The organism is Vibrio sp. CCUG 15886, from assembly GCF_028570825.1.
GTDB lineage: Bacteria > Pseudomonadota > Gammaproteobacteria > Enterobacterales > Vibrionaceae > Vibrio > Vibrio vulnificus_B.
Genome location: NZ_JAQQBT010000003.1, coordinates 115,343 through 173,013 on the forward strand (window position 1 = coordinate 115,343; position 57,671 = coordinate 173,013).

48 protein-coding genes (2 of these 48 running past the window's edge) are annotated in these 57,671 nt (G+C 47.4%); 32 read left to right on the plus strand and 16 right to left on the minus strand.

Annotation, left to right across the window (positions count from 1 at the left end):
* Positions 1–1,221 carry the 5' portion of a YgiQ family radical SAM protein gene (locus tag PQQ36_RS09100; protein ID WP_225470652.1) on the minus strand. 1,086 nt of this gene lie to the left of the window's left edge, so only the first 1,221 of its 2,307 coding nucleotides appear in the window; the start codon lies at positions 1,219–1,221; the stop codon falls past the left edge of the window.
* Between the two features lie 209 nt (positions 1,222–1,430).
* On the opposite strand from PQQ36_RS09100, the gene PQQ36_RS09105 reads away from it, so the two are divergent.
* From PQQ36_RS09105 to PQQ36_RS09120, 4 genes are all read left to right on the plus strand, one after another.
* Positions 1,431–3,893 (plus strand): EAL domain-containing protein, encoded by a 2,463-nt coding sequence (locus PQQ36_RS09105; protein WP_225470653.1) that lies wholly within the window; start codon positions 1,431–1,433, stop codon positions 3,891–3,893.
* Positions 3,894–3,994: 101 nt separating this feature from the next.
* Positions 3,995–6,463 (plus strand): EAL domain-containing protein, encoded by a 2,469-nt coding sequence (locus PQQ36_RS09110; protein ID WP_176301301.1) that lies wholly within the window; start codon positions 3,995–3,997, stop codon positions 6,461–6,463.
* A 107-nt stretch (positions 6,464–6,570) separates the two neighbouring features.
* Positions 6,571–7,257, plus strand: a complete 687-nt coding sequence (locus PQQ36_RS09115; protein WP_176301300.1) for a hypothetical protein — start codon at positions 6,571–6,573, stop codon at positions 7,255–7,257.
* Between the two features lie 103 nt (positions 7,258–7,360).
* The gene (locus PQQ36_RS09120; protein ID WP_013571464.1) at positions 7,361–7,561 is read left to right on the plus strand and encodes a DUF4250 domain-containing protein; all 201 of its coding nucleotides are present in this window, start codon (positions 7,361–7,363) and stop codon (positions 7,559–7,561) included.
* 11 nt (positions 7,562–7,572) lie between these two features.
* Here PQQ36_RS09120 and metR read toward each other — a convergent pair whose 3' ends face one another.
* On the minus strand, positions 7,573–8,484 hold the full coding sequence (gene metR, locus PQQ36_RS09125; RefSeq protein WP_011080091.1) for an HTH-type transcriptional regulator MetR: 912 nt from the start codon (positions 8,482–8,484) through the stop codon (positions 7,573–7,575).
* A 320-nt stretch (positions 8,485–8,804) separates the two neighbouring features.
* Between metR and metE the strand changes: the two genes are divergently transcribed.
* Positions 8,805–11,141, plus strand: coding sequence for a 5-methyltetrahydropteroyltriglutamate--homocysteine S-methyltransferase (gene metE / locus PQQ36_RS09130; RefSeq protein WP_225471658.1), 2,337 nt, complete (start codon positions 8,805–8,807; stop codon positions 11,139–11,141).
* Between the two features lie 118 nt (positions 11,142–11,259).
* On the opposite strand, the gene pta is transcribed toward metE, so the two are convergent.
* Positions 11,260–13,404, minus strand: a complete 2,145-nt coding sequence (gene pta / locus PQQ36_RS09135) for a phosphate acetyltransferase (RefSeq protein ID WP_011080093.1) — start codon at positions 13,402–13,404, stop codon at positions 11,260–11,262.
* Between the two features lie 138 nt (positions 13,405–13,542).
* Positions 13,543–14,739: an acetate kinase gene (locus tag PQQ36_RS09140; RefSeq protein WP_017421922.1), complete on the minus strand. Its 1,197-nt coding sequence runs from the start codon at positions 14,737–14,739 to the stop codon at positions 13,543–13,545.
* 341 nt (positions 14,740–15,080) lie between these two features.
* Between PQQ36_RS09140 and yfbV the strand changes: the two genes are divergently transcribed.
* The 6 genes from yfbV (at position 15,081) to PQQ36_RS09170 (ending at position 22,138) form a co-directional block, all read left to right on the plus strand.
* Complete coding sequence (gene yfbV, locus PQQ36_RS09145; RefSeq protein ID WP_011080095.1) at positions 15,081–15,533, plus strand: terminus macrodomain insulation protein YfbV; 453 nt, start codon at positions 15,081–15,083, stop codon at positions 15,531–15,533.
* Positions 15,534–15,797: 264 nt separating this feature from the next.
* The gene (locus PQQ36_RS09150) at positions 15,798–16,763 is read left to right on the plus strand and encodes an ABC transporter substrate-binding protein (protein WP_011150649.1); all 966 of its coding nucleotides are present in this window, start codon (positions 15,798–15,800) and stop codon (positions 16,761–16,763) included.
* A 60-nt stretch (positions 16,764–16,823) separates the two neighbouring features.
* Entirely contained in the window at positions 16,824–17,756 is a 933-nt protein-coding gene (locus tag PQQ36_RS09155) for an ABC transporter permease (protein ID WP_273660969.1), read from the plus strand.
* Positions 17,753–18,547 carry an ABC transporter ATP-binding protein gene (locus PQQ36_RS09160; protein ID WP_011080098.1) on the plus strand — a complete coding sequence of 265 codons (795 nt, stop codon included), beginning with the start codon at positions 17,753–17,755 and terminating at the stop codon, positions 18,545–18,547. Before PQQ36_RS09155 ends, PQQ36_RS09160 begins: the two co-directional genes overlap by 4 nt.
* 145 nt (positions 18,548–18,692) lie before the next feature.
* The gene (malZ, locus tag PQQ36_RS09165) at positions 18,693–20,531 is read left to right on the plus strand and encodes a maltodextrin glucosidase (protein ID WP_273660971.1); all 1,839 of its coding nucleotides are present in this window, start codon (positions 18,693–18,695) and stop codon (positions 20,529–20,531) included.
* Positions 20,532–20,644: 113 nt separating this feature from the next.
* On the plus strand, positions 20,645–22,138 hold the full coding sequence (locus tag PQQ36_RS09170) for a sensor domain-containing diguanylate cyclase (RefSeq protein WP_072611633.1): 1,494 nt from the start codon (positions 20,645–20,647) through the stop codon (positions 22,136–22,138).
* On the opposite strand, the gene dusC is transcribed toward PQQ36_RS09170, so the two are convergent.
* Positions 22,108–23,064: a tRNA dihydrouridine(16) synthase DusC gene (gene dusC, locus PQQ36_RS09175; RefSeq protein WP_273660972.1), complete on the minus strand. Its 957-nt coding sequence runs from the start codon at positions 23,062–23,064 to the stop codon at positions 22,108–22,110. The genes PQQ36_RS09170 and dusC overlap by 31 nt on opposite strands.
* Positions 23,065–23,223: 159 nt before the next feature.
* Here dusC and PQQ36_RS09180 point away from each other — a divergent pair, with 159 nt between their 5' ends.
* Positions 23,224–23,832 carry an SEC-C metal-binding domain-containing protein gene (locus tag PQQ36_RS09180; RefSeq protein ID WP_011080102.1) on the plus strand — a complete coding sequence of 203 codons (609 nt, stop codon included), beginning with the start codon at positions 23,224–23,226 and terminating at the stop codon, positions 23,830–23,832.
* Between the two features lie 76 nt (positions 23,833–23,908).
* Here PQQ36_RS09180 and dsbB read toward each other — a convergent pair whose 3' ends face one another.
* Both dsbB and nhaB read right to left on the minus strand, forming a co-directional pair.
* Positions 23,909–24,427, minus strand: a complete 519-nt coding sequence (gene dsbB, locus PQQ36_RS09185; protein WP_011080103.1) for a disulfide bond formation protein DsbB — start codon at positions 24,425–24,427, stop codon at positions 23,909–23,911.
* An 87-nt stretch (positions 24,428–24,514) separates the two neighbouring features.
* Complete coding sequence (gene nhaB, locus PQQ36_RS09190; RefSeq protein ID WP_013571472.1) at positions 24,515–26,104, minus strand: Na(+)/H(+) antiporter NhaB; 1,590 nt, start codon at positions 26,102–26,104, stop codon at positions 24,515–24,517.
* 640 nt (positions 26,105–26,744) lie between these two features.
* Between nhaB and fadR the strand changes: the two genes are divergently transcribed.
* The 9 genes from fadR to PQQ36_RS09235 all read left to right on the plus strand — a co-directional run bounded on the left by fadR (position 26,745) and on the right by PQQ36_RS09235 (position 36,469).
* The gene (gene fadR / locus PQQ36_RS09195) at positions 26,745–27,584 is read left to right on the plus strand and encodes a fatty acid metabolism transcriptional regulator FadR (protein WP_011080105.1); all 840 of its coding nucleotides are present in this window, start codon (positions 26,745–26,747) and stop codon (positions 27,582–27,584) included.
* A gap of 219 nt (positions 27,585–27,803) precedes the next feature.
* Positions 27,804–28,400 carry a GTP cyclohydrolase II gene (ribA, locus tag PQQ36_RS09200; RefSeq protein ID WP_011080106.1) on the plus strand — a complete coding sequence of 199 codons (597 nt, stop codon included), beginning with the start codon at positions 27,804–27,806 and terminating at the stop codon, positions 28,398–28,400.
* Positions 28,401–28,570: 170 nt separating this feature from the next.
* Positions 28,571–29,833 carry an imelysin family protein gene (locus tag PQQ36_RS09205; RefSeq protein ID WP_273660974.1) on the plus strand — a complete coding sequence of 421 codons (1,263 nt, stop codon included), beginning with the start codon at positions 28,571–28,573 and terminating at the stop codon, positions 29,831–29,833.
* Positions 29,834–29,905: 72 nt separating this feature from the next.
* Positions 29,906–31,285 (plus strand): di-heme oxidoreductase family protein, encoded by a 1,380-nt coding sequence (locus PQQ36_RS09210; protein WP_045596567.1) that lies wholly within the window; start codon positions 29,906–29,908, stop codon positions 31,283–31,285.
* Positions 31,286–31,294: 9 nt separating this feature from the next.
* Positions 31,295–32,320, plus strand: a complete 1,026-nt coding sequence (locus tag PQQ36_RS09215) for an imelysin family protein (RefSeq protein WP_045624052.1) — start codon at positions 31,295–31,297, stop codon at positions 32,318–32,320.
* Positions 32,301–33,395: a DUF1513 domain-containing protein gene (locus PQQ36_RS09220; RefSeq protein ID WP_225485533.1), complete on the plus strand. Its 1,095-nt coding sequence runs from the start codon at positions 32,301–32,303 to the stop codon at positions 33,393–33,395. Before PQQ36_RS09215 ends, PQQ36_RS09220 begins: the two co-directional genes overlap by 20 nt.
* Positions 33,396–33,477: 82 nt before the next feature.
* Complete coding sequence (locus PQQ36_RS09225) at positions 33,478–35,034, plus strand: L,D-transpeptidase family protein (RefSeq protein ID WP_273660975.1); 1,557 nt, start codon at positions 33,478–33,480, stop codon at positions 35,032–35,034.
* Between the two features lie 163 nt (positions 35,035–35,197).
* The gene (locus PQQ36_RS09230) at positions 35,198–35,743 is read left to right on the plus strand and encodes a YcbK family protein (protein ID WP_026130720.1); all 546 of its coding nucleotides are present in this window, start codon (positions 35,198–35,200) and stop codon (positions 35,741–35,743) included.
* A 69-nt stretch (positions 35,744–35,812) separates the two neighbouring features.
* A complete protein-coding gene (locus PQQ36_RS09235; protein ID WP_013572043.1) occupies positions 35,813–36,469 on the plus strand; it encodes an MBL fold metallo-hydrolase in 657 nt (218 codons plus the stop codon).
* A gap of 58 nt (positions 36,470–36,527) precedes the next feature.
* Here the strand turns inward: PQQ36_RS09235 and PQQ36_RS09240 are convergent, their stop codons facing one another.
* Positions 36,528–37,196: a DUF2982 domain-containing protein gene (locus PQQ36_RS09240; protein WP_108653953.1), complete on the minus strand. Its 669-nt coding sequence runs from the start codon at positions 37,194–37,196 to the stop codon at positions 36,528–36,530.
* 249 nt (positions 37,197–37,445) lie between these two features.
* Between PQQ36_RS09240 and PQQ36_RS09245 the strand changes: the two genes are divergently transcribed.
* The 6 genes from PQQ36_RS09245 to PQQ36_RS09270 all read left to right on the plus strand — a co-directional run bounded on the left by PQQ36_RS09245 (position 37,446) and on the right by PQQ36_RS09270 (position 43,438).
* A complete protein-coding gene (locus PQQ36_RS09245; protein WP_011080776.1) occupies positions 37,446–37,844 on the plus strand; it encodes a hypothetical protein in 399 nt (132 codons plus the stop codon).
* Positions 37,845–38,290: 446 nt separating this feature from the next.
* Positions 38,291–39,379 (plus strand): TRAP transporter substrate-binding protein, encoded by a 1,089-nt coding sequence (locus tag PQQ36_RS09250; RefSeq protein WP_011080108.1) that lies wholly within the window; start codon positions 38,291–38,293, stop codon positions 39,377–39,379.
* 124 nt (positions 39,380–39,503) lie between these two features.
* The gene (locus PQQ36_RS09255; RefSeq protein ID WP_011080109.1) at positions 39,504–40,043 is read left to right on the plus strand and encodes a TRAP transporter small permease subunit; all 540 of its coding nucleotides are present in this window, start codon (positions 39,504–39,506) and stop codon (positions 40,041–40,043) included.
* Positions 40,044–40,053: 10 nt separating this feature from the next.
* Complete coding sequence (locus PQQ36_RS09260) at positions 40,054–41,340, plus strand: TRAP transporter large permease (RefSeq protein WP_026130721.1); 1,287 nt, start codon at positions 40,054–40,056, stop codon at positions 41,338–41,340.
* A 111-nt stretch (positions 41,341–41,451) separates the two neighbouring features.
* On the plus strand, positions 41,452–42,807 hold the full coding sequence (locus tag PQQ36_RS09265; RefSeq protein ID WP_011150631.1) for a cache domain-containing protein: 1,356 nt from the start codon (positions 41,452–41,454) through the stop codon (positions 42,805–42,807).
* Positions 42,800–43,438, plus strand: coding sequence for a response regulator (locus PQQ36_RS09270; protein WP_011080112.1), 639 nt, complete (start codon positions 42,800–42,802; stop codon positions 43,436–43,438). The genes PQQ36_RS09265 and PQQ36_RS09270 overlap by 8 nt, the downstream gene beginning before the upstream one ends.
* 75 nt (positions 43,439–43,513) lie before the next feature.
* Here PQQ36_RS09270 and PQQ36_RS09275 read toward each other — a convergent pair whose 3' ends face one another.
* Positions 43,514–43,999, minus strand: a complete 486-nt coding sequence (locus PQQ36_RS09275) for a MarR family winged helix-turn-helix transcriptional regulator (RefSeq protein ID WP_011080113.1) — start codon at positions 43,997–43,999, stop codon at positions 43,514–43,516.
* A 393-nt stretch (positions 44,000–44,392) separates the two neighbouring features.
* Between PQQ36_RS09275 and PQQ36_RS09280 the strand changes: the two genes are divergently transcribed.
* Positions 44,393–45,964: a BCCT family transporter gene (locus PQQ36_RS09280; RefSeq protein ID WP_273660979.1), complete on the plus strand. Its 1,572-nt coding sequence runs from the start codon at positions 44,393–44,395 to the stop codon at positions 45,962–45,964.
* A gap of 189 nt (positions 45,965–46,153) precedes the next feature.
* Positions 46,154–48,037, plus strand: coding sequence for a methyl-accepting chemotaxis protein (locus PQQ36_RS09285; protein ID WP_011150629.1), 1,884 nt, complete (start codon positions 46,154–46,156; stop codon positions 48,035–48,037).
* Between the two features lie 84 nt (positions 48,038–48,121).
* On the opposite strand, the gene PQQ36_RS09290 is transcribed toward PQQ36_RS09285, so the two are convergent.
* Positions 48,122–48,838, minus strand: coding sequence for a 3'-5' exonuclease (locus PQQ36_RS09290; RefSeq protein WP_011080116.1), 717 nt, complete (start codon positions 48,836–48,838; stop codon positions 48,122–48,124).
* Positions 48,839–48,841: 3 nt separating this feature from the next.
* A complete protein-coding gene (locus PQQ36_RS09295; protein ID WP_273660980.1) occupies positions 48,842–50,719 on the minus strand; it encodes a DUF294 nucleotidyltransferase-like domain-containing protein in 1,878 nt (625 codons plus the stop codon).
* Between the two features lie 186 nt (positions 50,720–50,905).
* On the opposite strand from PQQ36_RS09295, the gene PQQ36_RS09300 reads away from it, so the two are divergent.
* Positions 50,906–51,538 (plus strand): outer membrane beta-barrel protein, encoded by a 633-nt coding sequence (locus PQQ36_RS09300; protein ID WP_011150625.1) that lies wholly within the window; start codon positions 50,906–50,908, stop codon positions 51,536–51,538.
* Positions 51,539–51,598: 60 nt separating this feature from the next.
* Here the strand turns inward: PQQ36_RS09300 and PQQ36_RS09305 are convergent, their stop codons facing one another.
* From PQQ36_RS09305 to PQQ36_RS09320, 4 genes are all read right to left on the minus strand, one after another.
* Positions 51,599–52,789: an amino acid aminotransferase gene (locus tag PQQ36_RS09305; RefSeq protein WP_085761182.1), complete on the minus strand. Its 1,191-nt coding sequence runs from the start codon at positions 52,787–52,789 to the stop codon at positions 51,599–51,601.
* Positions 52,790–53,096: 307 nt separating this feature from the next.
* Positions 53,097–54,551 (minus strand): HD-GYP domain-containing protein, encoded by a 1,455-nt coding sequence (locus PQQ36_RS09310; protein WP_273660983.1) that lies wholly within the window; start codon positions 54,549–54,551, stop codon positions 53,097–53,099.
* A gap of 299 nt (positions 54,552–54,850) precedes the next feature.
* Positions 54,851–55,150, minus strand: coding sequence for a hypothetical protein (locus PQQ36_RS09315; protein ID WP_026050646.1), 300 nt, complete (start codon positions 55,148–55,150; stop codon positions 54,851–54,853).
* A gap of 177 nt (positions 55,151–55,327) precedes the next feature.
* Positions 55,328–55,558 (minus strand): hypothetical protein, encoded by a 231-nt coding sequence (locus PQQ36_RS09320; protein ID WP_013571481.1) that lies wholly within the window; start codon positions 55,556–55,558, stop codon positions 55,328–55,330.
* Between the two features lie 160 nt (positions 55,559–55,718).
* On the opposite strand from PQQ36_RS09320, the gene PQQ36_RS09325 reads away from it, so the two are divergent.
* Positions 55,719–57,125 (plus strand): aminotransferase-like domain-containing protein, encoded by a 1,407-nt coding sequence (locus PQQ36_RS09325; protein ID WP_273660984.1) that lies wholly within the window; start codon positions 55,719–55,721, stop codon positions 57,123–57,125.
* 82 nt (positions 57,126–57,207) lie between these two features.
* Positions 57,208–57,441: a hypothetical protein gene (locus PQQ36_RS09330; protein WP_011080124.1), complete on the plus strand. Its 234-nt coding sequence runs from the start codon at positions 57,208–57,210 to the stop codon at positions 57,439–57,441.
* A 67-nt stretch (positions 57,442–57,508) separates the two neighbouring features.
* Here PQQ36_RS09330 and asnS read toward each other — a convergent pair whose 3' ends face one another.
* Positions 57,509–57,671 carry the 3' portion of an asparagine--tRNA ligase gene (asnS, locus tag PQQ36_RS09335; protein ID WP_011080125.1) on the minus strand. It continues 1,238 nt past the right edge of the window, so 163 of the gene's 1,401 nt are visible here — the last part of the coding sequence; its start codon lies off the right edge, out of view; it ends in the stop codon at positions 57,509–57,511.

Sequence of the window (57,671 nt, forward strand, 5' to 3'; positions counted from 1 at the left end):
TTCCAGCTCGGTCAAAATCGACTCTTGTGAGCGGTTTTGAATGATGCGTCCTTCGTGCTCGGTGATTGAGCAGAATGAACAGCCACCAAAACAGCCACGCATGATGTTGACGGAGGTTTTGATCATCTCATAGGCAGGAATCTTCGCTTTACCATATTTCGGGTGCGGAACTCGCGCATATGGCAAACCGAACACATAATCCATCTCTTCTGTGGTCAGTGGGATCGGCGCTTGGTTTACCCACAGCTCGCGGTTACCGTGACGCTGGATCAGTGCGCGGCCAGAATAAGGGTTGGTTTCCAAGTGGAGGATACGGCTGGCGTGCGCATAAAGAATGCGGTCGTTTTGTAGCTTCTCGAAACTTGGCAAACGCACCGCTGTGGTCGCGGCGTCGTGACGCGAAGGACGAATAGTAATCGGCTGCGCTTTGGGCTCTTCCGATTTGGTTTCACACTGCGTTTCTACTTCGTAAGGGTTTGGCGGAATAAAGGCTTCTTTACGTGGCTTCTCGATGCGCGAGGAATCGATGATGGTGTAGCCCTCTGGCTCTGCCGCAAGGTTAACCGCGGTGCCACGAATGTTGGTCATTTGAGCGATCTCTTCGCCCTCAGCCAAACGATGCGCCACTTCCACCAGTGCACGTTCTGCGTTACCAAACAACAAAATGTCCGCTTTGGCATCAAGCAAAACAGAGCGACGCACTTTGTCGGACCAGTAATCGTAGTGCGCAACACGGCGTAAGCTTGCTTCAATGCCGCCTAAAACGATAGGCACGTCTTTATAGGCTTCACGACAACGCTGCGAGTAAACAAGTGTGGCGCGATCTGGGCGCTTGCCACCTTCATTATTTGGCGTGTAGGCGTCATCGTGGCGTAATTTGCGATCTGAAGTGTAGCGGTTGATCATCGAGTCCATGTTGCCTGAGGTGACACCAAAAAACAGATTTGGTTTACCAAGCGACATGAAGTCGGTTTTGTCTTGCCACTGTGGTTGAGCAATGATGCCCACGCGAAAGCCTTGCGCTTCCAGCAAGCGACCGATGATCGCCATACCAAAACTCGGATGGTCGACATAAGCATCGCCAGTGACTAGGACAATGTCACAGCTATCCCAACCCAATGCGTCCATCTCTTTTCTGCTGGTTGGCAGAAAAGGGGCGGTGCCAAAACATTCGGCCCAATATTTTTTGTGGGTATGGATAGGGGTAATATCGCTGTGCATAAAATAACCTCAGATTTTGCGAGCGCGAATTATAGCGGCTTGTGAGACCACTATCCACCACTACATAACCCTAGTTTTATCACGTTTTTTCGCTAACCAAAGTCCACTGGTAAGAAGCAAGCTAAAAACTGTAGGGGCAGTCAAGGTTAGCGTTGGGCAACGATTCTATAATTATGAAACAAGAGTCGTATTTGGCATGGAGTTGGCCCATGGATGAGAAGTTAGTTGGTTCGTCGAGTGAAGTTCAGGCTCATGAAAATGTCATTGGTGTCGCGTTTGACTGGCGGCTCAACTTTGTTACTCAACGGTTTGAATGCGAAGAGAGTGCCGCCTATGCCTTATTTGGTGTGGAGATTTTTCCCATTACCACCAAGCAGCTCATTCAGTGGTTGCCGATTTCTCAACGGAAAAAAGCGATCGACGCTTTTCGCCAAGTGTTAACGACAGGTGCCAGTCAACGTTATCAATGTGCGCTCGTGACGCCGTTAAACATTGTCACTTTTGTTGAGTTTGATATTGAAAGGCAAGGAGAGAATCAGCTTGCCGGAACCGTCACACCATTATTGCTCCTGCGTGATGCCGATGAAGTGGCCGAGCTGTTTTACCGTTTGTTTGAAAACGATCACCACGGCATTTTAGTGACCGATGAAGAGACTCGCATCCTTGCGTGTAATGCCTATTTTGAACGCCTCACTGGGTATCATCGCCGCGATCTTATCGGTCTTAAATCTCGTATTTTTAACGCAGATAAACACTCTGAGCATTTCTATCAGTCGATGTGGCACGCCCTTGCGACGGAAGGCAGTTGGTCCGGGGCGATTTTGACCCGAACCTCAGGGGGAGAGAATACCCCACAAGATCTCACCATCCAAAAAGTGACGTTAGCGGGTCGAGACTATTTTATTGGGTTTAGTGCCGATCTCTCGACGCATCTCAATCGCCTTAATGATCGGGAAAAAGGAGGCATTGATCTGCTCACTCAGTTGCCCTCTAAAGAGAAGTTCCTGCGCTTATTGGAGGTTTGGCACCAAAGTGAGAGTGACAAGTCAACGCTCCTGCTGCTGGCGATACAGCCGAATTTCTCTTACAGCACGGAGCTGAATGCGAAAAGAGAATTTGCTCAGTTTCTGTTTGAGCACAGCCATAACCACTTAGTGGGCTATCTTGGCAATGATCGCTTTGTTGTTGGGCTGGAGATTGAACATCATTCTCATATTTCTCTCATTCGTCAGGTTCGCCAACGTATGAAGCGATTTTTTCACGGTTTCAAGCAAGCCAAAGGCGAAGTTTCGCAAGCGCTAACCCAAGGGAAAACCGGTGTTTCGGTACTCGGTGTTGACGCAAAAACGCCAGCGGCACTGTTCACGCATGCTAATCAGGCTCTGTTGGAAATGCATTCAGGGCAGCAACGGCACATCAGTTTTTATGATCATGCTATGCACTTACAAATCGAAAAGAAAAAGCGCTTAGAAACCTTATTGCTTGAGTGTATCGAGCAGAAAACCATTGAAGTGCATTACCAGCCGATTATCGATCTACAACAGTGGCGAGTGGATAAGTTCGAAGCCTTGTGCCGTTTTCCCCCCGCATTGAGTCAAGAAGCCTCGGTTCAGGAGTTGATCAATATCGCCGAGGACTTGGACATGATTGAAATTCTCGACCAGCAGGTGGCAAGGCAAGCATTAAGCGATCTTGAGTATTTGCAGTGTTGTTTCGGACCACAAGTGGGTATTTCGTTTAATCGTTCCATCAGTTCGTCAACGGGCGTCAGTCAGCTGTTGATGCAAACGGCGTTGCTGATTGATGAAAGTGGTGTACAACCTGATCAAGTGACGGTGGAAATCACGGAAAATGCCTATTTTGAAAGTGAAGAACACAAAGCAGATGGCCTGAAGCTGCTACGTAAAGCGGGCGTTTCTGTTGCCGTTGACGATTTTGGTACCGGCTACTCTTCGTTTCAATACCTCACGCAATGCCATTTTGATGTGCTCAAAATCGATCGCGCGTTTGTGCAAAATATTCGTGTGAACTCCAATCAATATCGTATTGTACGATCGCTGACAGAACTTTCGCATCAACTAGGCTTGCGGGTGGTGGCTGAAGGGGTAGAAAGCGAAACCGAGCTGCAAATTTTGGCGCAAATCGGTGTGGATAGCGTTCAGGGGTACTTTTTTGCTAAGCCTTTTGCCCTCAAAAGTGACGCCCAGCAGCAATTCGAAGCGCTCTCTTTGGCATCCTACCAGAAGAAGTACGGCTCGAAAGGGTGCGTCTGCGATCTTGCCACGCCCGCGACGCCTCATCTTGACCCGGGGGACCCAATCTCATTAGCGTTCGAATATTTGCAGCGAGATGAGCTCAACATTATCCCTGTGGTGGACGGGCGGAAATGTGTAGGGTTTGTCGATAGAGAAGCGATGAACTTGCATTTAACGCCAGGAATGGGCACCGAGCTGGAAACCATGAAAGAAGCCGGTTTGTGGAACAAGCGCGTCAATCAAGTGATGGTATTGAATTTTTCAACGCTACACTGGCACACACAAATGAGCGCGTTGGCGGTGGTCATTAACCAATTGGAATTGTTTCCTTGGGTCATGGTGGATGACGATGGGGACTATAAAGGGGTAATTGAAATGCACTCGGTCCTTAAACATTTGCGCAAGAATCTTAGTTAGTTCGACTGGTGTAACTGCGCCTCATCACCTAATTTTAAAGAGGCTAGGGTTTTTATTAACGTCAACGCAGTGGCTGGCGTGAGGTTCGTTAAGGAAAAACTATGTTACAACCTTCCAGAGGAGAGTGGCGCTCTGGCGAACATTCCACTCAGTCATCATCGTATGGCTGGCAGTGGAAACATGGTGACGCGTGCTTACATGTTGATGAAGCGCTGTTTCGTCATTTTTGGCGTGTCGGACTGAGTGAGGATATCAGCGCGTTATTTTGGTCTTCGTTTGCCACCATCGACAAACTGCAATTACTCAACTTGCTCGACAGAGCGTGTCAATCCAAAAAATCAGGCAGCTACCGTTGTTGGATTAGCCTCAACTCGGTCAGCCACTATGTGCTGTTTCGATTTGTTCCCCAAGCGGAAAATGCCGTAGAGGGGGAAATCCGCAAGCTGTTTAGTGTCGATACCAAAGGGAATGAGTTTTCGACGCTGTTTCGCCAAGCGTTCGACAATGATCATCATGGCATTTTGCTCACGGATGCCTCGACACAGATCTTGCTGTGCAATCGCTACTTCGAAAATCACACAGGTTACAAACTCAATCAAATTGTTGGGCAGTGCGCATCGATTTTGGATTCAGGCAAACACAGCGATGAGTTTTACCAAAGCATCACTGAAGAGGTAAACAGCAAAGGGCTCTGGCAAGGCGTGGTGCTTATTCGTACCTTTGGTGGTGCGATTGTGCCGCAAGAACTGACGCTGCAAAAACTCACTTGTGACGATAAAGTCTATTACCTTGGTTTGTATGTTGACTTCTCTGACCGCCTCTATCGTCTGGCTGATATGGAGCATGGTGGCGTGGAGTTGTTGACACAACTGCCCACAGAAAAACAGTTTACCCAGCAACTGACGGTGCGCTGGATGGACTCGAATAATGATGACTTGTTAATGGTGCTGGCGTTTTTGCCCAACTTCGCGGCAGGTGATGAATATGAACTGAAACAACGTCTGTCGGAAAGCTTAGAAAAAAACCGCGTCAGTAGCGCTGTGGGCTATTTAGGCGGCAACCACTTTGTTGCGGCAATTGAATGCAACAAAAGCCAAGGACCGAATCAGGTTCAAATCATTCATCAAACCATCCGTAAGTTTTTCGCTCAGCTGACCCATTTGAGTGGAGAGGAAGTGCAAAATGCGGTGTTGCGCGGGAAAGTGGGTGTTTCGATACTTGGGCATGACACGCAAAACCCTAAAGTGATGGTGTCACACGCGGTACAAGCCATGCTTGAGCACGATGGTCAACATAAAGGCATGATCACCTTCTATCACGGTTCTATTCACCGAGAAGTGTTGCGCCGACGAGAGTTGGAAGAGCTGGTGGTGCGCTCGATCAAAGAGGAATCGGTAGAAGTGTTTTACCAGCCGATCATCGATACGGCGACGTGGGATATCGCCAAGTTTGAAGCGCTGTGCCGTTTTAAAGACAAACATGGTCAATGGCAAAACACGCAAGAGCTGGTCGGCATTGCCGAAGAGCTAGAGATGGTGGCGGATCTCGATTGGACGGTCGGTAAGAAGTCGCTGCAAGGACTGAAATCCATTCATGAACGTTTCGGTACCCGCATTGGCATAACGATTAACCGCTCGCTCAACACCAAACTTGGGGCGGAAGAGGTGCTGCAAAATGCCGAGCAGATGATCTGCCTGTATTCCGATACCCCAGAGCTGGTGACGGTAGAGCTAACAGAAAGTGCCTATTTTGACAGTGAATCGAGTCAATCAGAGTTGATCAAGCGCATTCGCAACATGGGGGTCAGCGTAGCTATTGATGATTTTGGAACGGGGTATTCCTCCTTTACCTACCTCAGCGACTGTAATTTTGATCTGTTGAAAATTGATAAAGAGTTTGTGACCGATATTCATGTTGGTACACACAAGTACCACATTGTGCGAATGATTACGGAGTTGTCCCACACCCTCAACGTGAAAGTGGTGGCGGAAGGGGTAGAAACCAAACAAGAACTGGAAGTGCTGTGCGGGCTTGGGGTCGATTATATTCAGGGGTATTTCTTCTCGAAACCTTTGCCTCTTGATCAGCTTCACCTTGCTTGGAATTATCAAAATCAGTTGAGTGATTTTCTTGAAAGTAATGAAAGCGTTAGAAGTATGGGAGTGCTGCGCATTGCGCAATCTTGTGTACCGCAACTCGATCCGCAGGAAACGATCAAACAGGCTAAGTTATTGCTTGATGAAGGAAAGTACACGGTGTTGCCCATTGTGGATGAAGGCGTTTGCCTTGGCATCGTCGACAGAGAAACCCTCAACTTGCATCTTTCCCCCACGCTGGGGACCAAGCTAGAAACCACCAAAGATCTTGCTATCTGTAAGCGAACCTTGAACCAAGTAATGAAAACGCAATTCTCAACCGTTGATGTGGCGACCAAGGCCGTCGAGATAAATGAACTGCTGAAACAATCGTTGCCATTGCCTTGGGTGATTTTGGACGAATCGGGGCAATATATGGGCATCGTGACTCACCAAGATGTGCTGCACTATGTGTCTGGTGAAGGGCTTTTTTGACGCTGCATCAATGAGAGTGGCTTGGCAAACTTTTGTGCGCTCATTGCTGTTCTCAAGTGCTTTGGGTATCATGCCTGCCCAGTTTTAGTCGCATTATGTTGTTCATCATGATCCAGTTTTTACTCTCTTCTTTTGCTCCAATGTTGCTAGGAGCACAACTTGTTTTAACCCTTGTTTTAGTGAAAGGCGATATTTGCCCGGGCCAACGTGGTCGTATCCATAAACTCTTGCCCGCGATTGGTTTGATGTGGATGGCGGTCTCTTCAATTGAGATTGCGGCTTTTCTGGTGGTGTTTGCCATTTTCTATTTCTATTCCAAAGTACAAACCGGCAAAACGCGTGATGCAGGACCACTTTGGGTTCTCTACTTGGCCGATGGCTTAGCGGTCTCGTTTGTGGCGATTCAGGCGATGAAGCAACCCATGTGGGGCGCGTCTGTGGCGACAGTGATGATGGTGGTACTGCTTGGTGCGGCGTTTGCGCACTTATTGTTAGTGATTGCTCGCTCACGTTTGCAAGCCTTCCACCGCATTTTGCCGTTTAGTGGTATTGTGGCGGCGATGGGCCTAGCGCTTTCGTTGCTGGCTGTTGCGTCCGGTTTTGATGAGCAAGCACAGACTCAAGCCACAACCTTGATTCTCACCAGCCTTGCGCTGGTCATTGGCGGTATTGTCGTGTGGTGTTGGCACATTTTCAGCGGAAAAACCGCCAGCAAGATCCAGCTTTCAACCGCGTGGGTGCTGGTCGTGGCTGCGACCGTCTCTATGCAAATTTTGTTTGTGGTGAATGGATAAGTCTCATCTCTGACGAACATTCAAACATTTAGACCCGCTTCACTTTATCCAGTTGAAATAGTGACTACGCTTAATGGAGATGTACCAACAAAGGAGCGTAGTCATGGATCTGAGTAACGTCGCCCGTTTAGACAGCATTATTCTACTGGGCATCGTCAACGAGAAGTTACGACTGGAATGCGACAGCTTTGAAGAGCTGGTCAGCATGTACGAAATGGACGTTGAGCAAGTGGTCGGCAAACTGGATGTATTGGGTTATCAATACGATCCGCTCACCAACCAATTCAAATCATACTCTCGCTAGTGACCATTCCCTTAAGCCATCTTGATGCCGTCAAGATGGCTTTTACATTGCTGTCTCGCCGTCGCAAAGAAGGCTTGAAGATAACGTTTGTCTTTATCGGCATTGCGAGTGGCGGCGAACAGTCGTCGCCACAATCCCTTACCTAATGGAATACTGGTGATCAGCCCTTGGCGGGAAAACTCACTGATCGCCCAGTTTGGCAAAGCCGCAACCCCCAAACCAGCCGAAACCATCTGCACTAGCATCAGTGTGTTGTCTGCTTGTTTCCAGCGAGCGGGCTCGACACCAGCGGGCGCCAAAAAGTGTTTCACCACATCTAAGCGTTGTTTTTGTACCGGATAAGTCAACATGGTTTGATCGGCGAGATCGTCAGGTTGCAAGCGCTCTTTGTTCGCTAGAGGATGATTGGTGGCGGTAATCAGGCGCATTTCAAAATCAAACAGTGGCTCGTAATGCACTTCAGAGCGAGGCTGAATATCGGACGTGATCACCAAATCCAGTTCGCCAGCCATCAAAGCGGGTAGGGGCTCAAAGCCAAAACCGGAGGAAAAATCGAGCGTCACGCTTGGCCAGGTTAACTGATATTCCTTTAGAGCTGGCATGAGCCACTGGAAGCAGGAGTGGCATTCAATCGCCATGTGTAAGCGGCCATTCACGTCTTCTTTTAAGCTCGCCAATTCATTCTCTGCTCTGGCTAACTTCGGCAAAATCTCGTCGGCTAAGCGCAGCAAAATTTCCCCTTCTGAGGTGAATTTGACGGGGCGAGTTTTGCGTAAAAAGAGCTGACCACCAATGCGCGCTTCCAAATCTTTAATTTGATGGGAGAGCGCCGATTGAGTGAGATGCAGTGAGGTTGCTGTGGCGGTCAATGAGCCAGTGTCTCGCAATGACGTTAGTGTTTTTAAGTGTTTTAGCTCAATCATGAATCCCTCTCAACCAATCGCTCGTTACATGAGCCTTTTTAACTTACCCAGTTTTTTTGGAGCTGTAAACATCTAGACGTCTATTTATTTTGGTTGATGTTTCTTTTCTTATGATGAATTTTTCTAATAAACAAGTTGAATAAATGGAGATTGTCGAAACACGAGGTTAGCGAGATAGTTTAGCCATCCGGACATCTTGTTGAATGAAGCGAACGAGATGCAACGAACGAGATGTCATGCATCCGCTCAGCAGCAGTTTGTGAGCAGCATAACCATCCCAGCATAGAAAAATCACGCATAGAAAGAATAAGGAATTTGACATGACAACGACCACGCATATCCTCGGCTATCCCCGTATCGGCGAAAAACGCGAACTCAAATTTGCCCAAGAAAAATATTGGCGCGGAGAAATCGACCAAGCTGAACTGAAAAAAGTCGGTGCGGAGCTGCGTCATAAAAACTGGCAAACTCAAGCCTCAGCAGGGCTTAGCTTTGCCGTTGCAGGGGACTTCGCATGGTACGACCATGTTCTGACCACCACCTTGTTGCTTGGCCATGTGCCAAAACGCCATCGTCATGGCTTCCCTGATTTGGATACCTTGTTCCGAGTGGGCCGTGGTCAGTCGCAATCGAGCTGTGCGTGTCATGGCGCGGCCGCGTCAGACATGACGAAATGGTTTAACACCAACTATCACTACATCGTGCCAGAGTTCAGTAAAGAGGACACCTTTGAAGTCAGCTGGCCGCAACTGTTTGAAGAAGTGAACGAAGCGGTACAAGCTGGCCACAAGGTAAAACCGGTGCTGCTTGGCCCACTGAGTTACCTCTACCTTGGGAAGGAAATTGAAGACGGATTTGACCGCTTAACACTGTTACCTCGTTTGCTCACCGCTTACCAAGCGATTTTGGCCAAGTTGGCCAAGCAAGGTGTTGAATGGGTGCAAATTGATGAACCTATTCTTGCACTTGAGTTGGAAAAGCCTTGGCTTGATGCATTTAAGCTTGCTTACCAAGTGATCCGCAGCGATGTAAAAGTGCTGCTGACCACCTATTTTGACTCTGTTGTTGATTCGCTTGATCGCATTGTCGAGCTCTCAGTGGACGGCCTTCATGTCGACCTTTCTGCCGCACCTGAGCAGTTGGATGCGGTGCTGGCTAAGTTGCCGCAAAATTGGGTGCTGTCGCTTGGGGTTGTCAACGGTCGTAACGTGTGGCGTTCGGATGTCAAAACGCAGCTAGCGCGCCTGCAGCCCGTGAAAGCGGAATTAGGCGAGCGCCTTTGGGTCGCCAGTTCATGTTCGCTGCTGCATTCCCCTGTGGATTTAGAGCTCGAAGCGGGTTTGTCTGCAGAAGTGCGTAACTGGTTTGCTTTTGCGAAACAGAAAGTGTCGGAAGTGGTGCTCCTGGGTAAAGCGCTGGATGGAGATGCAGCCGCGATTGCACAGTGTGAGGCGTACAGCCAGCCCATTCAAGCACGCAAATCGGCTTCTCATGTACACAAAGCAACGGTGCAGTCACGAGTCAATGCCATTACCGCAGAGCTTGCACAGCGCAGTGTGCCTTATGCTGAGCGTGCGCGACACCAAGCTGAGGTGCTGCAGTTGCCACTATTACCAACCACCACCATTGGTTCTTTCCCGCAAACCAGCGAGATCCGGGTTCAGCGCAGTGCCTATCGCAGCGGCCAGCTTTCCTCAGCAGAGTATGAACAGGCGTTAAAAGGACACATAGCGGATGCGGTCAAACGCCAAGAGGCGCTCGATCTCGATGTGCTTGTTCACGGTGAAGCGGAGCGCAACGACATGGTTGAGTATTTTGCTGAAAACCTGGCGGGCTTCCAAACCACGCAATTTGGTTGGGTGCAAAGCTACGGCTCGCGCTGCGTGAAACCGGCCATTGTGGTCGCGGATATTGAGCGCGAGCAGCCTATCACGGTGGGCTGGTCTACCTACGCCCAGTCGCTCACTTCAAAACAGATGAAAGGCATGCTGACGGGCCCAGTCACAATTCTATGCTGGACATTCCCACGTGAAGACATCAGCCGTAAAGCGATTGCCCAGCAACTGGCTTTGGCGCTTCGTGATGAAGTCTCGGATCTGCAAGATGCAGGCATCAACATCATTCAAATTGATGAACCTGCAATTCGTGAAGGTCTGCCACTGAAAAAACGTGATCATCAAAACTACCTAGATTGGGCAGTCGAAGCGTTTCGCATTTCAGCGGCGAGTGCGAGGCCAGAAACGCAGATCCACACTCACATGTGTTACAGCGAGTTCAATGAAATCATTGAGTCGGTGGCGGCATTGGATGCGGATGTGATTACCATTGAAACGTCACGCTCGAATATGGAACTGCTTAAAGCATTTGAAGAGTTCAACTACCCGAATGAAATTGGCCCAGGTGTGTATGATATCCATTCGCCAAACATTCCAAGCGAAGAGTGGATTGTCGATCTCGTGAAGAAAGCGGCGCAGAAGATCCCAGTAGAGCGTTTGTGGGTAAACCCAGACTGCGGATTGAAAACACGCAACTGGCCAGAAACCGAAGCCGCATTGGCAAACTTGGTGTCTGCAGCAAAACGCTTGAGAAAAGAGTTCGCCAAGGAGACTACCGCTGTGAATAGCGAGGCAGTGGCAGACGTAGAAACGGAAGCCTAAAGCGAGCGCGTAAAGAGACCGAATGAGTCATAAAACAAAAGGGGTTGGCATAGTGCCAACCCCTTTTTCGTTCTATCGCTGCTCAGTCTTACTGACAAGAGACAAAAGATTCAGTGGATTATTTCTGATCTTGAGTCGCTTGGATTGCAGTTAGAGCGATGGTGTAGACGATATCGTCGACTAGCGCGCCACGAGACAGGTCGTTTACCGGCTTGCGCATACCTTGCAGCATTGGACCGATAGAAACAAGGTCTGCTGAACGTTGTACCGCTTTGTAAGTCGTGTTACCCGTGTTGAGGTCTGGGAATACGAATACGGTCGCTTTACCTGCTACTGGAGAGTTAGGCGCTTTAGACGCTGCCACGTTTTCCATGATCGCTGCGTCGTACTGCAGAGGACCGTCGATGATCAGATCAGGACGTTTCTCTTGAGCCAGTTTGGTCGCTTCACGTACTTTATCAACGTCTGCACCCTTACCAGACTCACCAGTAGAGTAAGAGATCATTGCTACGCGTGGGTCGATACCAAAGGCTGCAGCAGAATCCGCAGATTGAATCGCGATTTCTGCAAGCTGTTCTGCCGTTGGATCTGGGTTGATCGCACAGTCACCGTAAACCAGTACTTGATCAGGCAGAAGCATGAAGAATACAGAAGATACGATAGACGCATTTGGTGCTGTCTTGATGATTTGGAACGGAGGAACGATGGTGTTTGCCGTCGTGTGAACCGCACCAGATACTAGACCGTCAACTTCATCGTTTTCAAGCATCATAGTGCCTAGGAACACAGAATCTTGCAGCTTCTCACGAGCCACAACTTCCGTCATGCCTTTCGAGCCACGTAGTTCAACAAGACGAGCAACGTAGTTTTCGCGAATCGCGTCTGCATCGATGATCTTAACGCCAGCGCCAAGTTCAACACCTTGTTGTGCTGCCACGCGTTTGATCTCTTCAGGGTTACCTAGCAGCACACATTCTGCGATACCGCGTTCAGCACAGATCGCTGCCGCTTTCACAGTACGTGGTTCGTCACCTTCAGGAAGAACGATGCGTTTACCCGCTTTACGAGCGAGCTCAGTCAACTGGTAACGGAATGCTGGAGGACTTAGGCGACGAGAACGCTCAGTACCTTCCGTCATTGACTCAATCCAGTTGCCATCGATGTGGCCCGCAACGTGGTCGTTGATGAACTCGATACGCTCTTTATCGTCTGCAGGTACTTCTAGGCTGAAGCTCTGTAGATTGAGCGAAGTCTGCCAAGTGTTACCTTGTGCTTTGAAAATTGGAAGGCCACTTTCAAACGCTGGCTTACATAGGTTTTCGATTTCTGTAGGAATATCGTAACCGCCAGTCAGTAGTACCGCACCGATTTCCACGCCGTTCATTGCTGCTAGAGAAGCCGCAACGATAACGTCTGGACGGTCTGCAGAAGTCACAAGCAGTGAGCCTGGTTTGAAGTGCTCAATCATGTGTGGCAGAGAACGTGCACAGAAGGTGATGCTCTTAATACGACGAGTGTTGATGTCGCCTTCGTTGATCACTTCTGCTTTTAGGTGCTTCGCCATATCGATTGCACGAGTTGCAATCAGGTTGATGCTCCATGGCACGCAACCTAGAACGCGAATTGGGCTAGAGTTGAAGATTTGCATCACTTCTAGCTGGTTTTGTTTCGCGCTGTCTGCGTCATCGAAGATCTCTGATAGATCAGGACGCGTACGGCCTGCTTCATCAACTGGCGCGTTTAGCTTGTTGATGATAACACCAGAGATGTTTTTGTTTTTCGTGCCACCGAAGTTTGAACAAGCCACTTCGATACGCTCTTTTAGCTGTGCTGGGTTGTCAGTGCCTGGGGTCGCCACAAGAACAATTTCAGCACCAAGTGTTGCTGCGATTTCCGCGTTCACTTGGTTAGCAAATGGGTGCTTACGAGTAGGAACAAGACCTTCGATTAGCGTCACGTCTGCATCTTTATTAATTTGGTTGTAACGTTCTACAACCGTTTCTAGCAGTTCGTCCATGTTGTCGTTACCGATTAGATTTTCAGCAACAGACATCAATAGGGGTTCGCCAATCTTCATATCGCTGTTTGCGCCAACGATAGTGGTAGTGAGATCAGGAAGATCACCGCCGCTACGTGGTTGTGCGATAGGCTTGTAGAAAGAAACTTTAACGCCTTTGCGCTCCATAGCGCGAAGAACACCCATGCTTACGCTAGTAAGACCAACACCAGCACTTGCAGGGATAAGCATAATAGTACGGGACATCAGAGAAAGTACCTTTAACTATTGGGGGATTTAAAGCTTTACTGCTTATGGTTTGGCGAACCAAACAATAGAAGTGAAGCCCAAGATTCTTTATCAAAAAGAAATCTGGCTAGCCTGAAGGCTAGCCAGAGAAGTCAATTAAAGACCTGCTAGGCGAGCAGTGTCTTCTGCAATAACAAGCTCTTCGTTAGTCGAGATAACCATTGCTGGGATACGGCTGTTTGCTGTTGTGATAACGCCTTCACCGCCGAAACGTGCTTTTAGGTTTGCTTCGCTGTCAACTTCGATACCGAAGATGCCTAGACGGTTAAGAACCATTTCACGGATAGGTGCAGAGTTTTCACCGATACCACCAGTGAAAGTGATTGCGTCTAGACGGCCTTCTAGAGTTGCAGTGTAACCAGCAACGTATTTCGCTAGGCGGTGGCAGAATACGTCCATCGCACGAGTTGCTTCTTCTTTTTGACCGTAGTTGTCTTCAACGAAACGACAGTCAGAAGTCACTTCAGTTAGACCAGCAAGACCAGACTCTTTGGTTAGCATCGTGTTGATTTTCTCAACAGAGTAGCCAAGAGTGTCGTGTAGGTGGAAGATGATCGCAGGATCGATGTCACCACAACGAGTACCCATTACTAGACCTTCAAGTGGCGTTAGACCCATTGAAGTATCAACAGATTGACCGTTTTTCACTGCACAAACAGACGCACCGTTACCTAGGTGACAGTTGATGATGTTTACTTCTTCAACTGGCTTGTTTAGTAGACCTGCAACTTCACGAGTGATGAATAGGTGTGAAGTACCGTGCATGCCGTAACGACGGATACCGTGCTCTTTGTAAAGGTTGTATGGAAGTGCGTATAGGTACGCTTCTTCTGGCATAGTTTGGTGGAAAGCAGTGTCAAACACAGCAACGTTTTTCAGTGCTGGGAAAGATTTTTGAGCGGCTTTGATACCAATGATGTGCGCAGGGTTGTGAAGAGGAGCAAGTGTTGCACAATCTTCAATACCTTTAAGAACTTCGTCAGTGATTAGAGCTGATTGAGTGAACTGCTCACCACCGTGTACTACGCGGTGACCAATTGCAGCTAGGTTTTCAGAAAGCTCTGGCTTAGAAGCAAGAATAGTTTCTACCATGAACGCTAGTGCTTCTTCGTGTGCTGCACCGTTACCTAGTTGAGCTTCGTGCTTACCATCAAGTTTCCACTTGATGCGAGCTTCAGGAAGGTGAAGACATTCAGCAAGACCTGAAAGATGCTCTGCACCATTCTCAGCATCAACAACAGCAAATTTAAGAGAAGAACTACCGCAGTTTAAAACTAAAACTAGCTTAGACATGTGTGACTACCTGTTATTCGTCTGATTAAAATCAGTAAGGATGAAAAATCATTCACAAGAATAGACGATGCAACCAAAGCTGCGCACTAATCTTGGTCAAAAAACTTTCAATTTCCGTATTTCTAAGAGAGAGGTGAACCCGTATCACCCCTTTGCGATCCATTGCAGAAGGTCTTCAGAGTTGCTTAAATTGTAAATAACAGCAACAATGAGATTGAGGGTCTGCAAAGGATAGCGATAATAAGCAATGATAACAAAAAAAATTTGAAAGAATATTAACTTTCATCAATTTTTTGCGTTTTCAGTTGAAATCTTCAACTAATTTTTAGTGAGAGAGCAGTATGAACAATAAAGTCGGACTTGCCCACAGTCTGCGAGACGGGCAAAAGTACATGGATACTTGGCCGATGCGCAAAGAGCTGAGTGCCATTTTTCCTGAACAACGGATTATCAAAGCAACGCGTTTTGGCATTAAAGTGATGCCAGCGATAGCAGCCATCAGCGTTCTGACTCAAATGGCGTTCAACAATTATCAAGCTCTGCCTCAAGCGATTGTCATGGCTTTATTTGCACTGAGTTTGCCTTTGCAAGGAATGTGGTGGTTAGGCCATCGTTCCAATACTCAACTGCCACCAGCACTGGCCACCTGGTATCGAGAGTTGCATCAAAAAATTGTCGAAAGTGGTTCGGCACTAGAACCGCTGAAATCCCGACCTCGCTACAAAGAGTTGGCGCATACCTTAAACCGCGCTTTCCGTCACTTAGATAAATCCGCGCTCGAGCGTTGGTTCTAAGTTTCCACTTGTTCAAAAAAGATCGTTAACGGGCAGCCAATCGGGTTGCCCGTTTTGTTTTTGCCCGCTGAGTGACCGTCATTTATCTCTCGTTTTGTTGTATTTCTGTTAAATCCTGCTTTCCTAATAGATAAGTTGCTGGTAATAATGTCATTCAGATGTACAAAAAGTGCACAAAAATAATTGCTTAACCTTACTCATCCAGAGTGGAGGTTTCGTGATACCACACAACATCCCAACCTATGCTGAATTCAAGGAGTCAAGATGAAAGCAGGAAAACTGATCGCCACGGCTGTTCTTGCCGGTGCTGCTTTAATTTCTTCCCATTCTGTGATGGCAAAAACTGCCAAAGTTGCCGTTTCACAAATCGTTGAACACCCGGCACTTGATGCCACCCGACAAGGCCTTTTAGATGGACTAAAAGCAAAAGGGTATGTCGAAGGCAAAAACCTCGAGTTTGATTACAAAACGGCGCAAGGCAATCCAGCGATTGCGGTGCAAATTGCTCGTCAGTTTGTCGGGGAAAGCCCGGATGTCTTAGTTGGTATCGCAACCCCAACGGCTCAAGCATTGGTCTCGGCCACGCGCTCTATTCCAGTTGTATTTACTGCTGTTACTGATCCTGTAGGCGCTAAACTGGTGAAATCCATGGAGCAACCGGGGAAAAACGTCACTGGTCTTTCCGATCTTTCACCAGTATCTCAGCACGTTGACCTGATCAAAGAGCTGTTGCCTAACGCTAAGGCGATTGGCGTGGTGTACAACCCAGGCGAAGCAAACGCGGTTACTTTGGTTGAGCTATTGAAGAAAAGCGCGGCGGAAAAAGGGTTAAAAGTGGTGGAATCGACCGCATTAAAAAGTGCGGATGTGCAATCTGCGACTCAAGCGATTGCTGCGAAATCTGACGTGATTTACGCTCCCACGGATAACACAGTGGCCAGTGCGATTGAAGGGATGATTGTCGCGGCCAATCAAGCGAAAAAACCAGTATTTGGTGGTGCGACTTCTTATGTTGAGAAAGGGGCAATAGCAGGCTTGGGTTTTGATTACTACCAAGTTGGCGTGCAAACGGCGGATTACGTTGTTGCGATCTTGGAAGGTCAAGAGCCAGGTAAGCTCGATGTAAAAGTGGCAACGGGATCCGATCTTGTTGTGAATCAAGGCACTGCAGAGAAATTAGGTATTACTATTCCAGCCTCTGTGCTTTCTCGAGCCACAGACGTCAAATAAAATCCTATCTAGGGCCGACGGAGATTCGGCCCCTTGTTAGAGCAGAATAAAGGAGTTGCTATGTCTGCTTTTGCGTTTTTCGGTGCGCTAGAAATTGGCTTACTTTACGGCTTAGTTGCCTTAGGTGTTTACTTAACCTTTAGGGTTCTCGATTTTCCGGATTTGAGTGTGGATGGCAGTTTTCCTATGGGTGCTGCGGTTGCGGCAACCGCTATCGTTGCGGGTGTGAATCCATGGCTAGCCACTGGGATGGCCATTCTTGCTGGTGCGATGACGGGTTGGGTGACCGCTTTTTTGGCGGTGCGCTGCGGTATTCTTCATCTTTTGGCTTCCATCCTAACCATGATTGCGGCGTTCTCAATCAACATTCGTATTATGGGGCGACCAAACTTGGCGTTATTGGGGGAAGAGACCATTTTGACCCCATTTGAAAGCTTGGGTGATCCCATGTTCATCCGTCCACTGGTGGTCGGTATTCTCGTTTTGATCTCCTCTTGGCTGGTGGTACGCCTGCTCAACAGTGATTTTGGCTTAGGCTTACGCGCCACGGGCGTTAACGCACGTATGGTGCGCGCTCAAGGTGGTAGCACCTCTTTTTACACCTATTTTGGTCTTGCACTGTCGAATGGCTTCGTCGGTTTCGCTGGTGCGTTATTTGCGCAAACCAACAGTTTTGCCGATGTGACGTCGGGTGTCGGTACTATCGTGGTGGGTTTGGCAGCGGTGATTCTGGGGCAAACGTTGATTCCGGGACGAAAAATTTGGGTTGCCGTTGTTGCGGTCATCGTCGGCTCAGTGCTTTACCGTTTGGCGGTGGCTTTTGCGCTAAGTTCTGGCATGTTTGGTCTGCAAGCGTCGGATCTCAATTTAGTCACGGCAGTGCTGGTTGCCATCGCGTTGATTGCGCCAAAACTAAAAGGAAACATGGCGATAAAAAAGCCCGTTAACTCAGGGGCGAGTAGTGGTAAACAGAAGTCAGGAGGTACACTATGATTCGTTTGGAAGATATTCAGGTCACCTTTAATCGAGGCACCATTCTAGAAAATCGTGCGCTACGTGGTGTCACGCTCGAAGTACCAGAGCATCAGTTTTTGACGGTGATAGGTTCTAACGGGGCGGGTAAATCGACCTTACTTGGCGCGGTGACAGGTGAAACCCCCATGGTGGGCGGCAAAGTATTGATCGATGACGTCGATGTGACATCACAAACGGTTGACCAACGCGCTTCTCTTTGTGCAAGGGTGTTCCAAGACCCGCTTGCAGGCACTTGTGGCGCGTTAACCATTGAAGAAAACATGGCGCTCGCGTACATGCGTGGAAAAAAGCGAGGTTGGCACTTATCGCTCTCAGCAAAGCGTCGCAAACTGTTCCAAGAGCGGATCAGCATTTTGGGGCTAGGGTTAGAAGATCGTTTGGGTGACAGTATTGGTCTTCTTTCTGGCGGACAACGTCAGGCGGTCAGCCTTGTGATGGCCACATTGTCAGACAGCAAACTATTACTGCTTGATGAGCATACTGCAGCACTTGATCCACGCATGGCGGCATTCATCATTGATCTCACCAAACGTATCGTCAAAGAGTTTAACTTGACCGTTATGATGGTGACGCACTCGATGAAAGATGCGTTGGCGTGTGGCGATCGCACGGTCATGCTGCACCAAGGTGAAATTGTGCTGGATGTCGCTGGTGAGCAGCGAGAGGGGATGCAGGTGAAAGATCTCCTCGAGATGTTCTCTAAAGTGCGTGGCGAAGAGTTGGCCGACGACAGCTTACTGCTCAATTAGTTTTTTTTCTCTACGCCCTCGCTATCCTCCTACCGATTGTGATCTCCCCGTGAAAAATAACGTGATTTTTATTTCTCAAGGGGGGATGTCGCTCAGCGCTGTGCTTTTAGAATGGTATGAAATACCGATTAAAAGAGTACTCGCAATGACCCTACCTTTTCTTTTTCATGCGCAAACGCCGGATTACTTCCGCGTTGAGAATCAAATCGCTCACGTTACCTTAAGAACTCAGCCTGAAGGAATTCAAGCCGTCTACCTGCGGCACGAGCCTGACAATGAAGAGTACTTAGTAGAAATGCAGCGAGTCTCTAAGTTAGGGGAACTCGATGGCTGGCAAGCGTCATTCCGTTTGAATAAAGACCGAGAGATCACCCAGTACGTTTTCAAAGTGATCACAGAAGGTGCCACCGTCTGGTTAGACGCTCGTGGCGTACAGAAACGGATGCCAGGCAGCGAGTACCATTTCAAATATAACCAATCTCATCAGCCGCCAGAGTGGGTGAGTGAGCAGATTTTCTACCAAATTTTCCCTGATCGATTCTGTAATGGTAACCCAGAGATCAGCGTTAAAAGTGGCGAATACTCGGTAAAAAATGGCACACGCCCTGTGGTCGCAAAAGAGTGGGGAGCGGCCGTTGACAAACACAATGGCTATGGGGGTTGTGAGTTTTATGGCGGGGACTTGGCTGGCATTCGCAGCAAATTGGATTACCTGCAAACCTTGGGCGTGACAGCGCTCTATCTCAATCCGATTTTTTCGGCGCCGAGCAATCACAAGTACGACACCACTGATTACTTAACCATTGATCCGCATTTGGGAAGCAACCAAGAGTTTGCAGAGTTGAGCGAAGCGCTTCATCAACGCGGTATGAAAATTGTGCTTGATGCCGTTTTTAATCACACCTCATGTGAGCACCCTTGGTTTGACAAAAATGGGGTAGGTGAGATGGGGGCTTATCACCACATCGAATCACCGTATCGCCACTATTATTTTTTCGAAGACGATAGCCAAAATTATATTGGCTGGAAGGGCGTTGACAGCTTACCAGTACTGAATTTTAAAAATGCGGAGGTACGTAATTACATTTATGCCAGCGAACACGCGGCCATTCGCCACTGGTTGAAAGCACCTTATCGAATCGATGGTTGGCGTTTTGACGTGATCCACATGCTTGGAGAAGGTGAAGGTGCGCGCAACAATGCCTACTATGTTAAGCAGTTCCGCAATGCGACTAAACAAGAAAACCCTCAAGCTTATGTATTAGGGGAGCATTTCTTCGAGGCGAGCAAGTGGCTCCAAGGTGAGCAAGAAGATGGCTCGATGAATTACTACGGCTTTGCGCATCCAGTAAGAGCACTATTGGCCAAGAAAGACATTGCCTACCATCCTATTGAGATCGACTGCATCGACTTTGTTGATTGGCTAAATGAATCACGCGCTAAAGTACCTTGGCTTAACCAGCTCAGCCAGTTCAATCAACTCGACAGCCACGACACCGCACGTTTTATTACCTTGTTGGAAAATGACCAAGCGCGCATGAACATTGCTCTCGGCTTGCTGTTCACTTATGTCGGAACCCCTTGTATTTATTATGGTAGTGAAGTTGGACTGGAAGGTGAGAATGACCCAGATAACCGCCGCTGTTTCCCGTGGGAGCGTGTTGGTCATGTGGAGACGTTCCAATATCACCAACGTCTAATTGAACTTCGCAAAATGTCTAAGGCGCTGCAGCAAGGAGCGATCCAATTTTTGCATGTTGAACCAACGTCGTTCAGTTTTGCTCGTCAGTATGGTGAAGACACTCTGCTTGTGATGGTCAACTTAGATTCGAAGGCATGCTCTATGACGCTGCCAATTTGGCAACTTGGAAAACCGCAAGGACGTCTGGTTTCCCTATTGGGTAATGAAAGTGCTTTGCAAGTAAATAGTAAAGTTGTGGTTAATATCTCTTCTGAATCCATTCAAATTTGGAAACTTGAGTGACAGTTCTGGCACAATCTATTAATATTTGAGCTGTTCTCAAACAAAAGACATTAGACCCTTTGACACGCTTTGGCGGTCAAAGGGTTTTGTTTCTCAGCATTCTTGGTTATCGAATGAGTAAAAAAAGACAATTTAGCCGACGCTTTGTGGTGTTATTCCCCGCGTTGATTTTTTTGGCTGTGATCTCTATGACGGTCAAGAATTACTACGATTCGATCAATCGACACATCGATGAGGAGTACGAACGCATTGATCGGATGCTGACGAGAAGCATAAAAATTCTAACCGCCTTGGAATACAACTTTAGTAGTTACACCGACGACGGTTATTCGATTTTGAGTAATCACAACAACAAACAAGAAAATGGTTTGTGCTTTATTTGGCCGATTGATCCGCTCTTAATGGCCGACGGCATGGTCCCCGATCAGCCTGAAGTGGACATCGACTACATGCTGGCAGGGTTACCGGAGTTGTGCGCGTCTGGAAGTTATTTAAACCAACGAGTCAGTGAAAAATCAGGGTTTGCTCCGTCGCTTTCCTTTTTACATGATCTCGAGCCGTTTATGGTCAGTATTCTTTACATCGACAAGCACGGTTACGTGATTTCATCACCAGAAACGTATGCGGCATCGTTCAGTGTTGAGTTGCTCGATACTTTAAAAGCCCGTCCTTTTTGGCAGAAAACCGCCAGTAATCCCGGTCGAGTGACGTTTTCTGGCCCAGGCTATGAATTTGATATCAAAACCGCGACGCAAGAGTCTCGGTATTCACTCAGTATCCCGGTATATGAGAAAGGTGAGCATCAAGGAATGCTGCTCATCAGTATTGAAGCGAAGACACTGCTCACCACCAATAAACAGTTGGCAGGTGAATTTCATTTGTGGAATACCGAGTCACCCATACCGCCAAATGCTTTGCGCGTGCGCGACATTGACTTCCCAACACTCAATGACTCTCACGTTATTTTCTACACTTTCGATTGGACTCAAGAGCTAAAGAACTTTGTTTCTTACGAGAAATACAGCTTAGCAGCGGCGATTTTTATCTACCTGCTTTCGACCTTTACACTCTTTTTGGTCAACACTCGCCACGAACGTCAGTATTTTAAAGATCTCGCCACCAAAGATCCGATGACAGGACTACTCAATCGACGTGGTATGCAGTCGGTTTGGCGAAACAAGATCACCAAAAAGAAAATTGCTTTAGCCGTGTTTGATATTGATAACTTTAAATCGATCAATGATAGCCATGGCCATGATGTGGGTGATGAAGCGATCAAATTAGTGGCCAGTTGTATTCGCGACAATATTCGCCAATGCGATGTTGCGTCTCGATTTGGCGGTGAAGAGTTTGTCATTACCCTTTATGGCGATGAGTGCGATGGCATGGAGAAAGTACTCGCGAGAGTTCGTGAAGCCGTTAATGAACGGTCACCTCAAGTGGTGAGACACGGTTTTACCATTTCGGCAGGCGTGGTGATACGTGAAATGGGCGCAGGTGACAGCTTTGACGCTTTATTCAAAGCTGCCGATGACAGTCTTTACCAAGCGAAAAACAGTGGTAAAGACAAAATTGTTTACTGTGCCACCTCGAGCTGTTCGCGATAGTGATGCAGATGCTCAACGATGCTTTCCACTTGCGTCAAGGTGCGAATATCGCGGAATAGGTCAGCCGCTTGTGGGTATGCTTGGCGCAAATAAGCAAACCACTGCTTGATACGATTTGGGTAATATTTCCCTTTGTCGCCACGCACTTCGTATTGGGTGTATTTGAGCAATAAATCCACCACTTCGTGCCACGGCAACGCACGGTGATTGTGCTTAACGATGTTGCCCAAGTTAGGCACGTTTAATGCGCCACGGCACACCATCAAAGAATCGATGCCAGTGGTTTCAATACAGGCTTGACCATCGGCATAGTTCCAGATTTCGCCATTAGCAATCAAAGGAATCGTGGAACGTTGGCGGATTTGGTCAATGTAATCCCATTTGATTTCATTCGCTTTATAGCCGCCAGCTTTGGTTCTTGCATGGACGGTTAATTCATCCGCTTTGCCTTGCTCTACCGCGTCCACAATCTCGAAACAATCTTCCGGGTTTTCCCAGCCCAAACGAATTTTGGCGGAAACTGGAATGTGCGAGGGCACTGCATCACGACACGCTTTGACCACTTGATAGATCAGTTCTGGGTGTTGCAGCAGCGCTGCGCCCCCTTTGCTTTGATTAACCATCTTTGCCGGACAACCAAAGTTGAGATCGATACCATGCGCACCGAGCTGAGCGGCGCGGATAGCATTTTCGGCCATCCAATGGGGATCTTGGCCTAACAGCTGCACTTTGACAGGCACACCATTTTTTGTTTTTGACCCTTGTTTCAGTTCAGGGCAGAGGCGATAAAACACATGGTCTGGGAGTGGTTGGCTGACAACGCGAACAAACTCAGTGACACAAAAATCGTAGTCATTGATTTCGGTAAGCATCTCTCGCATCAGGTGGTCGAGCACACCTTCCATCGGTCCCAATATCACTCGCATCTTTATTCTGGCCTCTCAAAAAATGAGGCGCGATTGTAGCGATTCACTGAGAGCTTGTCACGAGAAGAGGCAAGGAGAGAGGCTTTTCATGATTTAATCCCCCCATTTACTTTGCTTAGGTATATAATCCGGCCAAATTGAACAACAAGTGTTTCAACGATGCAATATCAATTAATTGAATTCAATGACGCTTCCAGCCAAGCTTCTGCTTGGTTTATTGAAGGCGCGGTTTTAGCGGCGAACTTAACGATTCAACCGACCGATCCTGATACCTGGTTAACCGAGTTGCTGGGGGATGTGTCTGCCGAGCTTCGCGCGGCTGTGACGGAGCAAATTCATAAGCAGCATAATCGGATTTTACGCAATGAATATTCATTGCTCGAGCTCGTAGGCGATGAAAGAGATAACTTGGCCGACTTTGCTGAAGGTTTTATGTCTTTGTGGCCAAGAGTTGAAGAGCAATGGCAATCCGCCATCGTCAATGACGGCACTCAACGCATGATGCAGGCGCTCTTTACCAGCTTTATGTTGGCCATTGATGAAGAGAGTACTCAACAGCAAATGCTCGCTGCGGGAATTGAAGCGCCTCCCGCTTTGAGCGATTTCATTGACCAAATGGATTTGATGATCAACGAAGTGGCGCTTGCCGCCGATGAACTGATGGTTGGCAACAAATCACAAAGTTTGAATCCTTTCAAAGGAGTAGGGCGAAACGACCCTTGTCCTTGTCAAAGTGGCAAAAAATTCAAACAGTGTTGTGGCCAATAATCAACACGCGACAAAAAACAGCCGACTCTGAATGAGTCGGCTGTTTTTTTAACTGCAATCCGAGTCAGCGTCGGAACTATTTTGATTTGAAAAACTGAGCAATAACGATAAATGCGAGCGCCACTAGGTTGCCAGCAAAAATAATCACCAACCATTGTGGCATCGAAAGTGTCATGAACTGCCATACGATTTTGCTACAGTCGCCATAGGCTTCAAACATCCAAGGCGCCCATTGATTCAGTGGAGCCCAATCTGGGAAGGTGACGAACAGATCACAAGTAGCAAAAGGCGATGGATTAAACTGGTAATCAACGTGTTGTAATGACAACGCCAACCCTTTGTAAGCACTGGCTCCCCAAGCCGCCAAACCCAACCAACGAACAAGTGGGTTATTGGGTGCAATCAGGCCAAAGAGTGCCGCGCCACCCACGCCAAGCATCGCCACGCGCTCATAAATACACATCACACAGGGTGACAGCATCATCACATGCTGAAAGAACAGCGCCGCTCCCTCAAAAAAGACCACGAAGAGTAGCAATAGCAGCCATGAGATTCTGTTTTTTGAAAACTGATTGAGTGATGCAAATAAATTCACTTCTAAAATCCTTTGTATGTTCAATAAAAAAGCTCTGAATACTCAGAGCTTTTTATCTCGGATAAGTTTCTTTAGCAAACTAAAAATTTAATGTCCGCCGGAAACTGCGTGAGTTGCCTCGCCCACATGGTGAGCAATCCAACCTGCGTCGTAAAACCAAGCTGTCATAGGCTCAAGTAAGAAGACGATGCCAAACAAGCCAACCAGAGCCAGTACAATCGTGTATGGCAGAGCCATGATAACCATCTTGCCGTAAGACAGACGAATCAATGGTGCTAGTGCTGAAGTCAACAAAAATAGGAACGCCGCTTGGCCGTTTGGTGTTGCCACTGATGGCAAGTTAGTTCCTGTGTTGATCGCCACGGCCAGCAAATCAAACTGGTCACGTGTAATAATGCCTTCTACTAGCGCAGTTTTGACTTCGTTGATGTAAACCGTACCGACGAACACGTTGTCAGACACCATCGAAAGCAAACCGTTTGCCACGTAGAACATCGCCAACTGCGTGCCTTTGTCTTCCACCGCGAGAACTGCATCGATAACAGGCTTAAACAACTCTTGGTCGATGATTACCGCCACGATAGAGAAGAAAACCGCAAGAAGTGCCGTAAATGGCAGTGCTTCTTCAAACGCTTTACCGAGTGAGTGTTCTTCAATCACACCAGTGAAGGCTGTGGCTAGGATGATGACGGACAAACCGATCAAACCTACCGCGGCCAAGTGCAGTGCGAGGCCAACAATCAGCCATACGGCGATAAGACCTTGAATCCAAAGTTTGGCCACATCTTGGTTGGTACGAGCCTTGCGTTCTTCTTTGTCGAATTCGACAAGGATATGACGAACGTTATCAGGTAGTTCAGCGCCGTAGCCAAACACCTTAAGTTTTTCGACCGCAAAACAGGTGAGCAAACCACAGACGAAAACAGGAAGCGTAACTGGAGCCATGCGAATCAAGAACTCACCAAACAACCAACTTGCTTGGTCTGCAATGATCAAGTTTTGAGGTTCACCTACCATGGTCGTCACGCCACCGAGCGCAGTACCAACACCCGCATGCATGAGCAGTGAGCGTAAAAATGCGCGGTAGTTTTCTAAGTCGTCACGAGTCAGCTCGGCAAGATGATCGTCTTGTGTATGGTCATGATCGGAACTGACGCCCTTACCCGATGCCACTTTGTGGTAGATCGAATAGAAACCCACGGCAACGCTGATAACAACGGCGATAACGGTCAGTGCGTCTAAGAAAGCGGAAAGAAAGGCCGCGGCAAAACAAAACGCTAAAGACAAAATCGCTTTAGAGCGAATGCCAAGCAATATCTTGGTGAAAATGAAGAGTAGCAACTGCTTCATGAAGTAGATGCCAGCGACCATGAAGACCAGTAACAACAACACTTCGATATTGGCGACGAGCTCATGCTTAACCTGTTCAGGGCTAGTCATGCCAATCGCGATGGCTTCAATGGCTAATAAACCACCAGGTTGAAGAGGATAACATTTGAGCGCCATTGCCAACGTGAAAATAAATTCCACGACGAGTAGCCAGCCTGCTACAAATGGGTCAACGAAGAAGAAAACAATCGGGTTAATGATTAAAAAAGAAATGATGGCAACTTTATACCAATCAGGCGCTTTACCAAGAAAATTCTTAATAAAAGCGTTTCCGAGCGACATCGGCATGATAATTCTCTTATTAACTTATATATGAATAGACACTACAACATAGTGCTTAAGCCTATGCTTTAAAGAAGAAATATCTATCTTTATAAACAATAACTTAGAAAAACAACAATCCTTGTTTAAAATGTAGTCTTGCCAAGTTACTTCCCTTGAACTTAAGCACCGCTCTTATTTTCGCCCGCAACTCTACTCTCAAGTAACATTTAGTCAACAGGAAATCCCAATCCTGTCTTCATTTGCTGACTTAATTTCGCAAAACGCGATCGAAGTAGCACAAGTATATCATGTAAACTATGCAAAAGTTCGCTTATCATCATAATTTACGTTGAAAGCATAAAAAAGTTAAATTAAGAAAGAGTATTAACCGATTAACTCAATTTTAATTTGCAATTTATGAATTTAAAAATGTGACCTACCACCCTTTATTTATTCTGGCTTTGTGCATGGTCTTGCGACCATAAAATGTATTTTTTGACGACTTCCAGATTCCGCAAAGGCATTTTTTATCCAATTTAACTTAGAGTGTTTACTCTATATTGCAATTTGGTTGCATTTCGTGATAGTAAATTTTCGCAAATGAAGAAGTAGTGGTATGATGAGTGCCATTCGACCCAAAACAAATATTGGAATAACAAATATAATGGTCATTAAGGCAAAGAGCCCTGCGGGATTTGCAGAGAAATACATTATCGAAAGCATCTGGAATGGGCGTTTCCCTCCAGGTTCCATTTTACCTGCTGAGCGTGAGCTGTCTGAACTGATTGGTGTTACGCGCACCACACTACGTGAGGTTTTACAAAGACTTGCTCGTGATGGTTGGTTGACGATCCAACATGGTAAGCCAACCAAAGTGAACCAGTTTATGGAAACCTCGGGTTTGCATATCCTCGATACACTCATGACGCTAGACGTTGATAACGCAACAAATATTGTTGAAGATTTGCTTGCAGCACGTACAAATATCAGTCCGATATTCATGCGTTATGCCTTTAAAGTGAATAAAGAAAACTCTGAGCGTACGATCAAAACCGTTATTGATTCATGTGAGCAATTGGTTGCGGCTGAATCTTGGGATGCATTTTTGTCATCGTCTCCTTATGCCGACAAAATTCAGCAAAATGTAAAAGAAGACAATGAGAAAGATGAAGCGAAACGCCAAGAAATCTTGATTGCGAAGACCTTCAACTTCTACGATTACATGCTGTTTCAGCGTTTAGCTTTCCACTCAGGAAATCAAATTTATGGTTTGATTTTCAATGGTTTGAAGAAGCTATATGATCGTGTCGGTAGTTTTTACTTCTCTAATCCAGCGTCTCGTGAATTGGCCCTTAAGTTCTATCGCCAACTGCTGTTGACGTGTGAGTCAGGACAGCGTGAACAGTTACCAGCGTTGATTCGTCAATACGGTATTGAGAGTGCGATGATTTGGAACGAGATGAAAAAGCAGCTTCCAACGAATTTCACAGAAGACGACTGCTAATAGCTAATAATTGACGCTGTTAATGGAAAACCGCCAGCCTGGCGGTTTTTTTATACCTGACTGTTGCACTCAAGCATTATTGTTATAATATAACAAAACTCATTTGTGATCCGATGATTGAAAATTGGAGTATCAACCCCCATAGTTGCAATACAGATGAGAAACATCATGTACAAAAGAGTCGTTAGATTAGACGTAACCAATCAAGTGAGTAGAGATATGGCGGAAGTTCGAGCCAGAGTCGATTTTAAAGTCGGTGCAAAAAGTAATATTGATGCGGAAATTCTTTCATTTCGTGGTTTGAAGACCGACAAAGAGCATGTGGCAGTCATCTTTAAATCGGCAGATGTGACTCAAGAAGTCCCCCTAGTTCGAATGCATTCTGAATGCCTCACTGGGGATGTGTTCCATTCATCTCGCTGTGACTGTGGCGAGCAGTTGGAAGAGACGATCAATCGTATGGGTGAGTCTGGCGGCATCATTCTTTATCTTCGCCAAGAAGGTCGCGGGATCGGCCTTTACAACAAAATCGATGCTTACCGTTTGCAAAGCGAAGGGATGAATACTTACGAGGCCAATAACCATCTTGGCTTTGATGACGATCTTCGTGACTTTACGGAAGCGGCACAAATGCTTGAAGCGCTAGGGATCAAACAGATTCGATTAGTGACCAACAATCCTAAGAAGATTCGTGAACTAAGTGAGTACGGGATAGAGATTGTTGAAGTGGTCAACACTTCTGCTCACATCAAAGAAGGCAATGAAAGCTACTTAAAGGCGAAAGTCTCTCATGGTAAGCACCATTTAAAAGTGTAATGCGAAGTTGCTTAGCAATAATTGATAAAAAGCTCCACAGTTGTGGAGCTTTTTTTGTTTGTCACTTGCAAAAAAATTGTAACTTTGTATTATCTGGCGACTAAAAGCGCAAATAAGAATAATTAGCACTACGAATAGCAAGTAAGAAATGCTCAACAAGGATGCTTCAGATGAATGCAAAAACTCTATTAGTCCAGTCTTTAGCAGTGACAACACTGTTTGCCAGTGGTCACCTGCTTGCCGCGAATGTTACCAATCAGCAAGTTGTCGAGCATTATGTCGACGTTGCCCACGCTGTTTTTGCGGATTCATTGACAACCGCACAACAACTTGAAAAGAAAGTTGAACAGTTTTTGTCTGCGCCTTCAGCGGCAAAGTTAGAAGAGGTTAAGCAGGCGTGGCTAGATGCTCGAGTGCCTTATCAACAATCTGAAGTATTCCGTTTCGGTAATACCGTTGTGGATGATTGGGAAGGGCAGTTGAATGCTTGGCCATTAGACGAAGGTTTGATCGATTATGTTTCAACCGACTACCAATATGAGCTGGGTAACGAAGGGGCGAAAGCCAATATCGTTGCGAACACAACGCTGAAAATCGGCGCGTCTCAACTGGATGTTTCCGTGATTACACCTGAGTTGATCGCAGAGCTCAACGAAGTCGGTGGCTCTGAAGCTAACGTGGCTTCTGGCTATCACGCCATTGAGTTTTTACTTTGGGGTCAAGATCTTAACGGTACAAATGCTGGTGCTGGTCAACGTGCTTACACGGATTTTGTTGTGGGTTCGCAATGCACCAATGGTCACTGTGATCGCCGTGGCGCCTATCTAAAAGCGGCGGCTCAGCTCCTCGTAACGGATCTTGAGTGGATGGAAAAACAATGGTCTGCGCAAGAGAAAGGTAACTACCGTCAAGAATTGCTTGCTCAGTCGGCTGAAAATGGTTTGCGTAAAATGCTGTTTGGCATGGGCTCGCTTTCGCTTGGTGAATTGGCCGGTGAGCGTATGAAAGTGGCACTAGAAGCAAACTCGACAGAGGATGAGCACGATTGTTTCTCGGACAACACTCATAACTCACACTACTACAACGAGCAAGGTATCTATAACGTTTACACCGGTATCTACAAACGTGTTGATGGCTCACTGCTCACAGGACCAAGCCTACATGATTTGGTGGCACAACAAGATAAAAATGCGGCCAAAGAGATCCAAGCGCAGTTTGATACCACTCGTGCGCAAGTAGGCAAGTTAGTCACATCTGCGGAAAAGCAAAATCAACATTTTGACCAACTGATCGCAGCGGGTAATGCGCAAGGCAATGCGCTAGTGAACGAAACCATCATGTCATTGGTGGCGCAAACTTCCGCGATCGAACGTGCGGCTAAGATTGTTGGCATCGACAGTCTGAATCCAGACACCGCGGATCACGAATTCTAATAATTATTATCATATTTAGAGGGCTCATTAGAGCCCTTTTGCTGTTTATGCAGTTTAGTAGGAAGCAATTCAATGAAGCCGTACTTGCTCAGCACTCTCATCGTGCTCTCTTCAACCGCATTTGCCAACGACCTTAAATCTGGTGGTGACACCAGCGTTAAAAAAGAGGGTCCAAATGCTTTTTCATTACCAGCAGCCAATCTTCCAATGAGCAAAAGATTGGACTTTAGTGTAGGCAACAGTTTTTTCCGCAACCCTTGGGTGTCTGCACCGGCCTCAACGGATGCACGTGATGGTCTTGGTCCACTGTTTAACACGAATGGTTGTCAAAACTGCCACATTAAAGATGGTCGGGGGCATCCTCCTGAAAAAGGGGATAGTCATGCCGTATCAATGCTGGTGCGCTTGAGCATTCCAGCACTCACGGCGGAGCAGAAAAAAGCGGTGATCACCAGTGGTGTCATTCCTGAACCGACTTACGGTGGTCAGTTGCAAGATTTTGCTCTTCAAGACCAAAAACCGGAAGGGCAAATCAGCATCCGTTACAGCGATGTACCTGTTACATTCAGTGATGGGACGACGGTGGTGTTGCGTAAGCCGACGGTAGAGATCCGTGATCTGGCTTATGGAGAGATGCATCCACAAACCTTGCTTTCTGCTCGTGTCGCACCTCCAATGATCGGTCTTGGTCTGCTTGAATCGATAGCCGAAGAAACCCTGTTGCAGTGGGCAGATGAAGACGATCTCAATCAAGACGGTATCTCAGGAAAACTCAATAAAGTGTGGGATGTGCAAACTCAATCCCTCGCAATTGGTCGTTTTGGTTGGAAAGCGGGGCAGCCAACCTTAATGCAACAAAACGCGGCGGCGTTTAATGGCGACCTTGGCTTAACCAGCCATCTCTTCCCGCAAGAAAACTGCACCGATAGACAAGATCTCTGTCGCAAGTTGCCCAATGGTGGCTCGCCAGAGGTGAGTGACAACATTTTGGATTTTGTTGAGTTCTATTCTCAGCATTTAGCGGTGCCGATTCGTCGCAACGTCAATGATCCGCAGGTCAAGCTCGGCGAGACGCTGTTCGTTCAATCTGGCTGTGAGAGTTGTCATAAGCAGACGGTGAAAACCGCCAAACGTGAGGCATTGCCTGCATTGTCAGAACAAACCATTCATCCCTATACTGATTTATTGTTGCACGACATGGGGCCAGGTTTGGCAGACAATCGACCAGAATACCTAGCCAATGGTCAAGAGTGGCGAACACCACCGTTGTGGGGCATTGGTTATACGCAAGAAGTGAATGATCACACTTATTTTTTACACGATGGAAGAGCACGAAATCTGATGGAAGCGGTGCTTTGGCATGGCGGTGAAGCGGAAGCAGCCAAGCAAAACGTGTTGAAGATGTCAGCAAAAGAGCGCGATGCGTTGATCGCTTTCCTCAATTCGCTATAGGGAGTGGCAATGAAAACCATACACATTTCACTTGCAATGGGCGCGGCGCTGCTCTTCGTCGGTTGCCAATCAACAACAGACTCGCACAAGGTTTCACAACATCGTAGCGACGCGGTTTTCCATATCGAACGAGCGGCGGCAGCCACTTTGGCTCAAGAAACTACAGAACTTGTTAGCGCGTTTGTGCATTACTGCCAGCTACCAGAGGCGGGCATGGACACCGTCAAGAAACAGTGGCACCGCAGTATGTTGAGCTGGATGGCGTTGCAAGGTCAAGAGCGCGGACCTGCAGCGGCGCTTGAGCAAAGCTGGAACGTACAATTTTGGCCAGATAAAAAGAACACCACAGGACGTAAGATGTCCGCGTTGATTCAGCAGAACAAAACATGGAAAGCAGATGACATCGCGGTACAAAGTGTGACAGTTCAAGGTCTTGGTGCGATTGAATGGCTACTTTATGATGAAAGTTCAGATCTCAGTCGAAATGCTCAAACTTGCCAAACTGGGGTCGCGATTAGCCGTCATCTCAATCAAAACACGCAACGTATTTCAGATGCATGGTCAAGTAACCCTTGGGCATCGCTCAATGAGAAAGAGTGGCACTCAGAGTACATTTCACTGCTGTCAAACCAATTGGAATATGCGATGAAAAAGCTGAGCCGTCCGTTAGCCAATATTGGTCAACCTCGCCCCTATTTTTCTGAATCATGGCGCTCTCAAACCTCCCTTTCCAATCTAAAAGCGAACGTGGAAGCATTAAAAGCGCTTTATTTAGCCAATGGAGAGGGGCTAGACGCTACATTGAGGGGAATGGATAAAGCAGAGTTGGCAGATCGAGTGGTGAATCAGTTTGATGTCACTTTAGCGACTTGGCCTGAGCAAAAGAGCTTGTTTGCAGCATTGCAAGACAAAGAAGGCTATCGAATGGCGTTGACTCAGTTACGCAAACTGGAGCAGTTAAAGTACCTCATCCACGATGAAGTGGCGGTCGAGTTAGGTGTCGTTATAGGATTCAATGCAACCGATGGTGACTAACGAACAACGACGAGCTTTATTAAAAGCTGCACTGTTTGGCGTGAGTGCACCGCTCATGCCTTTTGGCTGTGCATCAACCAATAAAGATGCGAGACAAGCTGAACCCGCATTGGTGGGATGCGCGATTCGTGGACGTAACCAATATACAGCGGTAGTGGCTGATCAATATGGCCGACCACTACAGCAGTTGCCGCTTCCTGAGCGTGGTCATGGTGTCGCCACCAATGCGCAAGGACATGCGACGGTATTTGCACGTCGTCCGGGTAGTTTCTTCATGGTGTTTGATTATCACTCAGGAGAAACCATCCATCTGCAAAGTGCGCATCCCGAAAGGCATTTTTATGGCCACGGCGTCTACTCTCATGCCGGGGATTACCTCTTTGCCACCGAGGGAGAGCGAAGTACAAGCCGAGGTATCATCGGTGTGTACGATGTCCGCAACCGTTATAAAAAAGTCGCGGAGCTCAGCGGATTTGGCATTGGCCCTCATGAGGTGATCATGATGCCTGATGGTGTGTTGGCCATTGGTGTTGGCGGCGTTCATACCCATGGTCGAGCACCATTGAATCTGGACACTATGCGACCATCGTTAAGTTACCTTTCACAACAAGGGAAACTGTTAGAGCAAGTCGCTTTATCGGATCCTAAGCTAAGCATTCGGCATCTCGCCCACGATGGTGCGGAAACGGTGTTGTGTGGCCAGCAGTATCGAGGTGAGCCGGATGAGTATCCATCGCTGCTGGCGATGCACACTCGTGGGGGGGAGATGATGTCATTACGTGCTGAACCAGAGCAGTGGGCACGTTTTAATCATTACATCGCCAGCATTGCGGCAACATCCGATTGGATTTTGGCCACCTCACCACCAGGCAACTGCTATGGTATCTGGTCAAAAGCTAGTGGAGAATTGGTGGAATTAGCTGCATTGCCTGATGCCTCAGGCGTGGTGGTTTACCAAGATCAGTTTCGCGTGAGTTCTGGGGCCGGAAAAGTGATCACCACATCGGTCCAGATGGGCAGTTCTGAGATTCAATCGAATATTCAATGGGATAATCACTGGTCAAAATTATTGTGAGTGACTTCGCTTAAAATCACACCTCTGTTCTTTGGGAAATTTGCCATACTTATTGAGTGGATTGAGTTCTCAAGGAGCAGAGATGCGGTGGCAACGAGTGTTACTTCTGATAGGCATTTTCTTCTCTAGTCCTACTTGGTCGCTGACCGGATTAGAAGAGAAGCAGTGGTTGGACGGGAACTCCGCCGTGTTTGCCTATGTCCAGTTTCCTGAGCATGTTGAGCGCTTGTATCAAGGCAATCATCATCGACTCATTTGGTCTGATAATGAAGCGACCTCGCAACTTGAATTCCAGCTAGAACTGATCAAAACCGCGTCTGTCAGCCCCTATTTCGACTACCAAATCAGTAAACTGAGACGCTATAAAAACGAGCAAAAATGGTTTGAGTATGACATTGTTGCCACCGACCTACTGCTTTCCTACATCAGCTACTTGGAAAAACTTCCCCAACATGGCAAAGAGTGGCTCTTTACACAGCCGTTAAGCCAAAGTTTGCCCGCACCTTCTTATTCATCAATGAATCGTTTATCTGCAGATATTCAGGCTGGGTATTTAGCAACGTTTGTCCGCTCATTGCGTTCGCCGTTGCAACGCCATCAGCAGTTTGCCAATCGTTATAGTCGTTTACTAAAGGCGCGAGATCACGCTGTGCCGCTTTTTCATCAGGTAGGTTTATTGAAGCTGGGGGATAAACTGCCCGATAGGGCCAATTTGATCAAACGTTTAGAAGTGGTGGGTCTTGAAACCAGCCATTTGAAACGGGATATCAAATACTACGACACGCAGCTTGAGTTGGCGGTGAAACAATTTCAAAAAATGCACGGGCTGACGCAAGACGGCGTTGTCGGGCCTATTACCTTAAAATGGCTCAACATGACCCCCGCTCAGCGGCTGCACTCGATGGCGTTGAACTCTGAGCGCTCGAGACTTTGGCCAGAAGAACGAGATCTGCTGGTCTTGGTCAATGTGCCAGGCTATGAGATGAAGTTTTGGTATAAGGGCGAGGAGATCTTTGAATCCAAAGTGGTAGTTGGCAGAAAGAGCCGAAAAACGCCGATTATGGTGGGCAAGATGGATGGGGTGGTGCTAAATCCCGTATGGAACGTGCCGAAAACCATTATGGTCAAAGATATTTTGCCCAAAGTGAAATATGACCAAAGCTTCTTAACCAAACAAAATATTGAAATTGTTGAAGGGTGGGACTCGCAAACCGCGGTGAATCCACAAACCATTGATTGGACAAAGGTGTCACTCAAATCCTTCCCATACAAGATGCGTCAACTGGCTGGAGATAAAAACGCGTTAGGGCTGTACAAATTTAATATTCCCAATAAGCGTGCGATCTTTTTGCACGACACTCCGTCGAAAAGTTTGTTCCAAGAAGACAGCCGAGCGTTCAGCTCTGGGTGTGTGCGGGTTCAAAATGCCGATCAGTTTGCGCTGCAATTGCTGAAAACCCAAGGGCTGGAGGAAGAGCTCTCCAATTTAGCGACTCGGCAAGAAGCCAACACTATTATCCCCCTCAAGCGTCGTATTCCCGTCCATATCATCTATCAGACAGTGTGGTTTGAAGGGGAAGAGCTGAACTATCGCGATGATATCTATCAGTACGATCTCGTGGATGATCACAAAGGCTGAAAATTGAACAAAAATTTACATAAGAAAAAAAGATTGTTTACTCAATAACTAATCACTCTTTTAGCGAAGTTTGCCCTATTTGGGCGCGTTTTATGCATTTGACGTGAAAAATACCTTCCGATAAGGTTCGCTGCTGAAGTAATTTTAAGTGGTGACTTTATTCATGTCTGATCAATATTCTCGACGACAATTTTTACGTATGACCGGTGGGGGTTTATTGCTGGCGTCAGCCATGCCGAAACTTGCGATGGCGTCGTATCCTGATCAGCCTCGTACTCTTGCGCTCAACAATCTACACACTGGTGAGTTACTTGAAACGTGCTATTTCGACGGTTCGACTTATCTGATTGAAGAGTTGGCGCGTATTGATAAGATTTGCCGAGATTTCCGCCAAAACGAAGTGCACCCCATGGATCGCCGTTTGTTTGATCACCTGACTCAAATTCAAAAACTGATTGGTACAGAAAACGAAGTCCAAATCATTTCAGGCTACCGATCGCCACAAACCAACGCCGCGCTGCGCGCTAAATCCTCTGGTGTGGCGAAGAAAAGCTACCATATGCTTGGACGGGCCATCGACTTTCGCCTTGATGGCGTGAAGCTTTCAACAGTGCGTGATGCCGCTTTAAGTCTCGAAGCGGGTGGGGTCGGCTACTATCCGGGCAGTAATTTTGTTCATATCGACACGGGTCCGGTTCGCTCTTGGTGATGGCTCACCTTGTTTTTCGACGCTTCCGGTGTCATAGTTTCGCCCAGTTCGAAATTGACCGAGGTTGCTATGGCACTTAAATATCAGATTGTTCCCGTTACTCCATTTGCACAAAACTGTTCGATTGTTTGGTGTGATGACACCATGAAAGGTATCGTCATCGACCCTGGTGGTGATGAAAAGCAACTTGCCGTGATCATCAAAGAATTGGGTGTGGAAGTGGTCAATTTGGTATTAACCCATGGTCATTTGGATCACGTTGGCGGAACCGAGCGTCTGGCTGAAATGCTTGATGGTATCGAGATTGTTGGTCCTCATAAGGCAGACAACTTTTGGCTACAAGGTCTGGAAGGACAAAGTCAAATGTTTGGCTTTCCGTTGACAGAGGCGTTTGAACCAAACCAATGGCTCAATGATGGTGACGAAGTGCGTTTTGGCAATCAAGTGCTGCAAGTGCTTCATACACCTGGGCATACTCCTGGTCACGTGGTGTTGTACAGTGAAGAAGCGCGTCGTGCGTTTGTCGGGGATGTGCTATTTAATGGCAGCATTGGCCGAACGGATTTCCCTCAAGGCGATTTCAATACGCTGATTGCGTCAATCAAGAATAAGCTATGGCCGCTGGGCAATGATGTCACCTTTATCCCAGGTCATGGCCCTGAATCGACATTCGGGCACGAGCGTCGTACCAATCCATTCGTGGCTGACGAAATGCCACTGTACTAACGGTTTTTATCGTGTAAGCCAGCTAAGGAGACAACTCGTCGTGTTTCTTTGGTTGGCTTTATTGATCGGGCTCCGCCGCCGCCAAGTAGCGCCTTGCTAGGCCAACAAACTCTTCTGCTTCTCTATCCAAATCTTGCGCTGAAATAAAAATATCGTAATCGAAAAAACGCCTTTGATATTTCATGCGATTTGCCAGCATCGCCTGTAAACCCGTGTGCTCTTTGCCTTGCTCATCAATATACGGCTGGGGATCCAATACCATCTCTTCAAATTGGCTTTCGCACTGATGTTGTCGCGCACCGAGGTAAAGCAGTGCGCGTTGACTGAGCAGAATTTCCGTCGAAACGCGAGGGCAGATCGCCATCAAATAGGGTGAGTAGTGCACCAGTTTGATGCCAATCCACGGCAAAGGCTGATGCCACCCTTCCGATTCATAGGTACAAATGCCAATTTTTTCGATGTTCTTCCATTTTACAACCCAACCACCTTGAAAGAGATGTTGCTGGAAGTGTGTGGGCGTGAGGGTATAGGCGACAGTGCTGCGTTGTATCAGGTAGACACCAAACAACGCAATGGTGATGAGCAGGCCAACAGAGAGCAGCGCTTGCGGCCAGCTTGGAGACAGCAACAGGAGCAAAGCGCCGACAATCGCAAATACCACCATCAGCCCTTTAACAAAGACTGAGTTGGCAAGCTGATAGCGGTTTGACAACTGGAGAGTTTGCATTGTGTTCCTCAACTCGTTTTGAGCCGTTAGCGCCACGCAGCGGAATGACGCGAACGATAACGACGTTTTACGTTTGGATACCCAATTAAGTTCATTATCTTATTGATTAAAGAATAGTCTCTCTCCGTTCATAACGCATTTTTCGCCACTGTTCACTGCTTAAGCCTACAAATCGAGCTGAAATTTTGGTATAAAACGCGCTTCAAATTTTCATCCCTGCTGATAAGCAGTGAACTGGAGACACATTTAATGAGACTTGCTCATAAGCGTAAAGTGCAGATGAAACTGCAAAAACGCATTAAAGCAGCTGTAGCGAATTTGGCTGCTGCATCAAATACAGTTAAGCCAGCTGCAGAAAAAACCGTTATCTCTAAGTCAGTGGCTGAGAAAAAAGTCGTTGCGACCAAAGTGGCTGCTTCATCTGCAGTAAACACAGAGATTTCTCTGACGCCTAAGCAGCAACAAGTGCTGGATATCGTTGCCGCCAACGCGGAAGGCATTAACCCGAAAAGCATCGGCCTTGCAGCGGGTCAAGAAGATGCCAAAGCGGCTTCTTGGGCAACAGGTGCACTGAAAAAATTGCTTGAAGATAACCTAGTGCAGAAAGAGCAGCTTGCAGGTAACAAGGTGATCTACAAGTTGGCGTAATGCGCTGATTCGCCTAGGCGGTTTGTCATCGAGTGTGACGAAAACTCAAGTAAGAAGCCCCCAATTGATTGGGGGTTTTTTCTGCCTGTCATCTTTCTCTGACCTTATTTTGAAGCATCATTTGGTTTGGGGTGCCTACATGTTTGTATCGAATTCATCACATTTTAGATAAAGCTTGTTAAATATCTTTGCTGATACTACCTACGTAGTTCCTCTCTCTTTGGTATGCAATGTTCAAAATTAAAATCTTATAAAAACAATCTAATAATAGATCCTAGGTCAATATCCTACGTGTTTATACGTATTCATGTGAGACAGAGTAGGTTGCCACTTGCTTTTCCCTTGCGTGTTCCTGCCGATTAACAAAGTGCGTTTTTTGTTTCATGTTTAACATGAATTTCCAATGTCAATTGATCCGACATGAATAAAAACAAAGGACGTGAAACATGAGTCTTATCCAAAGAACGATAAAACGAGTGCTAAAAACGACGGCGGTTGCGGCCGCGCTCGCTTTAGTGGCTACCACTGCAAACGCTGCTGATAAAGTCTATCGCTTAAAACTGGCAGAAACTTGGGGGCCAAACTTCCCAATTTTCGGTGATGCTACGAAAAATATGGCCAAAATGGCGGAAGAAATGTCAAACGGTCGTTTGCAAATCCGTATCGACTCTGCCAACAAGCACAAAGCGCCACTCGGCGTATTTGATATGGTGAAATCGGGTCAATACGATCTTGGTCACTCGGCGTCTTACTACTGGAAAGGCAAAGTGCCGAACACGCTTTACTTCACCTCTATGCCTTTTGGCATGCTACCAGCGGAGCAGTACGCGTGGTTCTACCAAGGCGGTGGGATGGAGTTGATGGAGAAGGTGTATGCACCGCATAACCTGCTGTCGTTCCCAGGTGGTAATACCGATACCCAGATGGGCGGCTGGTTCCAAAAAGAGATCAACTCGGTCGATGACTTACAAGGCCTGAAAATGCGTATTCCGGGTTTTGCCGGTGAAATTCTAGCTGAACTTGGAGCAAAACCAACCAACATTGCCCCTGGTGAGCTTTATACCTCGCTTGAGCGCCGTACCATCGATGCGTTGGAATGGGTTGGCCCGTCACTTGACCTGCGTATGGGCTTCCACAAAATTGCCCCTTACTACTACACCGGTTGGCATGAGCCAGGCACAGAACTCCAATTCTTGGTGAACAAACGCACTTGGGATGGTCTGCCTGATGATCTGAAAGCGATTTTAAAAGTCGCAATGAAGACCGCGGCTTATGACATGTATGTTCAATCTGTGCATGAAAGTGGTAAGAACTGGGCATCGATTAAATCGGAATACCCGAATGTTCAGGTGAAAGATTTCCCTGCGTCGGTGATGACAGCGCTTCGCACTGCGAATGACAAATTATTGAAAGAACATGCCGCGCAAGATGCGTTGGCAAAAGAAATCCAAGAGTCTCAGGCGGCTTATATCAAGCAAGTTCGCCCATGGACCGATATTTCTGCCCGTGCTTATCTCAATAGCCAAGCACAGTAAGAAATTCGTCAGTTCCCCCTGACGAGAAGCCCAAGAAAGCTCGAACCGTAAGGTGAAGAGCACACCAAAAAGCTCCGCTGGTACTGCCAAGCGGAGCATCTTTCAAAGTTCCATGGAGTAGGGAATGAGAAATTTAATTTACATTGAACGTCTCTTTAACCGCTTTGGCGATCTTCTAGGATGGCTTTCCAGCGTGCTGTTTATTTTGCTGCTGGCCAACGTTGTCTACGATGTTGTCATGCGCTATGTGTTCAATGACGTATCCATCGCCTTCCAAGAAATGGAGTGGCATCTATTCTCAGCGGTCTTTTTGCTCGGTATTCCTTTTGCGCTGAAGTCGGGTGGTCATGTTCGCGTTGACCTTTTCTATGAGCGCTTATCGCATCGCGCGCAGGCTATTATCGACTTGCTAGGCACGATCTTTTTTCTATTTCCATTCTGTTTGCTGGTGGCTTGGTTCGGTATCGATTTTGCCAAAGAAAGCTACGCCTTAGGAGAAACATCGGGTGATCCCGGTGGTTTGCCTTATCGTTGGGTGATTAAGGCGATCATTCCACTTTCCTTCCTCTTCATGGCAATAAGTGGTGTCGGCCTGCTTCTTCATTCACTCAATAAAATCGTTAACCCGCATCTTATGCATCAATCTCCATCAGATAAGTCGTAAGGAAATCAGGATGATCGGTATAGTAATGTTTTTTGTAGCCTTGTTTGCGCTACTGCTTGGTTTCCCTGTGGCATTTACCTTTGGTGGTATTGCGCTGTTGTTTGGCGTATGGGCAGAAGGGATTGAAATGTTTGCCTTCATGCCGTATCGCATTCAATCCATCATGGAAAATACGGTGTTGATGGCGGTGCCTCTGTTTGTCTTCATGGGCTTGGTACTGCAGAAAACCCGTCTTGCAGAGCAGTTGCTTGAATCTATGGGCAAGCTGTTTGGCAGTGTGCGTGGTGGTTTGGCGATTTCAACCGTGCTGGTGGGCGCGCTTCTGGCTGCCTCAACCGGCGTTGTGGGCGCTTCTGTAGTAGCGATGGGATTGATCTCATTGCCAGTCATGTTGAAGTACAACTACGACAAAGGGCTAGCGTGCGGCACCATTTGTGCGTCCGGCACCTTAGGGCAAATTATTCCGCCTTCGATTGTCTTGATCCTATTGGGTGATGTGCTCGGCGTGCCAGTAGGCGATCTGTTCCAAGCGGCAGTGTGGCCGGGAATTGTGCTCGTGGGCGTGTATGTTATCTATATTTTGATTTATGCAAAACTAAATCCAGAAGCGGCTCAGCCGATGGAGCGCGATGATACCATCAGCCGCAAGCAAGAAGTTGTCAAAGCGTTGAAAGCGGTGATCCCGCCTTTGGCTTTGATTGTGGTGGTGCTTGGTTCCATCTTTGCCGGTGTAGCAACACCCACCGAGTCTGCTGCGTTAGGTGGCGCGGGTGCGATTGTGCTGGCCATTCTGTACAAGCAATTTAGCTGGGGCATGGTATACGATTCAGCCAAAGAAACCGTCAAAGTCACCGCAATGGTGTTTGCTATATTGCTAGGGGCGACGGCATTCTCTATGGCCTTTACCTACACCGGTGGCGACGAGCTGGTGGAAGAGTGGATGCTGGCTATCCCAGGTGATAAATGGGGCTTCCTCATTATCACGATGTTGGTGATTTTGATCCTCGGTTTCTTCATCGATTTCGTTGAAATCTGCTTCATTATTGTGCCAATTCTTGCGCCTGTGGCTGAAATTTTGGGTATCAACATGACGTGGTTTGCGATTTTGATTGCGATGAACTTGCAGACATCGTTCTTGACGCCGCCCTTTGGCTTTAGCCTTTTCTACCTCAAAGGGGTCGCTCCAGCGGGCGTGACCACCCGAGATATTTATCGCGGTGTGATGCCATTTATCGGCTTACAAATACTGGTGCTAGCGTCACTGCTGGTGTTCCCATCTTTTTATGGCATGGGTTAGATCGCTAATTTGCTGGATTTGTGAACCAAAAGTTTCAATATTGGTGCCGTAGTTGATAGAGTAAAACTGCTTCCAAGGAGTGGAAGCAGTTTCTTTATTAGGGACTGAAGTATGCCACTGAAAGTTAAGTTAATTCTGCTAACATTACTGCCACTGTTGTTGGTTTCTGCCAGCATCAGTTGGATCTCTATTTATCAAGCGAAAACCTTAGGGCATAAGGAAGTGGCGATTTTCAAACAGAGCTTGATAAAGTCGCGTGAAAGCGCACTGAAAGACAGTGTCGATCAAGCATTCGATGCCATCTCTTACATCTACAACAACCCTGATTTGTCTCAAGAGGAAGCGCAGCGCCGAGTCAAAGCGCTGTTGACGCAAATTCGCTATGGTGCGGATGGTTATTTTTTCGCGTACGACAAGCGGGGCACAAACTTGGTTCATCCCATACTGCCCGAACTTGTCGGACAAAACTTACTGCATATCCAAGATCAAAATGGTGACCACTTGATTGAAGCGCTGTTGTATCAAGCGCAAACGGGTGGTGGTTTTCACCAGTATTTATGGCAGAAACCGTCAACAGGGGAGACGGTCCCTAAACTCAGTTATGCGGCTTGGCTGGATAAATGGGATTGGATGATAGGGACGGGTCTGTACATTGAAGACATCAGTGAAGAAGTGGCGAACATGCAGGCCGCTATCAATAAAAATATTGAAACGACATTCTTCTCGGTGGTGGTGATTTTGTTGGTTACGGTCTCGGTCATTGTGGTGCTGACGTTAGCCATCAACCTACACGAACACCGTTTGGCCGATAAAAACCTCAAAGAGCTGGCCCACAAGACGGTGATGTTTCAAGAAGATGAGAAAAAACACCTCGCACGTGAGCTCCATGACGGGATTAACCAACTGTTGGTTTCAAGCAAATGTCATTTGGAGTTGCTGGCGCACAAGGTGCAAGACCCATCGCTAAAAGTGCATCTCGACAAATCTCAACAATCGCTCACCACGGCCATTAACGAAGTTCGTCATATCTCACATCAGCTTCGCCCCAGCGCGCTGGATGACATTGGCCTTGAAGCGGCGTTATCGAGTTTGATGCAAGATTTTCGTTCCCACTCGGGTATAGACATCGACATTTTGTTCGATACGCAAGATGGCCGTTTAAAATCCGAGGTGGCCACGACACTCTATCGGGTGGTACAAGAGTCGCTCAACAACATTGAAAAACACGCAGGTGCGAAAAAAGTGACGGTGATTTTGCAGCAGATGGGCAATATTCTTCAATTACTGATTCGCGATGATGGCTATGGGTTTAACGTCAGTGATGCTTTACGTAAACGAGGCATTGGGCTAAGAAATATGAGAGAGCGAGTGGAGTTCATTGGTGGTGATTTTGAACTAATGAGTGAGCCTGGCTTTGGGACTGAAATAACGGTGTTACTGAATTTAGATGGATTGACCTATGGATAAGCCAATTCGAGTTGTAATAGTCGATGATCATCAAGTGGTGTTGGATGGGTTTATGGCTCGATTGGAAATGGAGCCGGAAATCGATGTGGTTGGCACCGCAAGCAATGGTTTGGAAGCCTTGGACGTGGTGAAACAGCATAAACCCGATGTGGTTTTGATGGACATCAGCATGCCCATTTTGAATGGCATTGAAGCGACCCGAATGATCAAAGCGGAGTGGCCTGAGGCCAAAATCTTGATGCTGACCATGCATGATAATCGCGAATACATCATGAAGGTGATGCAAGAGGGCGCAGTCGGTTACATGCTCAAAGAAATATCGGCGGAGAAAATGGTGCAAGCAATCAAGACCGTCAACCAAGGCTCAACGTATTTCTGTGAATCCGTCACGCAAACCTTGTTCACGCAAGAAATTGTCCCCGCGGCCCAAAGGCCAAATCCACTCAGTCGTCGTGAAGAAGCGGTGTTAAAACTGGTCGCACAAGGACACAGCAGCAAAAAAATTGCGACGTTACTGGAGATCAGCTATCGGACGGTTGAAACACATCGTCACAACATCAAACATAAATTAGATTTGAACTCGACAGCAGAACTGGCGAAGTATGCGCTAGAGCAAGGGCTGATTGAATAGGGGGGGAGCACCCCTATTCAATGTTGCAAATCTCGTGGCCTCTTTGAAAAACATGCCTGCAATGGGCTCGCCGTGTTAAGACTCTTGCTCGGTTTTGGCGATATTGCCAATTTCAAGAATAGGCGCAACGTCTATTTGCTCCGCACTCATCATGCTAGAGATGCGTTGCACCGAAGAGAGTAGCAACGACTGCTCCCACTCCTGCAGTTTTTGAAATTCAGTCACAAAGTTTTCTTGCAATGGCATCGGTGCTTGTGCAAGCAGCGCTGTTCCTGATTCTGTCAATATCGCGTGGACCTTTCGCTTGTCTTCTTGGCTACGTACACGCTGCACATGACCATTCCTTTCGAGGCGATCAAGGATAGTGGTTGCGGTGGCTTGGCTCATGTTGGTGTGATTAGACAACTGACGGATGGTCACCTCACCCAGATCTTTTATGGCCCGCATCAAGATAAGCTGTGGCGCGGTAAGCCCAGACACCTTGTTCAGTTTCTTTGAATGGAGATCGATCGCGCGAATGATTTGACGAATTGCGATCAGGACTTCTTCATGTTTTTCCACTATGGCCAGCCTATCCGATTTTTACTGTTGGGGGTGATTTGCACATATCGCGATTGACTCGACCTTAATTCGTTGAATCCCTTATACATCAAGGGGACGCGTTTGAAATGGAAGAGGCAATAAGAAGCGCATTTTAGCGCATCTTTTGGTAAATTTCACTTCGTTGTGTAATGTTTAGATGTCGAATTATTTGTTGTGTCGTTTAACTGATTATATTGTTCCTTTAATTGAGGTTTAGGCCTGATTTTTGGTGGTAATTTGCATTTTGTGTGCGATTTCTGTTAGGGTATTAGCCGATTTGAAATGGTAAATGTGTTGTTCTCTAACTAATATTGGGCTGTATTTTCAAAATTAGTTAGTGTCTTTTGAAAAGTTATCGTTAAGTGAGTGAGAATGACAAAAGGTATAGATAAGTACAGTATTGACAGTACGGACTACACCGTTGGACAAGATAATGTTCAGCGTTGGGGATTCGATGTTCACAACCCAGTTTTCGGCATCAGTGCTGGATTAGTGGGTCTATTTTTAGTTGCTGCATTAGTGTTGGATGCGCACACGATGAAAACCGCTTTAGACGGTATTAAATGGCAAATCATCGGCGCGTTTGACTGGTTGTTTATTTGGTCGGGCAATATTTTTGTCATCTTCTGTTTGGCGTTGATCGTCTCTCCGTTAGGTAAGATTCGCTTAGGTGGTCGTGACGCAGTCGCGGATTACTCTTTTTTATCTTGGATCGCCATGCTTTTTGCAGCAGGGATGGGTATTGGCTTAATGTTCTGGAGTGTGGCCGAGCCAGTTGCCTACTTCACTGGCTGGTACGAAACACCGCTCAATGTTACGCCAAATAGCCCTGAAGCTGCTAAGTTGGCGATGGGCGCGACCATGTTCCACTGGGGATTGCATCCTTGGGCGATTTACGGTGTTGTTGCACTCTCGTTGGCCTTCTTTACTTACAACAAAGGCCTACCGCTTTCGATGCGCTCTATTTTTTACCCTTTGCTGGGCGATCGTGCATGGGGTTGGGCAGGGCATTTAGTGGATATTTTGGCGGTTGTCGCCACCTTGTTTGGTCTTGCCACTTCCTTGGGATTGGGCGCACAGCAGGCTGCCAGCGGTATCCACCATGTGTTTGGTGTGGAAGCGGGTCTTGGCCTACAAATCGCGGTGATCACCGTGGTGACTTTGCTGGCTGTGGTTTCGGTTGTCCGTGGTATTGATGGCGGTGTAAAAGTCATTAGTAATATCAATATGCTGGTGGCCTTTGCTCTGTTAGCGTTGGTTGGCTTGATTGGTTGGGCGGTCAGTGTTGGTTCCGTCTCTATCACCTTAAGTGCCTATATTGAAAACATCATTCCTTTGAGTAATCCAATTGGTCGAGAAGACGAAGCTTGGTTCCAAGGTTGGACAGTATTCTACTGGGCATGGTGGATTTCATGGTCACCATTCGTGGGCATGTTCATCGCGCGCGTATCAAAAGGTCGCACCGTTCGTGAGTTTATGACGGCGGTACTGATTGTGCCTACGGTGGTAACGCTGCTTTGGATGTCTGTGTTTGGCGGTATGGCGATTGACCAAGTGATTAATGGTATCGGCGAGCTGGGTGCGAAAGGGCTAACCGATGTGCCACTGGCGATGTTCCAGATGTTTGATCAGCTTCCATATGGCACTTTACTGTCGGTTATTGCTGTGGTGTTGGTGTTGGTGTTCTTTATTACCTCGTCGGACTCAGGTTCGTTGGTGATCGATTCCATTACCGCGGGCGGTAAGGTGGATGCACCTGTGCTGCAGCGTGTATTCTGGGCCTTTATGGAAGGGGCGATTGCCGTTGCTTTGCTCTGGGTCGGTGGCACTGAAGCGATACAAGCACTGCAAGCGGGGGCGATTTCTACCGCGTTGCCATTCACCTTCATTTTGCTTGCGATGTGTGTCAGCTTGCTTATGGGTATGCGCACCGAGAAGCAATAACCATTCATCTATCTCTAGCCGACCTCCATGGTCGGCTTTTATTTGTCGTACGGTATAAAAATGACACTGATAATTGCATGGATAACAAAGACTTAACGTACTCTGTTTGCTGTAATAATTAGTGCATCAATTAGGGATTCTGTGTAATATCGCAGGCGAAAATTTGTTCCCCCAACAAGACCTTACGACATGAAATTAACCCTGAAACAAAAGCTCATAGGCGCAAGCCTATCGGCGGTAGTGATCATGGCTACCGTTTTGACTTGGCTGTCTGCTGGACAGCTGTTTGATCAAACCCGCAATGGCGTTTACGCTCGAGCAGAAAGCTTGGGTGTGGCGGCCTCACAAGGCATTTCTGACTGGATTGCGATTCGTAAAGACATTGCTCGCGCGTTTAACGATTACAGTGAAGAAAGCGATGTGGTGCCGTTCTTGCAGCAAGCGCGCAAAGCAGGCGGATTTGACGATATCTTTTTAGGTACGCCAGCAGGTGATATGTACCGCTCTCATCCTGAGCGTAATCGCCCTGATTATGATCCACGTGTTCGCCCTTGGTACAAGGATGCCACAGCCGCAGGCAAACAAATCATTACCACAGCTTATCAAGATGCCATCACCAATGCGCTACTGGTGACCATTGCAGAACCCGTCAACCGTGGTGGTAAAATGGTGGGCGTTGTTGGTGCTGACGTTCTTATCGACCAGTTGATCAATGACGTTATCAACCTCGATGCAGGTGAAAATGCTCATGCGATGCTGATCGATACACAAGATGGCACTTTCCTCGCACACCCAGACAAAAATCTTGCGCTAAAGCCCGTTAACACTTTATTGAAACAATTTACTTTGCAAGATATCGAGCGCTCAGCGTCTCAAGGTAATATTGAAGAAGCGACCATTAACGGCAAACCTAAGCTTTTCTACTTCACGAAGGTGCCTGAGACACCTTGGATGTTCGCGATTGAAATGGACAAAGCGACCGAAGAAGCAAGCCATAGCCAATTATTGCGTGAAATGCTGATCACAGCAGTGTTGATCACCATCGTGGTGATTGTTGCGGTTTCTTGGTTGGTGGGCTTCTTGTTCCGTGACCTAGGCCGTGTATCTAAAGCACTGGAAGAGATCGCTTCAGGTGAAGGCGACCTAACGCAACGTCTTGAGCCTCGCAGCGATGACGAAGTGGGCAAGTTGGCGGAAAACTTCAACCGTTTTGTCGGCAACATGCACACCATGGTGAGCAAGTTGAGCGCCGTTTCGGCTTCGTTGTCTGAGCAGGCAAAAACCACAGCAATGCGTGCAGAAGAGCGTAGTCAGCGCATCTCTCATCAGCAAGATGAGATCAACATGGTGGCAACGGCAGTGAATGAAATGGCAGCCGCAACGCAAGAGATCGCGGGCAATGCCGACCACACGGCGCAAAATGCGGAGGAAGCGGTTTCTGCCTGTGTGCATGGCTCTGAGCAAGTGACACAGACACAAGGTTCGATCCAAAACTTGGCAAAAGAAGTACAAGTGGCGACCAATGTTATCCAAGAGTTGGAAGCACACGGCAATGCCATCAACACCATTCTTTCTACCATTCAAGGGATTGCTGAGCAGACCAACTTACTTGCACTGAACGCAGCGATTGAAGCGGCGCGTGCGGGTGAGCAAGGTCGTGGTTTCGCCGTGGTGGCCGATGAAGTTCGCGTGCTAAGTCAACGTACTCATGCTTCGACCAAAGAAATCCAACACACGATTGAAATGCTGCAAGGTACAACCGTTCAAGCAGTGGGCATTATGGACGACAGCCGCCAGTTAGCGGGCACCAGCGTTGATGATGCGAACTCGGCGGCAGTGAGCTTGACGCAAATCCATACCGCCGTTGAGCGCATCAGTGATATGGCCACGCAAATCGCGTCGGCGGCAGAAGAGCAGGCATCTGTTACTACCGAGATCACACGTAATACTGAAGGGATCCGCGACGTCTCTAACGAGCTCGCGTACGAAGCGCAGCAAGCCGCTTCTCAAGCTGCGATGCTTTCTGAGCTCTCACACGAGCTGGAACAGGAAATCCGACGCTTCAAACTGTAAGCCCTGTTTTTACACACCAAAAAGGAGCTGGTCATTCAGCTCCTTTTTTATGCTCGAAACTTGAGGCTTGTTCTTTTGCCTCGGCTATCGCCACAGCTCTGAAACAGGCGTCTGGGAGGAAAAGTGATGGGCGATCTGTGCTTGGAACAGCTCAGCGGTAGCAATGGCATCGGTGAGTGCGTGGTGCGCGGAGTAATCAGGTAGACCATAGCGACGACGACTTTGGGCTAAGCGGACTGAAGGCAGCGATTTCCCTTTGAGTCGATTCAGCCAGCCGCCAAATTGCTGTTTTGCCCACTGACTTTCAATTTCCATGGTGTCGATCAGGGGAAACTCAATGCCTTCATTGATTCGCTTACGTAACGCGCTATCAAAAAATGGTCGCTCAATATGTTGGTAGTGAACCACCACCACTTTACCCGCTAGGCAATCAAGCACTTCATCCAGTACGTCGATTAAGTCGGGCGCGCGCTGAACTTTGCTGTGCGTAATACCATGAATGACGACGGATTCTTCATGCAACTGGTCTTCCGGTTTGACTGTCCAATAGCGTGCTTGTTGCAGCCGTATTCGGTGTAAATCAAAAGGTACCAGCCCAATGGAAAGAATATCGTGTTGATTGGGATTTAAGCCAGTGGTTTCAAAGTCTAAGGCCACCAGTGGCGTTGAGCCTATCACTGTCTCACCCGAGACGGGCGGTGATTGATAAAATCGGCGCAAGCGCGCATCGGCAACTCGCTGCTGCTTTTGCAGGAATTTGTGCTGCCATTCAAGCTTGGTGGGTTTGAGTAAAGAGATCATAAGCTACTTAAAATGGCTGGAGGCTTGGTAACGAAACTTCAGGAAATTCTGCGCGTTACTCAAAATCTGAAACGCATCTTTTAACGTTCGGCGTTCAAAGTCGGACAGATTTTCCGGCTCAATGTTGTTGTCGGGTTCATTGTCATTTGCCACATCAATAGCTTGATGGCGGATCCGTACCATGGAGATGAACTCCAAGGCATCTTTAAGATTTTGCGCACGACCTTTAGGCAATATGCCCGCATCGATAATGTCATCAAGACGTTCAAAGGAGTTTTTCGCCGTTGAACCGACGGCAAGCGCGTGCACACGAATCAAATCGGCCAAAGGTGCGGTACCTCGACGTTTTAAGTTGATCGAGTTGTTATGTCGACCGTCTTTTTCCATCACAAAATCTTTGAAAAATCCCAACGGTGGTGTGCGATTCAAGGCGTTTCTTGCTAAACAAGCCAAAAAGCGTGGATTGCCTTTGGCACGTTTGACGACAAACTCGGTCAGTTGGTCCGCCCATGCGACTTGGCCGGACACACCGTCAAGGTCAAAGAAAATCGATGCGTTGAGCAGCGCTTTGGGATTAGGATCGTCAATCCAATCGGCAAAGCAATCTCGCCATTGGGCCTTAGTCATACGCCAGATCGGATTCGTAGCCATAATATCACCAGTGCAATACTGATAGCCGCATTCATTGAGCGCATCACAGACGATATGAGCCAGTTGTTCAAAGTATTGACCGTGCACGCTTTCTTGATAGCTGTCATCCAAAATAATCGCGTTATCTTGATCGGTCACCAGCAGTTGCTCGTCCCGTCCCATCGAACCCAGCGCCAAAAAACAGTATCGGATGGGGGGAGGCCCCAATTCTTCCTCAGCCAGTTCGATAATACGCTGCTTAAAGCTTCGTCCAATCACCGACATCGCACTGCCGACCATATGTGAGTTGGCATCCTCGTTGACCAAACGCACGAAACTGGCTTTGACCTCTTGAGCGATTTGGGCCAAGCCTTCAAAACTTTGCTGTTGGAATATCCGGCTAACGAGCAGCAGAGAGTTTTGCGATTCATAACGGACAATGTCGGTGGCTTCAATAATGCCCAGCAGTCGGTCGCCTTGCAAAATGGGTAAGTGATGAACGTTATGGCGTAACATCGTGAGCATCGCTTCATAGACGTAGGCATTGTGATCCAATCGAATCACCTGTGGCGTCATAACCGATGCCACGGCCTCGTTGGGGGATTTTCCTTGAGCCACAACACGAGTGCATAAATCTCGGTCGGTAACGATACCTGCGATAGGATCACGCTTTTCTTCATCGGCTGTTTGTAACACCAAAAGCGAAGAGACTTGTTCATCGGCCATTCTTTGCGCTGCGGTTTGAATGGTCGCGCTGGCATCAATGGTGGGGGCGGTCCGATTGAGTAGGGTGCGCACTTTGGAGGTGGTGAGATCATTGGCCTCATTTACCCCTTTCACCGCTTGGCGAAGTCGTGTGGTTTGTTCCACTTCCACAAAGTCAGCGAAGCAATCGTGCTGTTCATACAACTGCTGAAATATCGCTTCAGGAATGGTGTACACCAAGCAATCTTTGATTGCCGTTACGGGGAAGCGAACACGGTTATTGGTCAACAGGCCCATTTGCCCAAACAGTGCCCCCTCATCGAGACGGTTATAGAGTTCGCCATTTCGGCGGTACACTTCCACCACACCGCTTCTGACCAGAAACAGTTCGTGGATCTCGTCACCCGCGTTAATGATGGGGGTTTGGCTGCGGTAGTAGCCAATCTCGATGTGATGGGCGACGTACTCCAATGTTTCATGAGGCAGTTCGCTGAAGGGCGAGTGAAGGGAAAGAAAGTGAAGAATGTCGCTTAATTCTGCTTCCATAATCAAACCTTTTGGGTTTTGAGCCTATGGTGACCCGTTGTACGCATAAGCACTCCATGGTAGCGCAATTGTGCTTTGAGCTAAATGCAATAAGCCAAATTTCTCGGAAAATGAGCCACTTCGCGTATTTCGTTGTCGATATCGTCTACCCTTAGTTTAGGTAAACGCCAAGGAAAGAGGTTGAATATGATAAAACGCGGTTGGTTTGTCATCCCCATATTATGTTCGATGGGCAGTGTCGCGGAGGAAGCCAATGTGCCAGCTTCTACGCAAGCGACATACAACAGCATCGCATTATGGGTCGGCTCTGGTACGACCAATCAGGATTGGTTGGAAGGGTCGAACGCATCATTTTTTGAAGTGGAAGGCGGACATCTCTATTCCTCGAATGTGCTGGTAAATATGAACTATTCCGCACAATTCTTTCACCCAGACTCCTATACCGTCAGAGTGGATAGAGCACTGCTTTCCGCTGGGTATCGCTACGCACTGCACGAAAAACTCGATGTCTATGCCTTTTATGGCTTGGGAGGATTTCGAGAAGAAGAACGACAAAAAAGTACAGATACCAAATTAAACTCAGAGAAAGGTCTGTTACGCGGTGGCAAAGTGGGTTTTTACTATTTCGCAACGGATAAATTGAGTGTGCAAATTGAAGGCGAGTTCACGCGTAGCGATTGGGTTGATGAAGATAATGCCAAGCTCTCAGTGGCGTATCAGTGGGGAGAGCGATTCGGTAGTAGCGCTTTTTACAAATACCGAGATGCGGGCAAAGACTACATCAATGAAGCAGGCATCTCCCTTAAGTGGGTCTATTAGCGTAAGCGTTCAGAAACAAAAAAGGCCGTTTGAACGGCCTTTTTATCATCATCTTGCGAATTACAGTACCGCAGCGATGGCTTTACAAAGCGGACCCATGTTGGATTTGGTCATGCCCGCAACGCTGATGCGACCAGAACCCACGATGTAGATCGCAAACTCTTCTTTTAGACGAGCCACTTGATCTTTGTTCAAACCAGAGAAAGAGAACATGCCGTTTTGACGCTCGATAAAGCTAAAGTCAGCCGCAACGCCTTCTTCTTTCAGTGTTGCCACAAAAAGCTCGCGCATCTCTTGGATGCGATCGCGCATCTCTGCCACTTCCGCTTCCCACTCTGCACGAAGCGCTGCATCGTTAAGGATGTGAGTCACTACCGCACTGCCGTGCGCTGGTGGGTTTGAGTAGATAGAGCGAATGATCGCTTTCACTTGTGAGAATGCCGTTTCAGCGATCTCTTGGCTTTCAGCCACTAACGTGAATGCGCCTACACGCTCGTTGTACAGACCAAAGTTTTTCGAGAATGAACTTGCTACAAGGATCTCTTTGTTGAATTTAGCGAAGGTACGTAGGCCTTGCGCATCTTCTTCAACACCTTTCGCGAAACCTTGGTAGGCAAAGTCAAATAGTGGAAGTAGGCCCTTGTCGGCAACCAGTTTAGCAAGCACTTCCCACTCTTGTGCTGTTGGGTCGATGCCTGTTGGGTTATGGCAACATCCGTGCAGCAGTACCACATCACCAGCGGACGCTTTTTCAAGGTCGGCCAGCATAGCGGCAAAGTCTTTGTCTTTGGTTTCTGGGTTGTAGTAAGCGTACTCAACCGTTTCTAGGCCTGCTGCGCGGAACACACCATGGTGGTTAGCCCAAGTTGGGTTGCTGATCCAGATTTTTACATCGCCGAGTTGGCGTTTGATGAATTCGCCTGCAACGCGCAGTGCGCCAGTACCGCCAGGTGCTTGTGCTGTTTTTGCACGTTGCGCATTGATTAGCTCAGCATCTGCACCAAACAGCAGTTTTTGAACCGCTAATGCGTATTCTGCTGTTCCTTCGATGGTTAGGTAAGATTTGGTTTTCTCGGTTTCAACAAGCGCTGCTTCCGCTTTCTTTACCGTAGCAAGAACAGGCGTTTCACCTTGTTCTGTTTTGTAGATACCCACGCCAAGGTTAATTTTCTCTGCGCGAGGGTCTTTTTTGAATTCTTCAGTTAGGCCAAGAATCGGGTCCGCGGGAGCGGCAACTACTTTTTCAAACATAATCTTCATCCATGTTAAATCGAAGGGGGTAGGTCTGTTTATGTTTCAGGGCCCAGCGAGACCATGAAACATAATCAGGCATTCACATAACAGCATTTAAGCCTAACCGATAAACATTGAGGCGAAAGGATGAGCCAATCGCAACCGTCTATTTATACCTTTGAGACATAGCGGACACAACAGTTTGTAAGTAGAAAAGTTAAAAAAAATTTGATTTGAAACAGAAGTGCTAATGAATTGCGAGTTTTGCTAATAAAACACCCCAAAACCGCGGGGGAAATTGGGGTGTTAACATGATGTTAGAGGTCTAATGAGTTGCGGAGTCTTGATATTGTGCTGCAATACGACAAAACTGTGCTTCTACCGCTAAAAAGGCGTCGACCACTTGAGGGTCAAAATGCTTTCCTTTGCCATCAAGAATGATCTCTTTGGCTTTATCATGACTAAATGCCGGTTTGTATACACGCTTAGAAATCAGCGCATCGTAGACGTCGGCGAGCGCCATTAATCGCCCAGACAATGGAATCGCTTCGCCGGCCAGTTGATTGGGATAACCAGAACCGTCCCATTTTTCATGGTGAGAGAGGGAGATCTCTTTAGCCACTCGTAAAAAAGAACTGGAGCCCATGCGTTTTTCAGCAATCGAGAGGGCATCAGCGCCAATTTGTGGGTGACCTTTCATGATGTCAAATTCTTCGTCAGTTAATTTGCCTGGCTTGAGCAGCACACTGTCGGGGATACCGACTTTTCCCACATCGTGAAGGGGGGCGGATTTATAGAGTAAATCGATGTAAGTTGGCGTTAGCAGAGAAACGTGTTGTGGGTCTTGGGCTAAATGCTCTGCCAATGCCTTAACGTATTCCTGCGTGCGAATAATGTGGGCACCCGTTTCGTTGTCGCGCGATTCGGCGAGCGCAGCGAGACTGACGATGGCCACATCTCGAGTGGTTTTTACCTCATCTTGCGACGCTTGTAAGCTATCCAACATTTTGTTGGTGAGCGCCGCCATTGAACCCAATTCATCATGCTCGAAAACAGCCAGACGGCATCCTATTGCACCATTGGTCACTTCTTGTAGGGAATGTTCTTGTCGCAACAAAATCTTTTTCATGAGTTTCGACCACAAGAGGAGAATGGCTAGGACATACCCACCTAGTACTACGCCTAAATAGATGAACTCTTTAATGATGCTGATTTTGCCACTGCCATCGAGTAATCTCTCTGGGTTGTGCTCCAGCCAAAAAATGTCTTTCACCGCCACCATGGTCAGCATGGTGGTCAACGCGATGATAAGCAGCGTCATCATCAAAATGAGCTGTTTGATAATCGATTGTCGCTCGCCACTCAGGGTATCTTGGCGAGTGGCATTTTCCTCAAGAAGCTCAAAGCGAAGTAATTTGGCTTTGAGTTGCAGGATCAGTCCAGTAAAAAAGCCAAACAACGTCATACCAAACAGCACTTTTAAATTGCTATCAATGGTGAAGTCATATTGGCTGTTGTAGTAGTAGGCAAGAGGTAAGCTGCCGATAAAAAACAACACGGTATCGAGCTGCGCGTGTTTTTGCTCGCGGATCCATCGGTGTTGAGCAAAGAGAAAGTGTCGGACTGCAAAGACAGCAAGAAAAGTAATAGAAACGTGCACCAGCACTTCTAGCGGTGACAGCGTTGCCAGCATAGGACAAACGCGACCGCCATAAGTACCAAAAACGATGGCAGCAAGCGCATAGAGTTTGAAAGTTAATGGCGCGTTGTAATGAGACATTGTGTAAGCCCTTGTTATTATCATTCGCAGCAAATGCGACTTGGCCAATTCTCTGCTTGATTGAACCTTCAGCATTACGCTGATTGTTCAAAGAAAAGAACCTTCTTCTCACTTTAGTGTAGAAGAGTGCCTCGCATCAGCTTGGAATATTCAAGCAAGCAAAAACATTCTTGTTGCAAATAAAAGACCGAGCATTCTATGTTCTCATTGCAATAAAGGATACATTTTTACAACGAAAAATAAAAAAAGCACCGACGATCATTCGGTGCTTTATTCATTAGGTGATGTATCGAAAGCGTTTATTTCTTCAGGTTGATTTCTGATTCGATTGCGTTGGTTTCGATGTCAGGATTGTTTGCTAGTTTTTTCGCTGCCCAATCGTTCATATGTTTAAGAATCGCTTTCATCGCGTGTTTCTCTGTTGGCTGAGAACCCTCTTCTACGTCTAGCTCTTGTTTTGGGTGTGAGCCAGTCGCGTCTTCCGCAATGTGCAACCAATCTGGATGCCAATAGTAAGGTTGGCCAGATGGGGCAGTCCAGCTATGGACGCCATTGGTTTCGCCTTTGTATTGAATGTCATCTGAGTTGTATTTTTTCATTTTTATCATCTCTTGTTTTGCGACAGCTGTGCGCATAATCACTATAAGCTGCGTAAATGTAACAGATGCGCGCAAAAATAACGTGAAGTGAATCTCGTTGCTATCGTGCGTCTTTTTGACAATCTGTTCTAGTTCTCATTTCGAACGATTGGCAAGCTCATTGCGATGGTAAGTAAGCTACTCACCGTTGAGATGTTTGACAATCGCTTCAGCGGCGTGTTGCTCTGTGGCGGTTTCACCAGCAGGCACGTCTAATTCGCGTTTGGGATACATTCCTGTCGCGTCTTCTGCAATATGGAGCCAGTCCGGATGCCAGTAGTAGGGGTTGTCGCCTTGAGGGTGATCCCAGCTATGAACACCTTGATGCACGCCGTTATATGAAAGATCGTCTAATGTAAAAACTTTCATTGTTCCTCCTAAGAGATGCATGATTTCACTGACAGTATGGGACAAAAATGGCCAATTTGTAGCAAGAAATGTGACAACTAACTTTGAACAATTGCTCGTTGCGCAATTTCAGCTCAACAAACTGTGATATGGTTGCTCGGCTTCGTTTTATGAGGGATGTATGAATCGTTATCGCCAACTGGCACAGTCGTTTAGACAGCAGATCGAAAGTAAAACTTGGAGAGCGGGAGAAAAACTGCCTTCAGTGCGAATGGCTTGCAAGCATCATGGTGTCAGTGCGGGTACCGTGTTACAGGCGTATCAATTGCTTGAAGCGCAAGGGTGGGTTATTGCAAAGCCGCAATCGGGTTATTTTGTCACCTCTGATTTGCAACGACTCACGGCACCACGAGAACCGTCCGTGAGTGCGCCACCGTCATTTAGTGACGAGTTGTATGACTTTCTGAAAGATCAAAGTGAGAGTCAGGCGGTGAAACTGGGTTCGGCTTTCCCCGATGTTCATCTTTTCCCCTTAGAAGCCCTCAATCGCAATTTAGCCAGTGCGGGGCGTAAGATGTCTGCGAATGATCTGCTCAACAACTTACCGCCAGGCAATGAAGCATTGAGACGCTTGATTGCACAGCGATATATCCAGCAAGGGATGGATTTGACCCATCACGACATCGTTATGACCTCGGGCGCAATGGAAGCGCTAAATCTGAGTTTGCAAGTGGTTACAAAGCCAGGAGATACCATCGTCGTCGAATCTCCGTGTTTTTATGGCGCACTCCAAGCCGCTCAGCGGCTTGGGCTCAACGTCATTGAAGTTGATGTTGATGAGCGTGATGGCCTGAATCTTGAGCAGTTCGAGCACGTGCTTGCTAACAATGAAGTCAAAGCGTGTTGGTTGATGAGTAACTTCCAAAATCCAACAGGCGTGACATTGAGCGAGCAAAAGAAGCAAGCGGTGGTCGAGCTCGTTCATCGTTATCAGCTTTACTTAATCGAGGACGATGTTTACTCCGAGCTCTACTATTCACAAGATAAGCCCAGCTCGTTTAAAACCTATGATCGGGAAGATCGTGTATTGCATTGTGGTTCACTGTCGAAAAGCTTGTGCCCCGGTTATCGGCTTGGTTGGGTCGTGACAAGGCGTTTTAACCATGCAATCCAAAAGTTGCAGCTGACTTCTACGTTATCGGGCAGCGCACCGATACAACAAGGCGTTGCGTATTACTTGCAAAACGATGGCTATGATAAACATCTGCGCAAGTTGCGTAGCACGCTAAAACAACGACAGCAATGGATGATGAACGAACTCAGGCGACAATTGCCTGATACGGTGCAATTTTCATCGCCGACGGGCGGCTATTTTTTATGGCTTAAACTGCCTGAACCTATTCAAGCGCATCAGGTGTACACACAACTGAAGCAGCAGGGTGTGCTATCGGCTTATGGCGGTTTATTTAGCCAAACAAAGCGGTTTGACCATTATTTACGTATCAATTGCTCATTGCCGGAAAGTGATGACCTTGTGCAAGCAATCCGATGTTTGGCGGTGACGATTAATCGTCTCGCAACTGATTAGGGATTTTTCCACACAACTGTGCCTGTAGAGAGAAACGACGGTGTGATTCAATAAAACTCCCTGACAAAAGGAGTGATGATGGATGGCAACTGAGCGGAGCAAACAACCGGCAAAACAAGAAATTAAACTGATGATTGTCGCTATTTTTAGTGCCTTTTTATTGGTGTTTGCACACCTGATACTAGCGAAATCTTTTTCACAGCTATTTTGGACTGAATACACTGCGGCAATCATTCCCTTTTTCATGCTTGGCTTGTGCTTACTAGGCGTGAGGTATGCCTTGAATGCGGATATCGAAAATGATGCACAAGAGTAATATTGCCTTAAAAAACAAAAGCCTCCGACTTGGGAGGCTTTCTCATTTCAACGACAATTCTAAAAGATTAGAAGTTTGCGTTACGCGGTGTACGTGGGAATGGGATCACGTCACGTACGTTGCCCATGCCTGTGACGTAAGATACAAGACGCTCGAAGCCTAAACCGAAACCAGCGTGCGGTACGGTGCCGTAACGGCGCAGATCGCGATACCAGTTCATGTGTTCTGGA

What these genes read in the sequence shown, in the direction of transcription:
- PQQ36_RS09255 (WP_011080109.1), top strand. Translation starts at nt 39,504, where the DNA reads ATGAGAAATTTAATTTACATTGAACGTCTCTTTAACCGCTTTGGCGAT.
- PQQ36_RS09330 (WP_011080124.1), top strand. Translation starts at nt 57,208, where the DNA reads ATGGCAACTGAGCGGAGCAAACAACCGGCAAAACAAGAAATTAAACTG.
- PQQ36_RS09105 (WP_225470653.1), top strand. Translation starts at nt 1,431, where the DNA reads ATGGATGAGAAGTTAGTTGGTTCGTCGAGTGAAGTTCAGGCTCATGAA.
- PQQ36_RS09305 (WP_085761182.1), bottom strand. Translation starts at nt 52,789, where the DNA reads ATGTTTGAAAAAGTAGTTGCCGCTCCCGCGGACCCGATTCTTGGCCTA.
- metR (WP_011080091.1), bottom strand. Translation starts at nt 8,484, where the DNA reads ATGATTGAGCTAAAACACTTAAAAACACTAACGTCATTGCGAGACACT.
- yfbV (WP_011080095.1), top strand. Translation starts at nt 15,081, where the DNA reads ATGAACAATAAAGTCGGACTTGCCCACAGTCTGCGAGACGGGCAAAAG.
- PQQ36_RS09140 (WP_017421922.1), bottom strand. Translation starts at nt 14,739, where the DNA reads ATGTCTAAGCTAGTTTTAGTTTTAAACTGCGGTAGTTCTTCTCTTAAA.
- PQQ36_RS09155 (WP_273660969.1), top strand. Translation starts at nt 16,824, where the DNA reads ATGTCTGCTTTTGCGTTTTTCGGTGCGCTAGAAATTGGCTTACTTTAC.
- PQQ36_RS09205 (WP_273660974.1), top strand. Translation starts at nt 28,571, where the DNA reads ATGAATGCAAAAACTCTATTAGTCCAGTCTTTAGCAGTGACAACACTG.
- PQQ36_RS09235 (WP_013572043.1), top strand. Translation starts at nt 35,813, where the DNA reads ATGGCACTTAAATATCAGATTGTTCCCGTTACTCCATTTGCACAAAAC.
- PQQ36_RS09110 (WP_176301301.1), top strand. Translation starts at nt 3,995, where the DNA reads ATGTTACAACCTTCCAGAGGAGAGTGGCGCTCTGGCGAACATTCCACT.
- dusC (WP_273660972.1), bottom strand. Translation starts at nt 23,064, where the DNA reads ATGCGAGTGATATTGGGACCGATGGAAGGTGTGCTCGACCACCTGATG.
- fadR (WP_011080105.1), top strand. Translation starts at nt 26,745, where the DNA reads ATGGTCATTAAGGCAAAGAGCCCTGCGGGATTTGCAGAGAAATACATT.
- PQQ36_RS09285 (WP_011150629.1), top strand. Translation starts at nt 46,154, where the DNA reads ATGAAATTAACCCTGAAACAAAAGCTCATAGGCGCAAGCCTATCGGCG.
- PQQ36_RS09215 (WP_045624052.1), top strand. Translation starts at nt 31,295, where the DNA reads ATGAAAACCATACACATTTCACTTGCAATGGGCGCGGCGCTGCTCTTC.
- PQQ36_RS09120 (WP_013571464.1), top strand. Translation starts at nt 7,361, where the DNA reads ATGGATCTGAGTAACGTCGCCCGTTTAGACAGCATTATTCTACTGGGC.
- PQQ36_RS09260 (WP_026130721.1), top strand. Translation starts at nt 40,054, where the DNA reads ATGATCGGTATAGTAATGTTTTTTGTAGCCTTGTTTGCGCTACTGCTT.
- PQQ36_RS09240 (WP_108653953.1), bottom strand. Translation starts at nt 37,196, where the DNA reads ATGCAAACTCTCCAGTTGTCAAACCGCTATCAGCTTGCCAACTCAGTC.
- PQQ36_RS09220 (WP_225485533.1), top strand. Translation starts at nt 32,301, where the DNA reads ATGCAACCGATGGTGACTAACGAACAACGACGAGCTTTATTAAAAGCT.
- PQQ36_RS09270 (WP_011080112.1), top strand. Translation starts at nt 42,800, where the DNA reads ATGGATAAGCCAATTCGAGTTGTAATAGTCGATGATCATCAAGTGGTG.
- malZ (WP_273660971.1), top strand. Translation starts at nt 18,693, where the DNA reads ATGACCCTACCTTTTCTTTTTCATGCGCAAACGCCGGATTACTTCCGC.
- PQQ36_RS09310 (WP_273660983.1), bottom strand. Translation starts at nt 54,551, where the DNA reads ATGTCTCATTACAACGCGCCATTAACTTTCAAACTCTATGCGCTTGCT.
- PQQ36_RS09170 (WP_072611633.1), top strand. Translation starts at nt 20,645, where the DNA reads ATGAGTAAAAAAAGACAATTTAGCCGACGCTTTGTGGTGTTATTCCCC.
- PQQ36_RS09180 (WP_011080102.1), top strand. Translation starts at nt 23,224, where the DNA reads ATGCAATATCAATTAATTGAATTCAATGACGCTTCCAGCCAAGCTTCT.
- ribA (WP_011080106.1), top strand. Translation starts at nt 27,804, where the DNA reads ATGGCGGAAGTTCGAGCCAGAGTCGATTTTAAAGTCGGTGCAAAAAGT.
- PQQ36_RS09150 (WP_011150649.1), top strand. Translation starts at nt 15,798, where the DNA reads ATGAAAGCAGGAAAACTGATCGCCACGGCTGTTCTTGCCGGTGCTGCT.
- nhaB (WP_013571472.1), bottom strand. Translation starts at nt 26,104, where the DNA reads ATGCCGATGTCGCTCGGAAACGCTTTTATTAAGAATTTTCTTGGTAAA.
- PQQ36_RS09290 (WP_011080116.1), bottom strand. Translation starts at nt 48,838, where the DNA reads ATGATCTCTTTACTCAAACCCACCAAGCTTGAATGGCAGCACAAATTC.
- PQQ36_RS09295 (WP_273660980.1), bottom strand. Translation starts at nt 50,719, where the DNA reads ATGGAAGCAGAATTAAGCGACATTCTTCACTTTCTTTCCCTTCACTCG.
- PQQ36_RS09225 (WP_273660975.1), top strand. Translation starts at nt 33,478, where the DNA reads ATGCGGTGGCAACGAGTGTTACTTCTGATAGGCATTTTCTTCTCTAGT.
- PQQ36_RS09280 (WP_273660979.1), top strand. Translation starts at nt 44,393, where the DNA reads ATGACAAAAGGTATAGATAAGTACAGTATTGACAGTACGGACTACACC.
- PQQ36_RS09250 (WP_011080108.1), top strand. Translation starts at nt 38,291, where the DNA reads ATGAGTCTTATCCAAAGAACGATAAAACGAGTGCTAAAAACGACGGCG.
- pta (WP_011080093.1), bottom strand. Translation starts at nt 13,404, where the DNA reads ATGTCCCGTACTATTATGCTTATCCCTGCAAGTGCTGGTGTTGGTCTT.
- metE (WP_225471658.1), top strand. Translation starts at nt 8,805, where the DNA reads ATGACAACGACCACGCATATCCTCGGCTATCCCCGTATCGGCGAAAAA.
- PQQ36_RS09325 (WP_273660984.1), top strand. Translation starts at nt 55,719, where the DNA reads ATGAATCGTTATCGCCAACTGGCACAGTCGTTTAGACAGCAGATCGAA.
- PQQ36_RS09210 (WP_045596567.1), top strand. Translation starts at nt 29,906, where the DNA reads ATGAAGCCGTACTTGCTCAGCACTCTCATCGTGCTCTCTTCAACCGCA.
- PQQ36_RS09315 (WP_026050646.1), bottom strand. Translation starts at nt 55,150, where the DNA reads ATGAAAAAATACAACTCAGATGACATTCAATACAAAGGCGAAACCAAT.
- PQQ36_RS09320 (WP_013571481.1), bottom strand. Translation starts at nt 55,558, where the DNA reads ATGAAAGTTTTTACATTAGACGATCTTTCATATAACGGCGTGCATCAA.
- PQQ36_RS09230 (WP_026130720.1), top strand. Translation starts at nt 35,198, where the DNA reads ATGTCTGATCAATATTCTCGACGACAATTTTTACGTATGACCGGTGGG.
- PQQ36_RS09300 (WP_011150625.1), top strand. Translation starts at nt 50,906, where the DNA reads ATGATAAAACGCGGTTGGTTTGTCATCCCCATATTATGTTCGATGGGC.
- PQQ36_RS09160 (WP_011080098.1), top strand. Translation starts at nt 17,753, where the DNA reads ATGATTCGTTTGGAAGATATTCAGGTCACCTTTAATCGAGGCACCATT.
- PQQ36_RS09245 (WP_011080776.1), top strand. Translation starts at nt 37,446, where the DNA reads ATGAGACTTGCTCATAAGCGTAAAGTGCAGATGAAACTGCAAAAACGC.
- PQQ36_RS09115 (WP_176301300.1), top strand. Translation starts at nt 6,571, where the DNA reads ATGATCCAGTTTTTACTCTCTTCTTTTGCTCCAATGTTGCTAGGAGCA.
- PQQ36_RS09265 (WP_011150631.1), top strand. Translation starts at nt 41,452, where the DNA reads ATGCCACTGAAAGTTAAGTTAATTCTGCTAACATTACTGCCACTGTTG.